General features: G+C 64.8%; 55 protein-coding genes, 1 pseudogene and 1 riboswitch (1 of these 57 running past the window's edge). Of the genes and pseudogenes, 30 read left to right on the top strand and 26 right to left on the bottom strand.

The window, feature by feature from the left end:
* The 7 genes from argS to QZZ02_RS12385 form a co-directional block, all read left to right on the top strand.
* Positions 1-208: the 3' end of an arginine--tRNA ligase gene (gene argS, locus QZZ02_RS12415; protein ID WP_291844852.1), read on the top strand. Its footprint begins 1559 nt before the window's first position; 208 of the gene's 1767 nt are visible here — the last part of the coding sequence; its start codon lies off the left edge, out of view; the stop codon is at positions 206-208.
* Positions 209-285: 77 nt separating this feature from the next.
* Entirely contained in the window at positions 286-672 is a 387-nt protein-coding gene (locus tag QZZ02_RS12410; RefSeq protein WP_291844851.1) for a hypothetical protein, read from the top strand.
* 101 nt (positions 673-773) lie between these two features.
* Positions 774-863: riboswitch (glycine riboswitch) on the top strand.
* 180 nt (positions 864-1043) lie between these two features.
* Positions 1044-2141, top strand: coding sequence for a glycine cleavage system aminomethyltransferase GcvT (gcvT, locus tag QZZ02_RS12405; RefSeq protein ID WP_291844850.1), 1098 nt, complete (start codon positions 1044-1046; stop codon positions 2139-2141).
* 38 nt (positions 2142-2179) lie between these two features.
* Positions 2180-2545, top strand: coding sequence for a glycine cleavage system protein GcvH (gene gcvH / locus QZZ02_RS12400; protein ID WP_291844849.1), 366 nt, complete (start codon positions 2180-2182; stop codon positions 2543-2545).
* A 13-nt stretch (positions 2546-2558) separates the two neighbouring features.
* Entirely contained in the window at positions 2559-3902 is a 1344-nt protein-coding gene (gene gcvPA, locus QZZ02_RS12395) for an aminomethyl-transferring glycine dehydrogenase subunit GcvPA (protein WP_291844848.1), read from the top strand.
* Position 3903: 1 nt separating this feature from the next.
* Complete coding sequence (gene gcvPB, locus QZZ02_RS12390) at positions 3904-5478, top strand: aminomethyl-transferring glycine dehydrogenase subunit GcvPB (protein WP_366511536.1); 1575 nt, start codon at positions 3904-3906, stop codon at positions 5476-5478.
* A 328-nt stretch (positions 5479-5806) separates the two neighbouring features.
* On the top strand, positions 5807-6112 hold the full coding sequence (locus QZZ02_RS12385; protein WP_291844846.1) for a hypothetical protein: 306 nt from the start codon (positions 5807-5809) through the stop codon (positions 6110-6112).
* Between the two features lie 295 nt (positions 6113-6407).
* On the opposite strand, the gene QZZ02_RS12380 is transcribed toward QZZ02_RS12385, so the two are convergent.
* From QZZ02_RS12380 to QZZ02_RS12340, 9 genes are all read right to left on the bottom strand, one after another.
* On the bottom strand, positions 6408-6959 hold the full coding sequence (locus tag QZZ02_RS12380) for a F0F1 ATP synthase subunit B (protein ID WP_291844845.1): 552 nt from the start codon (positions 6957-6959) through the stop codon (positions 6408-6410).
* Positions 6960-6962: 3 nt separating this feature from the next.
* On the bottom strand, positions 6963-7532 hold the full coding sequence (locus QZZ02_RS12375; RefSeq protein ID WP_291844844.1) for a F0F1 ATP synthase subunit B': 570 nt from the start codon (positions 7530-7532) through the stop codon (positions 6963-6965).
* Positions 7533-7609: 77 nt separating this feature from the next.
* The gene (locus tag QZZ02_RS12370) at positions 7610-7834 is read right to left on the bottom strand and encodes a F0F1 ATP synthase subunit C (RefSeq protein WP_075189057.1); all 225 of its coding nucleotides are present in this window, start codon (positions 7832-7834) and stop codon (positions 7610-7612) included.
* A 58-nt stretch (positions 7835-7892) separates the two neighbouring features.
* Positions 7893-8687: a F0F1 ATP synthase subunit A gene (locus QZZ02_RS12365; protein WP_291844843.1), complete on the bottom strand. Its 795-nt coding sequence runs from the start codon at positions 8685-8687 to the stop codon at positions 7893-7895.
* A gap of 53 nt (positions 8688-8740) precedes the next feature.
* Positions 8741-9067: an AtpZ/AtpI family protein gene (locus QZZ02_RS12360; protein ID WP_291844842.1), complete on the bottom strand. Its 327-nt coding sequence runs from the start codon at positions 9065-9067 to the stop codon at positions 8741-8743.
* A gap of 123 nt (positions 9068-9190) precedes the next feature.
* Positions 9191-12637, bottom strand: a complete 3447-nt coding sequence (smc, locus tag QZZ02_RS12355) for a chromosome segregation protein SMC (RefSeq protein WP_291844841.1) — start codon at positions 12635-12637, stop codon at positions 9191-9193.
* 81 nt (positions 12638-12718) lie between these two features.
* Positions 12719-13480, bottom strand: coding sequence for a thioredoxin domain-containing protein (locus QZZ02_RS12350; protein WP_291844839.1), 762 nt, complete (start codon positions 13478-13480; stop codon positions 12719-12721).
* Positions 13481-13486: 6 nt separating this feature from the next.
* Positions 13487-14263 carry a thioredoxin domain-containing protein gene (locus tag QZZ02_RS12345; RefSeq protein ID WP_291844836.1) on the bottom strand — a complete coding sequence of 259 codons (777 nt, stop codon included), beginning with the start codon at positions 14261-14263 and terminating at the stop codon, positions 13487-13489.
* Positions 14264-14285: 22 nt separating this feature from the next.
* Positions 14286-14825 carry a DUF721 domain-containing protein gene (locus tag QZZ02_RS12340; RefSeq protein ID WP_291844835.1) on the bottom strand — a complete coding sequence of 180 codons (540 nt, stop codon included), beginning with the start codon at positions 14823-14825 and terminating at the stop codon, positions 14286-14288.
* Positions 14826-14872: 47 nt separating this feature from the next.
* On the opposite strand from QZZ02_RS12340, the gene mutY reads away from it, so the two are divergent.
* On the top strand, positions 14873-15931 hold the full coding sequence (gene mutY / locus QZZ02_RS12335; RefSeq protein WP_291844834.1) for an A/G-specific adenine glycosylase: 1059 nt from the start codon (positions 14873-14875) through the stop codon (positions 15929-15931).
* Here mutY and QZZ02_RS12330 read toward each other — a convergent pair.
* From QZZ02_RS12330 to QZZ02_RS12320, 3 genes are all read right to left on the bottom strand, one after another.
* Positions 15928-18504, bottom strand: a complete 2577-nt coding sequence (locus tag QZZ02_RS12330) for an ATP-binding protein (RefSeq protein WP_291844832.1) — start codon at positions 18502-18504, stop codon at positions 15928-15930. The genes mutY and QZZ02_RS12330 overlap by 4 nt on opposite strands.
* A gap of 11 nt (positions 18505-18515) precedes the next feature.
* The gene (locus QZZ02_RS12325; RefSeq protein WP_291844831.1) at positions 18516-19595 is read right to left on the bottom strand and encodes a site-specific DNA-methyltransferase; all 1080 of its coding nucleotides are present in this window, start codon (positions 19593-19595) and stop codon (positions 18516-18518) included.
* Between the two features lie 77 nt (positions 19596-19672).
* Positions 19673-20329: a ribonuclease HII gene (locus QZZ02_RS12320; protein WP_366511535.1), complete on the bottom strand. Its 657-nt coding sequence runs from the start codon at positions 20327-20329 to the stop codon at positions 19673-19675.
* Positions 20330-20351: 22 nt separating this feature from the next.
* Here QZZ02_RS12320 and QZZ02_RS12315 point away from each other — a divergent pair, with 22 nt between their 5' ends.
* The gene (locus QZZ02_RS12315) at positions 20352-22781 is read left to right on the top strand and encodes an EAL domain-containing protein (RefSeq protein ID WP_291844828.1); all 2430 of its coding nucleotides are present in this window, start codon (positions 20352-20354) and stop codon (positions 22779-22781) included.
* A gap of 16 nt (positions 22782-22797) precedes the next feature.
* On the opposite strand, the gene QZZ02_RS12310 is transcribed toward QZZ02_RS12315, so the two are convergent.
* The 4 genes from QZZ02_RS12310 to QZZ02_RS12295 form a co-directional block, all read right to left on the bottom strand.
* Positions 22798-23922 carry a PA0069 family radical SAM protein gene (locus tag QZZ02_RS12310; protein ID WP_291844827.1) on the bottom strand — a complete coding sequence of 375 codons (1125 nt, stop codon included), beginning with the start codon at positions 23920-23922 and terminating at the stop codon, positions 22798-22800.
* 65 nt (positions 23923-23987) lie between these two features.
* Positions 23988-25151: a methyl-accepting chemotaxis protein gene (locus QZZ02_RS12305; protein WP_291844826.1), complete on the bottom strand. Its 1164-nt coding sequence runs from the start codon at positions 25149-25151 to the stop codon at positions 23988-23990.
* A gap of 11 nt (positions 25152-25162) precedes the next feature.
* Positions 25163-25714, bottom strand: a complete 552-nt coding sequence (locus QZZ02_RS12300) for a PAS domain-containing protein (protein ID WP_291844825.1) — start codon at positions 25712-25714, stop codon at positions 25163-25165.
* A gap of 123 nt (positions 25715-25837) precedes the next feature.
* Complete coding sequence (locus QZZ02_RS12295; protein WP_291844824.1) at positions 25838-26707, bottom strand: uracil-DNA glycosylase; 870 nt, start codon at positions 26705-26707, stop codon at positions 25838-25840.
* Positions 26708-26856: 149 nt separating this feature from the next.
* Here QZZ02_RS12295 and QZZ02_RS12290 point away from each other — a divergent pair, with 149 nt between their 5' ends.
* From QZZ02_RS12290 to QZZ02_RS12275, 4 genes are read left to right on the top strand one after another with little or no spacing between them, the layout of a single operon-like run.
* Positions 26857-28530, top strand: coding sequence for an electron transfer flavoprotein-ubiquinone oxidoreductase (locus tag QZZ02_RS12290; protein WP_291844823.1), 1674 nt, complete (start codon positions 26857-26859; stop codon positions 28528-28530).
* Positions 28531-28584: 54 nt separating this feature from the next.
* Positions 28585-30318, top strand: a complete 1734-nt coding sequence (locus QZZ02_RS12285; RefSeq protein ID WP_291844821.1) for a tetratricopeptide repeat protein — start codon at positions 28585-28587, stop codon at positions 30316-30318.
* Positions 30315-31169 carry a 4-(cytidine 5'-diphospho)-2-C-methyl-D-erythritol kinase gene (locus QZZ02_RS12280; RefSeq protein ID WP_291844820.1) on the top strand — a complete coding sequence of 285 codons (855 nt, stop codon included), beginning with the start codon at positions 30315-30317 and terminating at the stop codon, positions 31167-31169. Before QZZ02_RS12285 ends, QZZ02_RS12280 begins: the two co-directional genes overlap by 4 nt.
* Positions 31166-32179, top strand: coding sequence for a hypothetical protein (locus QZZ02_RS12275; RefSeq protein WP_291844819.1), 1014 nt, complete (start codon positions 31166-31168; stop codon positions 32177-32179). The genes QZZ02_RS12280 and QZZ02_RS12275 overlap by 4 nt, the downstream gene beginning before the upstream one ends.
* Positions 32180-32190: 11 nt before the next feature.
* Here the strand turns inward: QZZ02_RS12275 and QZZ02_RS12270 are convergent, their stop codons facing one another.
* Positions 32191-33213: a polyprenyl synthetase family protein gene (locus QZZ02_RS12270; RefSeq protein ID WP_291844818.1), complete on the bottom strand. Its 1023-nt coding sequence runs from the start codon at positions 33211-33213 to the stop codon at positions 32191-32193.
* 153 nt (positions 33214-33366) lie between these two features.
* Here QZZ02_RS12270 and QZZ02_RS12265 point away from each other — a divergent pair, with 153 nt between their 5' ends.
* The 8 genes from QZZ02_RS12265 to QZZ02_RS12230 all read left to right on the top strand — a co-directional run bounded on the left by QZZ02_RS12265 (position 33367) and on the right by QZZ02_RS12230 (position 42427).
* The gene (locus tag QZZ02_RS12265) at positions 33367-33582 is read left to right on the top strand and encodes a DUF2007 domain-containing protein (protein ID WP_291844817.1); all 216 of its coding nucleotides are present in this window, start codon (positions 33367-33369) and stop codon (positions 33580-33582) included.
* A complete protein-coding gene (locus tag QZZ02_RS12260) occupies positions 33579-34307 on the top strand; it encodes a methyltransferase (RefSeq protein ID WP_291844816.1) in 729 nt (242 codons plus the stop codon). Before QZZ02_RS12265 ends, QZZ02_RS12260 begins: the two co-directional genes overlap by 4 nt.
* Positions 34304-34480 (top strand): hypothetical protein, encoded by a 177-nt coding sequence (locus QZZ02_RS12255; RefSeq protein WP_291844815.1) that lies wholly within the window; start codon positions 34304-34306, stop codon positions 34478-34480. Before QZZ02_RS12260 ends, QZZ02_RS12255 begins: the two co-directional genes overlap by 4 nt.
* A 70-nt stretch (positions 34481-34550) precedes the next feature.
* Positions 34551-35444: a glycine--tRNA ligase subunit alpha gene (locus QZZ02_RS12250; protein ID WP_291844814.1), complete on the top strand. Its 894-nt coding sequence runs from the start codon at positions 34551-34553 to the stop codon at positions 35442-35444.
* Between the two features lie 226 nt (positions 35445-35670).
* Positions 35671-36129 (top strand): GFA family protein, encoded by a 459-nt coding sequence (locus QZZ02_RS12245; protein WP_291844813.1) that lies wholly within the window; start codon positions 35671-35673, stop codon positions 36127-36129.
* 24 nt (positions 36130-36153) lie between these two features.
* Positions 36154-38412 carry a glycine--tRNA ligase subunit beta gene (glyS, locus tag QZZ02_RS12240; RefSeq protein WP_291844811.1) on the top strand — a complete coding sequence of 753 codons (2259 nt, stop codon included), beginning with the start codon at positions 36154-36156 and terminating at the stop codon, positions 38410-38412.
* Between the two features lie 338 nt (positions 38413-38750).
* Positions 38751-41435 carry a pyruvate, phosphate dikinase gene (gene ppdK, locus QZZ02_RS12235; RefSeq protein ID WP_291844809.1) on the top strand — a complete coding sequence of 895 codons (2685 nt, stop codon included), beginning with the start codon at positions 38751-38753 and terminating at the stop codon, positions 41433-41435.
* Between the two features lie 224 nt (positions 41436-41659).
* Positions 41660-42427 (top strand): cell wall hydrolase, encoded by a 768-nt coding sequence (locus QZZ02_RS12230; RefSeq protein ID WP_291844808.1) that lies wholly within the window; start codon positions 41660-41662, stop codon positions 42425-42427.
* Positions 42428-42438: 11 nt separating this feature from the next.
* Here the strand turns inward: QZZ02_RS12230 and QZZ02_RS12225 are convergent, their stop codons facing one another.
* Positions 42439-43065, bottom strand: coding sequence for a glutathione S-transferase family protein (locus QZZ02_RS12225; RefSeq protein WP_291844807.1), 627 nt, complete (start codon positions 43063-43065; stop codon positions 42439-42441).
* A gap of 190 nt (positions 43066-43255) precedes the next feature.
* Here QZZ02_RS12225 and QZZ02_RS12220 point away from each other — a divergent pair, with 190 nt between their 5' ends.
* The 6 genes from QZZ02_RS12220 to QZZ02_RS12195 all read left to right on the top strand — a co-directional run bounded on the left by QZZ02_RS12220 (position 43256) and on the right by QZZ02_RS12195 (position 47498).
* A complete protein-coding gene (locus tag QZZ02_RS12220) occupies positions 43256-44149 on the top strand; it encodes a hypothetical protein (RefSeq protein WP_291844806.1) in 894 nt (297 codons plus the stop codon).
* 137 nt (positions 44150-44286) lie between these two features.
* Positions 44287-44865 carry a hypothetical protein gene (locus tag QZZ02_RS12215; RefSeq protein ID WP_291844805.1) on the top strand — a complete coding sequence of 193 codons (579 nt, stop codon included), beginning with the start codon at positions 44287-44289 and terminating at the stop codon, positions 44863-44865.
* Positions 44866-45072: 207 nt separating this feature from the next.
* Positions 45073-45585 (top strand): curlin-associated protein, encoded by a 513-nt coding sequence (locus tag QZZ02_RS12210; protein ID WP_291844804.1) that lies wholly within the window; start codon positions 45073-45075, stop codon positions 45583-45585.
* Between the two features lie 70 nt (positions 45586-45655).
* Positions 45656-46045, top strand: a complete 390-nt coding sequence (gene csgH, locus QZZ02_RS12205) for a curli-like amyloid fiber formation chaperone CsgH (RefSeq protein WP_291844803.1) — start codon at positions 45656-45658, stop codon at positions 46043-46045.
* Positions 46046-46229: 184 nt separating this feature from the next.
* A complete protein-coding gene (locus QZZ02_RS12200; RefSeq protein WP_291844802.1) occupies positions 46230-46742 on the top strand; it encodes a DUF1993 family protein in 513 nt (170 codons plus the stop codon).
* A 120-nt stretch (positions 46743-46862) separates the two neighbouring features.
* On the top strand, positions 46863-47498 hold the full coding sequence (locus tag QZZ02_RS12195) for an LON peptidase substrate-binding domain-containing protein (RefSeq protein ID WP_291844800.1): 636 nt from the start codon (positions 46863-46865) through the stop codon (positions 47496-47498).
* A 20-nt stretch (positions 47499-47518) separates the two neighbouring features.
* Here QZZ02_RS12195 and QZZ02_RS12190 read toward each other — a convergent pair whose 3' ends face one another.
* From QZZ02_RS12190 to QZZ02_RS12170, 5 genes and pseudogenes are all read right to left on the bottom strand, one after another.
* Positions 47519-47893, bottom strand: coding sequence for a hypothetical protein (locus QZZ02_RS12190; protein WP_291844799.1), 375 nt, complete (start codon positions 47891-47893; stop codon positions 47519-47521).
* A 27-nt stretch (positions 47894-47920) separates the two neighbouring features.
* Complete coding sequence (locus QZZ02_RS12185) at positions 47921-48322, bottom strand: hypothetical protein (RefSeq protein ID WP_291844798.1); 402 nt, start codon at positions 48320-48322, stop codon at positions 47921-47923.
* Positions 48323-48435: 113 nt separating this feature from the next.
* Complete coding sequence (locus QZZ02_RS12180; protein WP_291844797.1) at positions 48436-49218, bottom strand: methyltransferase domain-containing protein; 783 nt, start codon at positions 49216-49218, stop codon at positions 48436-48438.
* A gap of 49 nt (positions 49219-49267) precedes the next feature.
* Positions 49268-49816, bottom strand: coding sequence for a hypothetical protein (locus QZZ02_RS12175; protein ID WP_291844796.1), 549 nt, complete (start codon positions 49814-49816; stop codon positions 49268-49270).
* 338 nt (positions 49817-50154) lie between these two features.
* Positions 50155-50784 (bottom strand): annotated as a pseudogene (locus QZZ02_RS12170) (ParA family protein); the annotation flags it as partial.
* Between the two features lie 161 nt (positions 50785-50945).
* Here QZZ02_RS12170 and QZZ02_RS12165 point away from each other — a divergent pair.
* The gene (locus QZZ02_RS12165; protein ID WP_291844794.1) at positions 50946-51131 is read left to right on the top strand and encodes a YqaE/Pmp3 family membrane protein; all 186 of its coding nucleotides are present in this window, start codon (positions 50946-50948) and stop codon (positions 51129-51131) included.
* A gap of 96 nt (positions 51132-51227) precedes the next feature.
* Positions 51228-52211 (top strand): hypothetical protein, encoded by a 984-nt coding sequence (locus tag QZZ02_RS12160; RefSeq protein WP_291844793.1) that lies wholly within the window; start codon positions 51228-51230, stop codon positions 52209-52211.
* Here the strand turns inward: QZZ02_RS12160 and QZZ02_RS12155 are convergent.
* Positions 52208-52636 carry a DUF6691 family protein gene (locus tag QZZ02_RS12155; protein ID WP_291844791.1) on the bottom strand — a complete coding sequence of 143 codons (429 nt, stop codon included), beginning with the start codon at positions 52634-52636 and terminating at the stop codon, positions 52208-52210. The genes QZZ02_RS12160 and QZZ02_RS12155 overlap by 4 nt on opposite strands.
* Positions 52633-53088, bottom strand: a complete 456-nt coding sequence (locus tag QZZ02_RS12150) for a YeeE/YedE family protein (protein WP_291844789.1) — start codon at positions 53086-53088, stop codon at positions 52633-52635. The genes QZZ02_RS12155 and QZZ02_RS12150 overlap by 4 nt, the downstream gene beginning before the upstream one ends.
* A 716-nt stretch (positions 53089-53804) precedes the next feature.
* On the opposite strand from QZZ02_RS12150, the gene QZZ02_RS12145 reads away from it, so the two are divergent.
* Complete coding sequence (locus QZZ02_RS12145) at positions 53805-54353, top strand: hypothetical protein (protein ID WP_291844787.1); 549 nt, start codon at positions 53805-53807, stop codon at positions 54351-54353.
* Positions 54354-54374: 21 nt separating this feature from the next.
* Here the strand turns inward: QZZ02_RS12145 and QZZ02_RS12140 are convergent, their stop codons facing one another.
* Entirely contained in the window at positions 54375-54995 is a 621-nt protein-coding gene (locus QZZ02_RS12140; protein ID WP_291844785.1) for an NYN domain-containing protein, read from the bottom strand.
* Between the last annotated feature and the right edge of the window lie 660 nt (positions 54996-55655).

Here is a 55655-nt window from a genome sequence, read left to right as displayed (position 1 = left end):
GGCGATCGAGAACCGCGCACCCAATGCGATCTGTGACCACGCCTTCACGCTGGCCCAGGCCTTCTCGAAATTCTACGCCGCCTGCCCGGTCCTGGTTGCCGAGGACGATGCCGTGAAAGCCTCGCGCCTGGCGCTTGCCCAAGCGACACTGAAGCAGCTCGAGCTGAGCCTCGACCTGCTCGGCCTGGAAGCGCCGGAACGGATGTAGGGCTCGTCCCCGACACAGGGGAGGGCAGGCAGGGTTTTATCCGCTAGATTGCTCCTCATCCAGGGAGGAGCCCCAAAATGCTTGTCAGCCTGATCACCAGTCTTGCCGGCCTTGCCGCAACCGAGTTTCCCGATGATCCCGAGCAGTTTTCTGCCTGGATGCAGCAATCCTGCCAGGTCCAGCAAATGCGCCGGTCCGGTGGTGAGGCATCCGATCATGACGCCTTTTGCAGCTGTCTCGATGGTGCGCTGAGTGCGGGCCTGTCGCCCGCCGCCTATCGGGTCATTGCGCTGGGTTCCCAGGGGGCGATCCAGGACGAGGCCATGGTTGATGACTGGGAGGCGGCGCGCGATGCCGCAGCGAGCGAAGTCGCGACCCTGGATCCCGAGGAGCAGTCCGCCATCCAGCCGGCGCTTCAGTCCGGCCTTGGAACCTGCCTGCCCCTGTCCTATCAGGGCGAGTAATCGCCCACGGATTAACCGCCGCCCGACATTGACTCTCGGCCCCGGAATCATAGAGTCCGCCGCAATCGCGAAACCCGCATGAAACCGGGGAAAGCGGGACCAAACTCCCCGCGGGAGAGACCGGCGAATATGCCGGCGCCGAAGGCGCAACCGCCCCGGAAACGCTCAGGCCAAGGGACCGCGGGAGAGACGAACGCTGGAAAGCGGGTTGGGGATCAGACCCTTGCCCCACCGACGGAGCAAGTGCGGCCGGTCCCGATCGGGGGGCGTCAGCGGCGCGCACGGAATCTCTCAGGTTCTCGGGACAGCGGGGGCGATCAGCTTGCAGGCCTTTTCGGGCGTGCAGGATCGCACCCTTGCAAGGACCCGACATGACCGAAATTCTCCACAAGACACCGCTTCACGCCCTCCATGTCGAGCTCGGCGGCAAGATGGTGCCGTTTGCCGGCTATGACATGCCGGTCCAGTATCCGCTGGGCATCATGGGCGAGCACAGGCATTGCCGCGAACAGGCCGGCCTGTTCGACGTCTCCCATATGGGCCAGGCGCGCTATGTCGGTGACGAGGCGGCGCTGGAAGCGCTTTTGACCTGCGACCTCTCCGAGATCGGCGCCGGCGAACAGAAATACACCCTCCTGCCCAATGAGCGCGGCGGTATTCGCGACGACCTGATGGTCTCGCGCCCGGATGGGAATGGCATTTACCTCGTCGTCAATGCGGCCACCAAGGATGCCGACTTCGCGCATATCGAGGCCGCCACGGCCGGCAAGGGCACGCTGACCCGCATCCCCGAGCGCGCACTGCTGGCGCTGCAAGGCCCGGCGGCCAGGGACGTCATGACGCGGCTCTGCCCGGACGCCTGCAAGATGGTCTTCATGCAATGCGGCGTGTTCACGCTCGACGGTACTGAGGTTCTCATCTCGCGTTCGGGCTATACCGGCGAGGACGGGTTCGAGATTTCCATTCCCGAGGCCGAGGCCGAGCGCATTGCCCGCCTCCTGCTGGCGCAGGACGAGGTTGAGGCGATCGGCCTGGGCGCCCGCGACAGCCTGCGCCTGGAAGCCGGGCTCTGCCTTTATGGTCACGACATGGATGAAAACCGCACGGCGGTCGAAGCCTCGCTGATCTGGGCGCTGGGCAAGACCCGTCGCGAGCGCGGCGATTTCCCGGGCGCCGATGTGGTCGCCCGCCAGATCGAGGAAAAGACCTGCCAGAAGCGGGTCGGTCTGACGCTGGCCGGCGCACCGGCCCGTGAAGGCGCCGAGATCGCCGACAAGTCCGGCAAGGTCATCGGCGTGGTGACCTCGGGCGGCTTCGGGCCGACGGTCAATGGCCCCGTGGCCATGGGTTATGTCGATCGTGATTTCTTCCAGCCGGGCACCGAGGTCGACATCCTCGTGCGCGGCAAGCCGCGTGCGGCGACCATCACCAAACTGCCGTTTGTACCGGCGAATTTCTATCGGGGCTGAGGCCCGACACTCTTTTCCAGGGGCAGGAGATTTTACCCATGACCACGCGTTACACCGAAGACCATGAATGGATCACCGTTGACGGCGACATCGCCACCGTCGGCATCACCGCTTTCGCCGCCGGCCAGCTGGGCGACGTCGTCTTTGTCGAACTGCCGGAAGTCGGCCGAAGCCTGACCAAGGGCGACGAGTTCGCCGTCGTCGAGTCGGTCAAGGCCGCCTCGGAAGTCTACGCCCCGGTCGATGGCGAGATCACCGCCATCAATGACGCCCTCGAGGGCGAGCCGGCCAAGGTCAATGAAGATCCGTCCGGCGACGGCTGGTTCGTCAAGATCAAGCTCGCCGACGCCTCCCAGCTCGACGGCCTGATGGACGAAGCCGCCTACAACGCACACATCGCCTAAAAGGGCAGACCCCATGCGATACCTCCCCCACACAGATAATGACCGGAAGGCCATGCTCGATGCGATCGGCGTGGCCTCCATCGATGATCTTTTCACCGATGTGCCGGAAGCGGCGCGTCTGGATGGCCTGATCGACCTGCCGACCCGGCAGACCGAGCTGCAGGTCGAGCGCGCCATGTCGGCCATGGCCTCGCGCAATGTCGCGGCCAGCCATGCGCCGTTCTTTGTGGGGGCGGGTGCCTACAAGCACCATGTTCCGGCAACGGTGGATCATCTGATCCAGCGTTCCGAATTCCTGACCGCCTATACGCCCTACCAGCCGGAAATTTCGCAGGGGACCTTGCAGACCCTGTTTGAATTCCAGACCCAGGTCGCGCTCCTGACCGGCATGGATGTGGCCAATGCCTCCATGTATGACGGCTCCACGGCCTGCGCGGAAGCCGTCATGATGGCGGCCCGCGTCACCCGTCGCACCAAGGCCGTCATGGCCGGTTCGGTCCACCCGCACTATGTCGAGGCGTCCAAAACGCTGGCCAAGTATTCCGATGTCGCGATCACCGTCACCGATGCGGCGCCGGCGGACCTCGACGCCGTGATCGCCGAGATCGACGACACGACCGCCTGTGTCGTCGTCCAGACGCCGGACATTTTCGGTCGTCTGCACGACCTGCGCGAAATTTCCCGCATCGCCCACGAGAAAGGCGCCCTGGTCATCGCGGTCTTCACCGAAGCTGTGTCGCTGGGTCTGGTTGAAGCGCCGGGCCATATGGGGGCCGACATCGCCGTGGGCGAGGGCCAGTCGATCGGCGTCGGTCTGAATTTCGGCGGACCCTATGTGGGCCTGTTTGCCTGCAAGGATGATCGTCGCTTCATCCGCCAGATGCCGGGCCGCCTGGCCGGCGAGACCGTCGATGCCGATGGCCGCCGCGGCTATGTGCTGACCCTGTCGACCCGCGAGCAGCATATCCGCCGCGACAAGGCGACCTCGAACATCTGCACCAATTCCGGCCTGTGTGCGCTGGCCTGGACCATTCACATGACCCTGCTTGGGGAAAAGGGGCTGACCACGCTGGCCCGTCTCAACCATGAGACCGCCTGCGAGCTGGCTGACGCGCTCGGCTCGATCCCGGGTGTGGAAGTCGTCAATGACAGCTTCTTCAACGAATTCACGCTGCTGCTGCCGAAAAATGCGGACCAGGTGGTGAACGAGCTGGCCCATGTTGGCGTGCTGGGCGGTGTGCCCGCCAGCCGCCTCTATCCGGGCCGGTTCGAGAATTATCTCATCGTCGCCGCGACCGAAACCAACACGCCGGAAGACATCGCCGTCTTCGCGAAAGCTCTGGCAGGAGTGCTGTAAGATGGGCATGAACACGCAAGGACGTCCGACCCGCATGGCGGAAAACATCGCGACCGGCGGCTATGCCGACACCATCTCCGGCAGCCGTGGCCTCGACCAGGCCGAACCGCTCATCTTCGAGCGCGGCGACATGGATCGTTGCGGCGTCGACCTGCCGGACCCCAAGGGGCTCAAGACCCGTCTTGGCGGCCAGGAGCGCAAGGCCCCGATCGGTCTGCCCGGTCTCGCCGAGCCGGAGACGATGCGCCATTATGTGCGCCTGAGCCGGAAGAATTACGCCATCGATCTGGGGCTTTACCCGCTCGGCTCGTGCACGATGAAACACAATCCGCGTCTCAACGAGAAGATCGCCCGTCTGCCGGGCTTTGCCGATGTGCACCCGCTGCAGCCGGCCGCGACCGTGCAGGGCGCCTATCAGCTGATGGGCGAGCTTGCCCACTGGCTGATGACGCTGACCAACATGCCCGCCGTTGCCCTGTCGCCGAAAGCCGGCGCCCATGGCGAGTTCTGCGGCATGATGGCGATCCGCGCCAAGCTCGATGCCGATGGCCAGACCGGTCGCCGCCGCATCCTGGTGCCGGAAAGCGCCCACGGGACCAATCCGGCGACCGCCGTGCAGTGCGGCTTCACCGTGGACGAGATCCCGGCCGACAAGACCGGCCGCGTCGACATGGAGGCCTTCAAGGCCAAGCTCGGCGATGATGTCGCCGGCATCATGCTGACCAATCCCAACACCTGCGGCCTGTTCGAGCGGGACATTCGCGAGATCGCCGACCTGATCCACGAAGCGGGCGGCTATTTCTACTGCGACGGCGCCAATTTCAACGCCATAGTCGGCCGGGTCCGCCCGGGCGATCTCGGCGTCGATGCCATGCACATCAATCTGCACAAGACCTTCTCCACCCCGCATGGCGGTGGTGGCCCCGGTTCCGGCCCGACCGTGCTCTCCGAGGCGCTGGCGCCGTTCGCCCCGGTCCCCTATGTCGTCGAGACGGCCAAGGGCGGCTGGGAGATGGTCGAGCATATGGACGATGCCGAAGGCGACCCCTTCGGCCGCATGGCAGCCTTCCATGGCCAGATGGGCATGTTCACGCGTGCCCTGACCTACATGATGAGCCATGGTTCGGACGGGCTGAAGCAGGTCGCCGAGGATGCCGTTCTCAACGCCAACTACATCCAGGCCCGCCTCAAACACGTCATGACGCCAGCCTTTGACGGCACCTGCATGCACGAGGCGCTGTTTGATGATCGCTTCCTCAAGGACACCGGCGTGACCACGCTCGACTTTGCCAAGGCGATGATCGATGAGGGCTATCACCCGATGACCATGTATTTTCCGCTGGTCGTTCACGGCGCCATGCTGATCGAGCCGACCGAGACCGAGTCGATGAGTGGTCTCGATCGTTTCATCGAAGTGCTCGAAGCGCTCGCCACCGCGGCCAAGGACGGCGACAAGGACCGCTTCCTCGCGGCGCCCGTTCATGCCCCGACCAAGCGTCTCGACGAGACCCGTGCTGCCCGCCAGCCGGTCCTGCGCTGGACCGCGCCGACCGATACGGTCGAAGCGGCGGAATAGAGCCGAACTCATCCGGGACTGCCGACTGCGCAGTCCCGGATGACAGCGTCCGCCAAGCACGATTAATTTATGCACGCTGCGGGCCGGTATCCGGGTCGCGGCCTTGGCAGCACCGGGACAGGGTGTCGAACTTGCCTGTCCAGCAAAGCCGGTGCGTGAAACCGGTGCGCAGATGCAACATCCTGCAGCTGACTTTTGGGCGCCGCCCGAATTTCGGCGCTTTTGTCTCGCATTGGGGTGATGTTTACGCGTTTATGGTTGTCTGTCCGTCCTCGCATCCCATATCGGAGATGCGCCCCGGCGGACAGGGTGGGAGATGGTCGCAGCGATGAATGAGAGCCTGAATGGCTGGGCCAGAAGCCACCCGATTGGCGCCTTCGTGGTGCTGATCATCCGTGGCATCTGCATCGCCGTCGGTCTGCTGCTGATGCTGATCTCCGTGCCCGTCGCGATCCTCACACCCTTCCCGCTGGTGCCGATCGGCGCCTTTGTCGGCCTGTTCGGCCTGGTCCTTGTGGCCGGCGCGTCCAAGACGCTGCATGGCAAGATCACCGATCTCCTGCGCAAGGTGCCGTGGCTTTGGAAGCGCGTGCGCTGGGCTTTCGGCGAGAAGGATGTCGACCCGGCTGAATAGGCGGGTGAAGATCAGCTCCAGTCCAATCTGAAATGCGACTGTGCCGTGCGGGCCAATGTGTCCGGCAGGCCGGCCTTCGAGACATGGTGCGGCCCGTCTCCGGCCGGGGCCAGGATATCGCCCAGCATTGCCTTCAGGCGCGCCGGCTTGATGTCGGCAGAGCGGCCGCATGCGTCCTCTTATGGATGCGATGCCATGCAATCGGACTTTTTTTGTGAACTTACAAAATGCCGGCCAAGAAAAAAGCCCGTGACAATCGCCACGGGCTTTTCTCGCATTCGGGCTCGAGGCTGGCCTAGTTCAGGCGCTCACCCACCGACTTGATATCGGCATCGACGAGCTTGTTGAGATCGGTCTTCTTCAGCTTCGTCTTGAGGATTTCCTCGGCGGCCTGGACAGCCAGCTCGGCAGCCGCTGCTTTGACTTCGGCTGCAGCCTGGGCTTCCGCCTGGGCGATGCGCTGCTCGGCCATGGCGGTGCGGCGTTCCAGACGCTCCGTCATTTCCTTGCGGGCTTCCGCCTTCAGCGACTTCGCCTCGGCCTTGGCCTGGGTGATGATCGCTTCGGCTTCGGCTTCCGCCTCGCGCTGCTTGCGTTGGTAGGAGGCCAGCATTTCAGCAGCCTCCTCGCGCAGGCGCTTGGCGTCCTCGAGTTCCGAGAGGATGGCGTCGGCGCGGTCGTCCAGCGTCTTGGCAATGGTCTTGTGCACACCCATGTGCAGCAGGAGTGCAAAGAAGGCGATCAGCGCCAGGAAGGCGTAGAAGGACGGGTCACCCGGCTGTGCAGCGAGCCAGTCAATCCAGCTTCCGCCTTCGCCGTGTCCGGTTTCTTCAGCACGGAGCATCATGGCTTACGCCTCCTTCGCCTTGATGAGGCCGTCGACGGTCTTGCCGGCATCAGCCTCGGACACCTCGACGCCCGACAGGGCGGCCACGACGGCGGCGGTTGCGGTGGCGGCAATCCCGCGGACCTCGGCGAACGCCTTGTCCTTGGCCTTGCGGATGGCGGCTTCCGAGGCGTTCTGCTTGGCAGAGAGCTCGGCTTCCACGCCAGCGGTTTCCTTGGCGATCTCGGCGTCCAGTGCCTTGCGCGTGTCGGCCGCAATCACGTGCGCCTTGGTGCGCGCCTCGGCGAGCGATTTCTCATACGCTTCGCCAGCAGCCTCGGCATCAGCCTTGGCCTGGGCGGCTGCGTCCAGATCGTCCGCGATACGGTCGCGGCGGTCCTCGATCGTCGTCTTGATCTTCGGCAGGATGAAACGATCCAGCGCGACGTACAGAATCACGAAGAAGATCGCCAGCCAGAAGAGCTGCGACGCAAAATAGGTCGGGTCGAAGGGCGGGAACACGCCCGAATCTGCATGATCGGCAGCAGCGTCGGCGACGTGTTGGGCCACTTCTGAATGCGGTGCGTGCGTCATGGGACGCCGGCTCCTCTAGTCAGGTGGAGCGAAGAGGGAGTGAGGCCGCGCCGGATGACGCGGCCACAACTCATTGATCAGGCCACGAAGAGCAGGATCAGAGCGATGAGCAGCGAGAAGATGCCCAGAGCTTCCGTCACGGCGAAGCCGAAGATCAGGTTGCCGAACTGCGACTGGGCAGCCGACGGGTTGCGCATGGCGCCCTGAAGGAAGGAACCGAAGATGTTACCCACGCCGATAGCAGCGCCGAGCATGCCGAGGCAAGCGAGGCCGGCACCGATGTATTTGCCCATTTCTTCCATATCAAAAACTCCTTTGAGGGGGCTGTATCAGGTTGTTGCTTGTGAGGACGCCTGCGGATCAGTGACCCGGGTGCAGGGCGTCGTTGAGGTAAATGCAGGTCAGGATCGCGAACACATAGGCCTGCAGGAAGGCGACCAGGAATTCCAGCGCCGTCAGGCCGAGTGTCATCGCAAACGGGAAGATGCCGGCGATGTAGCCCGGCAGCTCGCCCCAACCCATCGAGGCCGATCCGGCGGCCATCATGACGATGAAACCGGCAAACACTTTCAGCAGGATGTGACCCGCCAGCATGTTGGCGAACAGACGCACCGAGTGGCTGATGGGGCGGGACACGAAGGAGATGATCTCGATCAGCGTCACGAAGGGCAGGATGAAGATCGGCACGCCCGACGGTACGAAGATCCGCAGGAATTTCGCGCCATTCTTGAACACGCCATAAACAATGACGGTCAGCCAGACCAGCATTGCTAGGGCGACGGTCACGATCAGGTGGCTGGTGATGGTGAAGGAGTGGAGACCCGGCGCCGGGAAATAGGGGAACATGCCGAGCATGTTGGCGACCAGGATGAAGATGAAGAGGGTGAAGACGAAGGGGAAGAAGCGCAGACCTTCCTGGCCGGCCGTCGAGCGGACCATGTCGGCGACAAAGCCGTAAATGATCTCGGCGACCGACTGGGCCCGGTTCGGCACCAGGGCCCGGCTCGACATGGCGACGGTGAAGAGCACGATGGTCAGGCCCGCCGTCAGCATCATGAAGAAGCTGGAATTGGTGAATGCCAGATTCAGACCGAAGGCCTCGAAGGGGAAAACTTCGTGGATCTCGAACTGTTTGATCGGGTTGGTGTCTGCCACGCCCGGCCTCTTTCATGTCTTGCGGCTAGTGCCGCCTTGAACCCGCAGAACCCTCAGGCATCCCTGCCGTCGGATTCCGAACTTATCTCGCGTGCGGCGCGCACCACATTAAGAGTGCCTGCCGCGAAACCCAGCATCGTTCCGATGATCAGCCCGAAAGGACTGATTCCGGCGACCGCGTCGAGCACATAGCCCAGCACACCGCCAACCAGCACGCCGCCAAAGAACTCCGACCCGTAACGCATGCCCAGCGACCAGGCGCTGTTGGGCTGTTTTCCGGCCGGTTCCTGGTGCTTGGCGCGCTTCGCATCAATGCGCTGCTGCAGCTCGTCCAGATCGGCTCGGGGATGGTTGCGCGGGTTGTCGTCTTCGCCTGACATGTTGGACCGGTCTGCCTACGGAAGAAGAGCCCCCCACAGGCGCGCGCACACTATCCACGGCCCCCCGGCAAGTCAAGCAAGGCTGCGTCTGATCTAAGTATTTGAAAGATAATACGCTATCGCCTATTCAGCGGCGATCAGCTGTTCGGCGCCCACGAGGTCGACCGAGACCAGCTGGGAAACACCGCGTTCCGCCATCGTCACACCATACAAGCGGTCCATGCGCGACATGGTCAGGGCATTGTGGGTAATGACCAGGAAACGGGTCTCCGTCAGGCGCCGCATTTCGTTGAGCATGCGGCAATAGCGATCGACATTGGCGTCATCGAGCGGTGCATCGACCTCGTCCAGCACACATACGGGCGCCGGGTTGGACAGGAAGACGGCAAAGATCAGCGCCGAGGCGGTCAGCGCCTGCTCACCGCCGGACATCAGCGCCATATTGTCCAGCTTCTTGCCCGGCGGGCAGGCGAAGATCTCGAGACCGGCTTCCAGCGGATCATCATGCTCGGTCAGGCGCAGCTCGGCATGGCCGCCCTCGAACAGGGTCTCGAACAGGGTCTGGAAGTGATTGTTGACGATGTCGAAGGCTTCCAGCAGCCGTATCCGGCCTTCGCGCGACAACTCGTCGACTGCCTTGCGAAGACGGGCGATGGCTTCGACCAGATCATTTCGCTCGCGCGTCATCGTCTCGATCTTGGCCGAGAGTTCCTCGGCCTCGTCATCGGCGCGCAGGTTGACCGCGCCCAGGCGCTCGCGTGACTGGCGGGCCTCGTCGAGCCGGCGTTCCAGCTCGGCCGGTGTCAGCTCGGACATCTCGTCCTCGTCGAACCGGTTGGAGAGCGTGCCCGGCGCTTCGCCGGTGGCGTCCTGCAGGCGCTCGGTCGTCTCGGCCAGACGCTCCCTTGCGGCGTTGAGCGTGGCCTCGGCGGCGGCGCGACCCTCGCGGGCGGCCGAGGCCGCAGCTTCCGCCTGGCGGGCGAGGCTGTCGGCTTCCTTGACCTGGCCCTCATTGGCGGAGGCGGCCTGGCGGGCCTCTTCGGCGGTCGCCTCGGCGCGGCGCAGCTTGGCGGCCAGGTCGAACAACTGGTCCTCGATGACCTCGGGACGGGCGCGGGCGGTTTCGAGACGGGCTTCGGCCTCGCTGCGCTGATCGGCAATCTCGCCGAGGCGGGCGTCTGCCGACTTGCAGCGTTCGGCCCAGGCATCATGGTCGCGCTTGAAGCCCATGCGGCGCTGGCGGCGCAGTTCGCGTTCGCGCTTGAGACTTTCCAGGGCCGCGCGGGCATCGGCGGCGGCACTGCGCGCGACATCGGCGGCGTCGCGGGCTGCATCGAGCGCGTCGGTATCGCCCTCCGCGGTCTCGGCCTCAACCAGCAGGGCGCGGGCCTGGTCGATGGCAGAGCGGTTTTCGGCCTGTTCGGCAGTCAGGCGATCCAGCCGCTCCTCCAGCGCCGTGGCGCGGGCGGCGTCCTTGGCGGCACTTTCCCGCAAGTCGGAAATACGGGCGAGGGTCTCGCGCGAACGGCGTTCGGCCGGACCGACCGTGGATCGGGCCTCGGCTTCCGCATCGCGGGCGAGGCGCGCCGCTTCACGCGCCCCCGTCTCAGCCGCGCGGGTCGCGTCATGACCGGCCAGACCCGCATCGAGTTCGGCCCGGATCGCATCGAGGCGGTTTTTCTGTTCCAGCCGAGCGACGGCGGCAGAGGGCGCATCGGCGCGCGCCACCAGCCCGTCCCAGCGCCACAGATCGCCTTCACGCGTGACGAGGCGCTGGCCGGGCTTCAGCCTGGCTGCGGCTTCCAGTGCCTTTTCCGTCTTGATCACCCCGACCGCATCGAGGCGGGCCTTCAGGGCTGGCGGGGCCTGGACATGGTCGGACAAGGGTACACAGCCGCCGGGCAGGCTTTCGGCATGGCAAGTCGTCTGCGCCCAGTGTCGGGATGCGGCGGCGTCAAGCGAAGCCTCGAGATCATCGCCGAGGGCCGCGGCAAGCGCATGTTCATAGCCGGGCCGCGCCCGTACCGCTTCAATGGCCGGGGAGAGGGTCTCGGCCTGGGATCCGGCGAGCAGGCGTTCCAGCGCCTTGGCCTCGCGCTCCAGCGTTTCACGCTGGGCGGCCGCTTCGCGCCAGGCATCGGCAGCCGCTTCGAGCGCCTGTGCGGCGGCCTGGCGTTCGGCTTCTGCCTTTTCCAGCGCCGCACGGGCGCGCATCAACGCGGCTTCGGACGCACCGGCCTCGCCCTCCGCCTTCTCCAGATCGGTGAGGGCGGTTGAATTGCGGACGCGGTCGAATTCGGCGCGCGCTGCGTCAATTTCGCGGTCGATCTGGGCCATACGGGCTTCGTGGCGGGCGAGGTCGCGGCGGGCACTGTCGATTGAGGCGCGCTTGTCGGCCGCTTCCGAGGCACGCCGGTCGAGTTCTTCCTCGGCGGCCTGGCGGGTCGTTTCGGCTTCGGCAGAGAGCGCTTCGGCACCGTCGAGGGCGGCTTGCTCGCGACCTGTTTCCTCGTCCAGGCGGGCGAGCTGTGCTTCGGCATCGGCGCGACTGGTGCGGGCATCCTCGAGAATATCGGTTTCGCGCCGGGCCGCATTGGCGAGATCATCAAGGCGGCGTTCCAGACCGTGAATCGTGCGCTGCACGTCCTCGGCATCGCGCTGCAGGCGCTCACGTTCGCGCTCCAGCAGGCGCAGGGCCGCAGCAGCCTCGGCCTCGGCCTGTCGCGCCGGTTCGCGGGACGCGGCCAGGATTTCTGCCCGGGTGCGGGCCTCGGCGGCGGCAAGGCTGGTGTCCTCGGTGGCCGTGCACTTATCGGTCAGGGCCGCTTCTGCGGTCTCCACGGCGCTGGCCGCATCGCGCCAGCGGTTGAGCCAGACGGCGGCTTCCAGGGCGCGGATCGAGGCAGAAAGCTTGCGATAGCGCGAGGCTTGCCGGGCCTGGCGCTGCAGGGAGCCGTGTCGGGCGGTGATCTCGTCGATCACTTCCTGCAGCCGGTCGAGATTGGTCTCGGCGCCCTTCAGGCGCAGCTCGGCTTCGTGGCGACGGGCGCGCAGGCCGGACACGCCGGCGGCTTCTTCCAGGACCCGGCGCCGGTTTTGCGGCTTGGAGGCGATCAGTTCGGAAATCTGGCCCTGGCGAACGAGGGCCGGCGAATTGGCGCCAGTGCCGGCATCCATGAAGAGGAGCTGGACGTCCTTGGCGCGGACTTCCTCGCCATTGATCTTGTAGGCCGAGCCGGCACCGCGGGTGATCCGGCGGGTGACGTCGAGCATGTCGGCATCGTTGAAACGGGCCGGGGCTAGCTTGTCGGCATTGTCGACGGAGAGGACGACTTCGGCGTAATTGCGTGACGGGCGGGCGTCGGTGCCGGAGAAGATCACGTCTTCCATGCCGTCGCCGCGCAGCGATTTGGCAGAGGTCGCGCCCATCACCCAGCGCAGGGCTTCAAGCAGATTCGACTTGCCGCAACCGTTGGGTCCGATCACGCCTGTAAGGCCCGGATCAATCCGTAACTCCGTCGGATCGACGAAAGACTTGAATCCGGCCAGCCTCAGCTGTGTGAACTTCACCCGGTCTCCCTTGCGCCGCAAAAACGCGATTAGGCGTCTGCCTGTGTGGCATCCAATTGCGGCGCTGGCGTGAAGGCCTGCCTAGTCAGCCGAACTGGACACATCGAGGAAGTGAAGAATGATTCGGCGGAAGGAGTCTTGGTCGAAACGTCCGGGGACGGTTTCGCCATTGATCAGAAGCGGTTCGCCACCATGCAGGAAGACGGTCGGTCCGGCTGCGGCGTGATCGTGTTCAGCCTCACCATCGCCCGGATGTCCGATGGACAGCAGGTCGCCGGCAATGATGAAGCTGGGCGTTGAATTGATACCATCTTCTGCCGCCTGCATGGCCAGTGCATTGACCTGTTCATTGGCCGCCGGGTCCTGGAAACAGGCCAGCAGGCTTTCTGCCGATCCGCCGGTTGCGGCAGCGATCCGGTTGTAGACGCCGAGCACATCGCCGCCATCGCGGGCAGTCTGGAAAATGCTCGCCTGTTCGTGGAAGAGCAGGTCGATGGCGTCGAAATAGCGGTCATCCGGCACGCATTCGCTCAGGATGACGCCCGCGCCGGCGATCTGCGGCGGTGAAGTCAGCATCGGCCGTACCGAATAGCGGACCCGGCCGGTATCGACGAACTCCGAACGGATCATCGGCCAGACCTCGGTCTGGAAATGCGCGCAATGCGGGCAGGCGAACGAGGCGTATTCGATGACCAGCAGATCGGCGTCCTGCGCCCCGAGCACACGGTCAGTCGGCCGCAGATCCGCCGCACCGGCCGTCAATTGTGCCGATGCCGAAACGCTCGGCAAGGCGAGCGCGGCGGCGAGGACGAAGAGGGTGGTCAGGACACGCAATGCAGACATGATGGACTATTCGTCTCCGGCTTCAGCGGGGGCCGCCGCAGCGGCGTCACTTTCGGAGGAATTCTCGGCCACGAGATGGTCGAGAATGCGGCGGAAGGTTTCCGCGTCCGAGAAATTGGGCACCGGCTCGCCATCGATCAGGAGTTGCTGATTGCCGAGAAAGTAGGTGTAGGCGCTTTCGCCCGGTGCCCGGCGCGAGTCGAGCAGTTCACCGTTGAAAATGAAGCGCGGCGTCCCGGTGATGCCCTCGGCGCCGGCGCGATCATTGGAGTCCAGGATGTCCTGGGTGATCGTTTCGTCCGACAGGCATTCGGTAAACCGGGCTTCACTCATGCCCATTGAGCGGGCAATGGCGAGATACTGGCTGCGGGCGCTGCCTTGCGTCTGTGCGGCCTGGAAAATGGCGTTCTGCTGTTGGAACAGGAGGTCGACCATGTCGTAATAGCGGTCTTCGGGGACGCAATGCGCCAGCGAGAAGCCCGCAATCGCGAATTGCGCCGGGCCGGTGATCATCTCGCGCAGCACGAAGCGGACCTTGCCGGTCTCGATATATTCGCTTTCCAGCATCGGCCAGACTTCATTGTGGAAGGTGGCGCAATGACCGCAGGCGACCGAGGCATATTCGATCATGGTGACGGGGGCCGTCGCGCTGCCGAGGCCGCGATCACCCGCGCGTTCGAAGCTGGACTGACCCTCGACGGGTGCATCGCTTCCGCCACAGGCGGATACGGCCAGAAGCGCGGTCATCGCCGCGGCGGAGAAAAGTCGTCGGGTCAGGCTCATGTGGGCTCCCCCTGCCAGATGGTCACGACCCTTCCCGGGTCCTGACCGATTTTTCGAACCGATTGAGCGCGGACAATAGACGCGCCTCGGGTGTTTGCTCCACCCCCTCGTTCACTTGTGACGGGGATTTCATCGGCTTCACATCCGCTTGATCGTCCGGACCCGGCGCCGGACGTCGCGCCTGGCCCTGCAGGATACGCAGCCGGGTCGGCGCCCGATCACCGGCAAAAGTGCGGACCCGCTCGAGAATCCGGCGGGTTTCGGCCTGCAGGATGGCAGCGGCGGCGCCGCGCGCGCGGATGACCAGCGTGCTGACGCCGCCGCCACCGCGCTGGATGGTTTCCGGTTCGCTCCACTTGGCCAGGCGTTCGCCGACAATCTCGGTCCAGTGCTCGCGCAATTGCTCGACCCCGACACCGAACTGCCGGGCCAGCGGCCGCAGCACGCGCTCGACAGCGCGCGCTGCTGAGGGCGGCGGCTTGGCGGCCGGCCGGCCCCGGCGACTGCGAATGAAATCGCCGGCGGCCTGTTCCAGCATTGACGGGGGCGGTTTGCGCATCATGCTCACAGTGTCGCTTTGATCCGCCCCGCCTGCAACCGGCTCCTGCCTTGTCCAAGACATCTCCCATTGCCCGCTTGCGCCGTGAATTGCTCGCCTGGTATGACCGCGAGGGTCGCAGCCTGCCCTGGCGCATCCGTCCGGAGGCGCGGGCTTCGGGGGCGGTCGCCGACCCCTATGCCATCTGGCTGTCGGAGATCATGCTGCAGCAGACGACGGTGCCCCATGCTACGCCCTACTGGCATCGCTTCCTGGCCCTGTGGCCGCGTGTCGAGGATCTCGCGGCCGCGCCGCGGGACGATGTCCTGCGCGAGTGGGCGGGGCTGGGCTATTATGCCCGGGCCCGCAACCTGCACGCCTGCGCCATCGAGGTCGCGGGCCGGCATGGTGGCATGTTTCCTGATACCATGGAGGGATTGCGGGCTTTGCCGGGCGTTGGAGACTATACCGCCAATGCCATCCTGGCCGCAGCGTTTGACAGGCCCGCAAGCGTTGTCGATGGCAATGTGGAGCGGGTCATCACACGGCTCTACCGGGTCGCGACCGCCATGCCCAAGGCCAAACCGGAGATCCGCACGCTCGCCGGCGCCATCGCCGACCCGGAGCGTTCCGGCGACTATGCCCAGGCGATCATGGATCTGGGCGCCACCGTGTGCACGCCGCGTTCGCCCGACTGTGCCGCCTGCTGCTGGCGTTTCGCCTGTGCTGCCGCCGCGGCGGGTGACATGGAACGCTATCCGGTCAAGGCGCCGAAGAAGACCCGGCCGATCCGCCGGGGCACGGCTTGGCTGGTGCGGCGGGCCGGGCATGTCTGGCTGCGGCGGCGGTCCGACACGGGCCTGCTTGGCGGCATGACGGAGATTCCGTCCAGTGCCTGGAGCGAGACCGAAACCGCCACGCCGGATCCGCCCTTCGAGGCGGAGTGGACGCGGCGTGGCGAAATCCGCCATGTCTTCACGCATTTCGAGTTGCGGCTGGACGTTCACGAGAGCGAGGCTGGCGCCGGGTGGGAGCCGGAGACCGGCTACTGGGCGGCAGAGACCGCGCTTGACGCGGAAGCCCTTCCCAGTGTCATGCGCAAGGTACTTGCCACGCGCAGTCGCCGCTAATCGGGTCGGTAGGGTCGGATTTCAAGCGCACGCCGGATGGCTTCGAACAGGGCCGTCGCCTTGAGCGGCTTGGAGGCATAAGCATCCATCCCGGCATCGAGACAGGTATCTGCGTCCTGTTGCGAGGCATCGGCCGTGAGGGCAATCACCGGGATCTCGCGCCAGCCCTGCTCGCTGTCGCGCAGCCGGCGGGTTGCCTCAAGCCCGCCCATGATGGGCATGCGGACATCCATGAGAACAAGGTCGAAGGTTTCGCCGGCCAGGGCATCAAGTGCCGCCTGGCCGTTCTCGACCTCGACGATTTTCATGTGGAGGGGTTTGAGAAAGGCGCGCGCGACCTGGCGGTTGATGAAATTGTCTTCCACAAGCAGCAGGCGCAGGCCGAGCAGTCGGGCATACAGCGGGTCATCCGCCAGCTCGTCGGGCGCTCTGTCAGCAAGCCTGAGCTGGGTTTCGCCGGTCCGCTGCGCGGGCAGGGTGAAGGTGAAGAGCGACCCTTCGCCAAGCGTCGATTGCGCGAAGATATCACCGCCCATCAGGCGCGCCAGATCGCGCGCAATCGACAAGCCCAGCCCGGTGCCGCCGAATTCCCCGGAAATGCTCGATTCCGCCTGGGTGAAGGGGGCAAACAGCGTATCCAGTTTCGCGGGCGCGATCCCGATTCCGGTATCGGCGACCTCGATCACCAGAGCACCCGACGCATTCGTTTTCGAATCCCAGCGGGTGGTGATCCTGACCGAACCGGCCTTTGTGAATTTGACCGCGTTCGAGACCAGGTTTGACACGCACTGCCGGACGCGCAGCGGATCGAGCACGAGCTGGTGGGGCAAGTGAGGGTCAAGGTCCAGCGTCAGTTTGACGGACTTGGCCTCGGCGGCCGCCTTGAACAGGCTGTGCAGGTCCTGCAACAGGGTTGCCGGCTCGGTCGGGACTGGCGCCAGATCGATGCGACCCGCCTCGATCTTCGACATGTCGAGCACATCGTTGAGCAATTGGGTGAGCGTCTCGCCGCTCTCCTGGATCATGCGTGCCTGGTCCTGACTCTGCTTTGACCGTGAGCTCGCGCGCAGCACCTGGGCGAGGCCGAGGATCCCGTTCAGCGGCGTGCGGATCTCGTGGCTCATATTGGCGAGAAAGGCGCTTTTGGAACGGTTGGCGGCTTCCAGTTCACGCGTCCGTTCGGCGACGCGGCTCTCCAGAGTGTCAAATGCCGCCTCGCTTTCGACGCGGTTGGCTTCAAGGGTGCGGGCGAGAACACCAATCTCGTGCTCGCTGTCGAGGATCGAGCGCAGGGCCGGATTGTCAGCTGCGGGACTGGGTCTGGCGCGACTGAAATGGCTGGTCAGCGAAGCCAGCGGACGCACGACGCGGCGGAACAGGATGAAATAGGCGAGCGCGCCCTGCAGCATGACGCCCAGAATGCCCAGCCCCAGCGCAAGCGCGATCTGGGCCGCGATATCGCGTCTCAGGATGGAGCGGTCAACCAGCGACACGCTCAGCCAGTCCGGGCCCTGAAGGCGGGAATAGGCGATGACCCAACGGGAGTCACGGCTGATCAGCGTGCCGGCAAGCTGGTCCGGCGGCAGCGCCTGCAACTGCTCGACGATGGCCGGCAGGTTATAGCGCGCCTGGATGGCCTCGACGCGGCCTTCCGTGACTCGGTCCTGGATCAGGTCGGGATGGGCGATCAGATTGCCGAACTGGTCGATCAGCAGATTGTCGCCGTGCCGCGGCGGATTGGCCATCGCCGCCTCGAAATAGGCATTGAGCTGAATGGTTGTCCCGAATGCCCCGACAGGTTCGCCGTCAACGTCATAGGGCGTGAAGCAGCCGGTTGTCAGTGCCTGGCCGTCACGAACGGAGATCAGCTGCGAGAGCTCGCCGCAAACGAACTCACGCCGGGGGTTCGCCGCGGCAGAGACAAGCGACACGAAGTCGGCCGAATTCAGGTCAAAGTCCGAGCTTGCGCCGTTGCGATAGAAATCGAGCCTGTCCGGCCGTTGAGCGGCCGAGATAATGAGTTCATTGGTGAAGGTGAAGAAGTAGATATTGTCGACCAGACCGGTCAGAATCTGGCCGGCGCTGTCGACCACATCATAGGCGGCGACGAGACGATGCCGGTCGGTATCGGTCCAGCCATCGGCAGGGTTGAGATAGGCACCGACCCCGAGGTGATGATTGCCCAATGCGTCGTGATAGCCATCGAACAGATCGTCACGGCTGCGCCTTGTGCCATCCGGGCGCAGCGGAAAGAGCGCATTGAAGCGGGCCCCGGCTTCGGTATCGGACAGGGTGCCGATGCGTTGTTCGAGGCGCGCAACTGAAGTCTGCTGGACCTGGGCCACGGTCTCGAACAGGACCGCATTCCGGCGACCACGCTCATCGATATAGTCTTCCAGCTGGGTGAGTTGCTGGTTTTCCAGATCGGTCCAGAAAGCCCGGGCCGCAACCAGCACGCCGGACCCCGATACCAGAAGCGAGGTCAGCAGGATGACTGTGAGCATTGTCCAGGCAATCGAAGTTCGCGTGGTTCGCGCGTCGAACCCTGACCCGCTTCGATTGTAGTCGGTCATGCGCGCCGGCCTCAGTTTTCCAGTGTAGCCCTGATTTCCGCCCGCATGATATCGATCGGGGCGAGGCCTTGCTTGGTGCGGATGTGCCAGTAGGTCCAGCCATTGCAGGAGGGTGCGCTCTGGATCTGGGCGCCGACCTGATGGATCGAGCCGGCCCGGTCACCGGCGATCAGCGTGCCGTCGGCCCGCACGCGGGCTGTATGGCGACCTTTCGGGCAATACAGCGTATCGCCGGGCTTGAGCATGCCGCGCTCCACGAGGGCGCCGAAGGGTATGCGCGGCTGGGCGCGCTTTGACTGGGTGACGTCCAGCGTGTCGCCGGTTGCACGGGTAATGGCAGCGAGCCGGTTGCGGGCGACCTCCAGATAAGACGGATCGCGCTCGATGCCGATGAAATGGCGGCCGAGCCGCTTGGCGGCGGCGCCGGTCGTGCCGGTCCCGAAGAAGGGGTCGAGCACGATATCGCCTGGATTGGTGGTCGACAGCAGGACGCGGTGCAGCAGGGCTTCCGGTTTTTGGGTCGGGTGCGCCTTCTTGCCGTCGGCGTCCTTCAGGCGCTCGCCGCCGGTACAGATCGGCAGCGTCCAGTCGGAACGCATCTGCACGCCATCATTGAGGGCTTTCATGGCGGCATAGTTGAAGGTCGGACGGGAGTCCTTGGTCTTGGCAGCCCAGATCAGGGTCTCATGCGCATTGGTAAAGCGCGTGCCCTTGAAGTTCGGCATCGGGTTGGACTTGCGCCAGATGATGTCGTTGAGCACCCAGAAGCCGGCATCCTGGAGAATGCCGCCGACGCGAAAAATATTGTGATAGCTGCCGATGACCCACATGGCGCCGTTCGGCTTGAGCACGCGGCGGGCTTCTTCCATCCAGTTCCAGGTGAACAGGTCGTACTCGTCAAACCCGCCGATCTGGTCCCAGTCATTGTCGACGGCCGAGACCTTGGAATTGTCGGGACGGTGCAGGTCGCCACCGAGCTGGAGATTGTAGGGCGGGTCGGCGAAAATCAGGTCAACACTCTCGTCCGGAAGCGATTTCATCACCTCCACGCATTCACCTTCAAGGATCTGGTCGATCTTTGTCTTGGCCATGACGCGCCACTCCACTCCCGCTACAGAAGCAAGTTTTTCGGCTCTTAGGGCTAACGGGCCGTTAACCCTGAATCAAGTTATCCACATTGATTCGCATCTGTGGAAAACCGGGATTCCAGGGCGGCCCGCACCGGGGCATAGGACCGGCGGTGGATCGGTGTCGCTCCGAGCGCCCCGAGCGCGGCGCGATGCGCCGGACTGGGATAGCCCTTGTGTCCAGCCAGCCCATAGCCCGCAAAGCGGGTCGCGGCCTCTATCATCAGCCGGTCACGGATCGTCTTGGCGATGATCGAGGCAGCACCGATACAGGCCTCACTGGCATCGCCCTTGATGATGGACCGGGCCGGGCAGGGCAGGTCGGGCGGAACCCGGTTGCCGTCGATCAGCGCCTGGTCCGGCATGACCGGCAGTCGCGAAACCGCGCGTGCCATGGCCGCCATCGTTGCGTGCAGTATGTTCAGCCGGTCGATCTCCGCCGGTTCGGCTATCCCGATGCCGACCCATGCATGCTCGCGGATCAGGGCGTAGAGCGACAGGCGACGATGTTCGGTGAGGGCCTTGGAATCGCCCAGTCCCTCGATCGGGCGAGACGGGTCCAGGATGACGGCAGCGGCCACGACGGGTCCGGCAAGAGGGCCACGACCAGCTTCGTCGACGCCGGCGATTCGGACCAGCGAATCCGCCCCAGTGACGTTAAGGCTATGATTGTCTTTTTGTGGGAATTTGACGCTCAAGGCAGTTCCTCCGGGGCATTGTGTGTTTCGCATATACTACTGTTTGACGGTCGAACACGATCTCGGGCTCGTCGCCGTGGCGGCCTTGCTGTGTACGCTGTCGGCGCTGGCAGCCCTTGCGATCGTGCGTCGCGCGAACGCGGCTGAAAACGCGCGGCAAGCGGCCTGGCTACTGTTTGCCGGCTTTGTCACCGGTACCGGCATCTGGGGCACCCATTTCATATCCATGCTGGCTCATGAAAGCGCGACTCCCGTTTCCTTCGGCATGCTGGAAACGGTGGCCTCGCTGGCGCTCGCCATCGTCGTGTCGACCTGTGGCTGGGCGTTTGCGGTCCGCTCCGATTACCGCCACGCTGCGGTCGTCGGCGGAGCCCTGGTGGGGGGCGGTATTGCGGCCATGCATTTCGTGGGGATTGCCGCGATGCGCGTCAGCGCAACTGTCGTCTGGGATGCTGGCCTCGTTATCGCCGCGCTCGCGCTTGGCCTTCAGTTCGCCGCCGCAGCCGGGGCGCTCGCCCTGCACGGAAACAGTTGGCGCGGACTCCTGGCCGGCACCGCGCTTCTGTTGGGCGGTGTTGTCATCCTGCACTTCCTTTCCATGTCGGCCATGCAGCTCGTGCCTGACTTTAGCGCGCCGATTGTGGAGGGCGGACTGTCAGCGAAACTGCTCGCCATCACGATCGCGCTTGGTGCTGTACTGGTAGTCAGCACAGGCCTTGCCGCGGCTGCGGTCGATCAGCATCTCGGGCAGCGCCGGGTTGCTGAAAGCCATCGAATCCGGACGCTTGCCGAGGCGACCTTCGAGGGTATCGCGGTCGTTCGCGACGGGTTGATGCAGGACATGAACGGGCGCTTTTGCGAAATGCTGAAGCTTGAGCGCGTAGATCTGGCGGGGATGCCTGTCGCCAAGCTGGCGCTTGATGAGGAGGCGATCGAGGTCCTCAAAAGCGTTGGTGAGACGAACCCGATGACCTGCCGCCTGCGATGCCGGGACGGGACACCGATCACCGTCCAGGTTCGCGCCCGGGAAATGGAATTCGACGGTCTGACGGCACGTCTCTTTGCCGTCCGCGATATCTCCTCGGAGGAGCGGGCACGGGTACACATGGCCCATCTCGCCCACCACGACACCCTGACCGGCTTGCCCAATCGCCTTAAATTCCGCGAGGCCTTTGAAGCCGAACTGCGCAAGGCTTGGAATGACGACACCCAGGTCGCACTGATGTTCTTCGATCTGGACCGTTTCAAGGAAGTCAACGACGTACATGGCCACGCCGTCGGCGACCGGCTGCTGGTATCGGTCTCGGAACGCCTGCTCGACGCACTGCCACGCAACGCCATTGCCGCGCGCCTGAGTGGCGATGAGTTCGCTGTCATCCTGCCGGACATCGAAACGCGCGAGGATGTGCTGCTCATCGCCCAGCGAGTGGTGAACAATGTCGGCTCGCCCCTGACGATTGGACCGCTCCACCTCAAGGTCTCCGCCTCCGGTGGTTTGACCATGTTTCCGATGGATGGCGAGGACCCCGACCGGTTGATGAACCAGGCTGACCTGGCGCTCTACCGGGCCAAGGAACAGGGCCGCAACCGGGTTTGCGATTTCGATCCCAAGCTTGGCATGATGATGCAGGAGCGTCGCATGCTGGAGGCGGATCTCGCGCTGGCGATCGAGGACGATCTTCTGACCCTGAATTACCAGCCGCAGGTACGGCTAGGCGATGGCTGCGTCTCCGGCTTCGAGGCGCTGGTGCGCTGGCATGACGAGCGCCGTGGTCATGTCTCGCCGGCAGAATTCGTACAGCTCGCCGAGGAAACCGGCCTGATCCTGAAAATGGCCGAGTGGGTTCTGCAAACCGCCTGTCGCGAAGCCGTCAACTGGCCGGACGAGCGCCGTATCGCGATCAATGTCAGCCCGGCCCAGTTCAAACAGGGCAATCTCGTCTATTCGGTCGATCGGGCGCTCTCCAAGTCCGGCCTCGATCCGCGGCGGCTCGAAATCGAGATCACTGAGGGTGTGCTGATCGATGACGAGGCGCGCGCGCTCAAGGTGCTGCGCGGTCTCAAGGATCTCGGTGTCGGCCTGGCGATCGATGATTTTGGCACCGGCTATTCCTCACTGAGCTATCTACGTGCCTTCCCCTTCGACAAGATCAAGATCGACCGTTCTTTCATGACCGGCCTGCACTATGATCCCGAAGCCCAGATCATCGTGCGCGCTACCATCGACCTGGCGCGCGAATTGGGGATTTCGGTTGTGGCTGAAGGCGTTGAAGAGTTTGACGAGCTGGGGGCTCTTGGCTTCCAGCCGGATCTGATCCTTCAGGGCTATCTCCTGTCGCGTCCGCTGACGCGCGGCCAGATTGCCGGCTTCGACGAGGCGTCAAAGGCGATCCGCGCCGAGATTGCGACTCTGGTCAGTTCCGCCAGGCCGCGGCGCCAGCACCGCGCCTAGTTGGGTCGGGTTGCCATCAGTCGAAGAGTGACCGCTGCAGCGCCGATCCGAGCGGTCGTTCGAACTGCGCCATGTCCAGGGCAAGACGCGGTGCATCCAGACCGTAGCGCCTGATCGCATTGCGGAACCGGCTGGCGATCAGGCTCGCATACGGGCCGGAGCCGCGGCCGCGGGTTGCCCAGCTCGCGTCATAATCCTTGCCGCCCCGCATCTGACGGATCAGCGACATGACCCGTCCGGCGCTATCCGGTCGCTTGTCGGCGAGCCATTCGCGGAACAGGGCGCTGATTTCCTGCGGCAGGCGCAGCAGGACATAGGCCGCATTGTCCGCTCCGGCGTCCGCCGCCGCCTTCAGCAAGGGCTCGATCTCGTGATCGGTGAGGGCAGGAATGATGGGGGCCATCATGACGGTGACCGGAATTCCGGCCTGTTTGAGGGCGGTGATGGTTTCCAGCCGACGATGCGGTGCCGCGGCGCGCGGTTCCATGTCCCGGGCCAGGCGGCGGTCGAGCGTGGTGATGGAGATCGCCGCCTTCATCAGGCCGTCGGCGGCCATTTGTCCCAATATGTCGATATCCCGCCGGATCAGGGCCGATTTGGTGATGACACTGACCGGATGCCGGTAGCGGGCACAGATTTTCAGGATGTCGCGCGTGTGCTGGCGCTCACGTTCCAGAGGCTGCCAGGCATCCGTGTTGGCGCCGATCATGATCGGTCTGGGTTGGTAGCCCGGCTTGTTGAAATGCGCTTCCAGCAGCGCCGGCCCGTCCGGCTTGGCGAAAATGACACTTTCGAAGTCCAGGCCGGGTGAATAACCCCAATAGGCGTGGCTGGGTCGGGCATAGCAATAGATGCAACCATGCTCGCAACCGCGATAGGGATTGATCGACTGGTCGAAGGAGATATCCGGCGAGCGATTGGTCGAGATGATCGATTTCGACGCATCCCGCAAGACCGTCATGCCCAGCTTTGGCGGATTGCCATCCGCCTCGGTCCAGCCATCATCGAAGGCTTCACGGGCCTGTGCCTCGAAGCGTCCCGAAATGTTTGACCGAGCGCCCCGGCCTCTCGCTCCGGGGCGGTGGAGCGGTGAGGCCTCCTGAGGGGCATTAAGGGCGTAGCCACCAGGGCGCTCGGTCATGCTTCATGATGACTCAGCTTGCGAACAAATCAAGAACAAAATTCACCTTGTCGCGATGAAAATCGTCAACCAACGCGGCGGACATCTTCCAGAAAGCCGACGATGCTTTCGCGCAATTGTGTCAGATTGGCTTCCTGCTGCGACAGGGTTTCGGTCGAGTTGACCACGCTTTCCGCCATGTCGCGCGTGCCTTGGGTCGCGCTCTGGACGACACCGATCCCGCTCGACACATCGCCTGTGCCCACAGCGGCTTCTGTGACATTGCGCGCGATCTCGGCGGTTGCGGCGCTCTGCTCGGTCACGGCGGTGGCGATGGCATTGCACGAGGCGTTGATCTGCTCGATGGCATCCGAAATATCGGTGTTGGCCGAGACGGCGCCGGACATGCTGCCCTGCAATTCCGAAATCTGGTGGCTTATCTGGTCGGTTGCTTGTGCCGTCTGCCCGGCCAGGGTTTTCACTTCCTGGGCAACAATGGCAAAGCCGCGCCCGGCTTCGCCGGCCCGCGCTGCCTCGATCGTCGCATTGAGCGCGAGGAGATTGGTCTGGTCAGCAATGCCCTGGATCAGCTTGACGATGTCGCCAATGCGCGAGGTCGAACCATTGAGGCCGCTGATCGTTTCGCTCATCGCGCGGGACTTGTCGACGGCGGTGTCGGCGAGGCCGGCCGACTGGACCACCTGGCGGTTGATCTCCTCGATCGAGGAGGTGAGCTCCTCGGCGGAAGCGGCAACGCTCTGCATGTTCGCCGAGGCTTCTTCGGCGCCGGCGGCGACCGTGGTGCATTGCTCGGACGCCTTGCCGGATGTGGCATCGAGAGTGTCGGCATTGCTACGCAGGGTCGAGATCGTCTCGGAGACCTTGCCCATCACTTCCGACAACTGGGTTTCCAGCTGGCTGCCCAGGGAAAGGAAGCCATCATGGCGCGCCTTGATCGCATGGAGTGTGTTATTCACGGCCCGGGCAGCAGACCGATAGCTGCCGACCATTCCGGTCTCTGGAATGAGGCGGAAATGTTTGTTCTTGCGAACATATTCGACACAGGTCTGGCTTTCGCGCAGATAGGAATCGGTGCGATCGATCAGGAGATTGATGGCAATCTCCATCTCGGCGACTTCCTGGTCGGATGAGACGCCGACGATGCGTTGTTCGAAATCACCCTCGGCGACTGCCCTGACGATGCGGGCGGCGCGGCGAATGGCATCGCGGTCATTGGATCTGGAAAACATGGTCGCCCTCCTCAGCGATAGCCGCGACGCTGGCCCTGGCCAAGCGTGCAGATGAATTCGTCGTAGGCGACACCTTGGTCGGCCAGGAAGCTGGTAAGCTGGTCGTGGCCGGCGGCGAGGGCCTGTTTCGGGCTGCCGGCGGCGGATTCAACCTCACGCAGCTTGGCGTAGAGGGGTTTCACATCCTTCTCGACGATGTTTTTGTCCGGCTCGCGACGATTGGAGTGGTAGCCGATTATCTTGCCCGCGTCATTGAAGCTGGGCGTGACATGGGCATAGACCCAGTAATGATCGCCGTTCATGGCGCGGTTCACGACATAGGCGAACAATTCCTGTCCGGAACTGATTGTATCCCACATCAGCTTGAAGACAGAGCGCGGCATGTCGGGATGCCGGATGAAGTTGTGCGACTGGCCCAGGGCCTCCTTCTCGGTCACCGCCGAAGCGCGCTGGAAAACGACATTGGCGTAGGTGATGTGGCCTTTGAGGTCAGTCTTGGTGACGATGACTTCGCCTTCATTGAAGGTTCGCTCGACACCTGTCAGAAAATTCGATCGCGACATTCTGAAGGCTCCTGGGGCTTCGGCAGCGCCTAGATTGGCGTTACGGCACCAGTAGTCATATGGAGGTTGAGGTTAACGCGATCCTGCAATCGCCAGTTGCTCATAATCTATGATTCCCGCCATTCAGCTTGTGGGCGCGAGGCGTTCGGAAACAAGCTGGAGATCTTGCCAGGCCAGGCGCTTTTCGCCCGGTCGGGCAATCAGATAGCTCGGCGGAAAAATGGCCAGGGCGGGTATCGTCGTGTCGGTCGCTTCACCCTTGGCGTCGCGTACCGTGTAGTCGGTCCAGCGTCCACGCAATCGGGTGATCGGCGTGTTGGTGCGCAACAGGGCCTGCGCGCTCAGTCCGCCTGCCAGCAGGAGCATGTCCGGCTTTTTCAACGCGATATGACGCTCGATGAAGGGCAGGCAGAGAGTGATTTCCTCTTGTGTCAGGGCCCGGTTTCCGGGCGGGCGCCAGTTGAGGATATGGGTGAGATAGGCTTGCTCGCGCTCGATCCCGATTGCCGCCAGCATGCGGTCGAGCAGCTTGCCGGTCGGCCCGAGGAAGGGCTCGCCGCGATCATCTTCCTCGCGACCCGGGGCCTCGCCAATGACCATCAGCCGCGCGGCTCGGTCGCCACGGGCAAAGACGGTATTGCGGGCCGTGCGCTTGAGGGCGCAGCCCTCGTAGGCGTCGATCGCCGTTCGCAGCGCATCCAGCGTGTCTGCACCACCGGCCAGGGCCTGCGCATCCGGACCGGTCGCCACCGCATCGCCGAAGCCCGCCGCGCGGGCTGCCTCAGGGGTGGCCGCCCGGACCGGTTCGGCTGGCGGAACCCGGCGCGCTTCGCGTCGCGGCTCGGCGCTGGACGATGGCGTGCCGGCAGCAGCGCTCGGCCGAGCCGTGATGACAGGCTCGTCCATCTCGATGCCGGCATCCTCCCACCAGGCGATGAGAGCCTTCAGCGCCTTCTCGTCATGGCTGGTCAATGTGGGGCCGGTTTCGGTCATGGTTGACGTGCACGTTAACGTAATAGCTTTGATCCCGACGGCGGGACGCGCTAGATGGGTATTCGATCCTAGGGTATGACCGAAGACCTGCAAGCCGAACACCGAATTGAACAGACGCTGAACACGTTAACGGAAGGGGTGCGAGCCTGATGACCGACGCCGCAATCGAACGCGAATCCATGGAATACGATGTCATCATCGTCGGCGGCGGCCCGGCGGGCCTGTCCGCGGCCATCCGCCTGAAACAGCTGGCTGCCGAGGCCGGCAGCGAGATCTCCATCGCGCTTCTTGAGAAGGGCGCCGAGGTCGGCGCCCACATCCTGTCCGGCGCTGTGGTTGATCCCAAGGCCCTCAACGAGCTCTTTCCCGACTGGAAAGAGCTGGGTGCGCCGCTCACCGATCCGGTCAGGACCGACATATTCGAAGTTCTCGGCGAAGCCGGTTCGATCTGCCTGCCGACGCTGATGTTCCCGCCGCTGATGAGCAATCATGGCTGCTACATCGTCTCGCTGGCCAATGTCTGTCGCTGGCTGGCTGAACAGGCCGAAGCGCTGGGCGTCGAAATCTATCCCGGATTCCCGGCCGCCGACCTGATCGAGGAAGACGGCGCCATCAAGGGCGTGATCACCGGTGATTTTGGCCTGGCGCGCGATGGTGGCCACAAGGATGGCTACCAGCCCGGCATGGAGCTGCGCGGCAAGTACACGCTGATCGGCGAGGGCGCGCGCGGTTCGCTGGCCAAGAAGCTGATCAGCCGTTTCAACCTGTCCGAGGGCAAGGAACCGCAGAAATTCGGTATCGGTATCAAGGAACTCTGGCGCGTGAAGCCGGAGAATCACAAGCCGGGCATGGTCAAGCACACCATGGGCTGGCCGCTCGACGGCAAGACCGGCGGCGGCTCCTTCATGTATCATTTTGGCGAGAACCTGGTTTCGGTCGGCTATGTCGTGCACCTGAACTACAAGAATCCCTACCTCTCGCCCTTCGAGGAATTCCAGCGTCTCAAGACGCATCCGGCCCTGTCGCCGGTGTTTGAAGGTGGCGAGCGCATCTCCTACGGCGCCCGCGCCATCACCGAAGGTGGCTATCAGTCGGTACCGAAGCTTGCCTTCCCGGGCGGTGGCCTGATCGGGTGTTCGGCCGGCTTCGTGAATGTGCCGCGCATCAAGGGCAGCCATAACGCCATGAAGACCGGCATGCTCGCCGCCGAGAGCGTGTTCGCCGCGATTGCCGACGGGCGTCAGCATGACGAGCTGGCCGAATACCAGCTCGCCTATGACAGCTCATGGGTGGCCAAGGATCTCAAGAAGGTCCGCAACGCCAAGCCGCTCTGGACCAGGCTCGGTACGTTCTGGGGCGTTGCCTTGGGCGGCATCGACATGTGGTGCACCACGATCCTGGGCGGCTGGTCGCCGTTTGGCACGATGGGCCATGGAAAGAGTGATGCGGAAAGCCTCGAGCCGGCCGCGAAGCACAAGCCGATCGATTATCCCAAGCCTGACGGTGTCCTGACCTTTGATCGCCTGTCCTCGGTCTTCATCTCGAACACCAATCATGAGGAGGATCAGCCGGTCCACCTCAAACTTTCGGATGACGCGCTGCAGAAAATCTCGGAGCTGGGCGAGTTTGCCGGCCCGTCGACACGCTATTGCCCGGCCGGTGTCTATGAGTGGGTCGACGACGAGACGAGCGGCGAAAAGCGTTTTCAGATCAATGCGCAGAACTGCGTCCACTGCAAGACGTGCGATATCAAGGATCCGAACCAGAACATCAACTGGACGACGCCCGAGGGTGGTGGCGGCCCGATGTACGCCAATATGTAGCATCAACCGCCTCCGGCCCTTGCGCCGAAGGTCTTGCAGGGCGAGCATGCAGGCATGAGTTTTCCTGTCCGCATCCTCCCGCTTGTCCTCGCCGCCACGGCGCTCACATCCTGTGCCGGAACGGCCTCCGGCCCGGTCGATGAAGGTCCGTCTGTCTATGGCGCCTTCCTCGCGGCCCGCTATGCCGGGGTCAACCGCGATGTCGGCGGCGCTGCGGCGAGCTATGTACGAGCGCTGGACCAGGCGCCGGGCAATGCAACCCTGGCGGACCGGGCCTTCATCACGAGCCTGCTCGCGGGCGACAGCCAGAGCGCAGCAGGGCTGGCGCATACCACCATGCAGGCCGGCGATCCGAGCCGGCTCGCAACGCTCTATGTTGCCGCCGACCAGATCGCCAGGCGCGACTATCGGGACGCCATCACCAGTCTCGAAGAAGCGCCGGACTATGGTCCCTTCAACGCGCTGATGCGCGATCTCCTGCTGCAATGGGCCCTGATGGGCGACGGTCAGGCCGTGGCCGCGATGGATGCGGCCAATGCCACGCGTTCTCCGGGCTTCCTGTCCTCACACCTTTGGCTTCACAAGGCGATGCTGGCGGATGTTGCGGGTGAGGCTGCGGCTGCGGATGATGCCTACCGCACAGCGCTCTACTCGGCCGTATTTCCTCGACTTGCCACCGAAATGTATGGGGGGTTCCTGGAACGTGAGGGGCGTTTCGAGGACGCCCGCGCCCTGTATCAGACCAGCCTGGACTCAAATCCGACCGATCCCTTCCTGCGCGAGGCCTTGCGCCGGCTCGACGCCGGCGATCGTCCGGCGCGCCGGCCGTCTGTTCCGCAAATGACTTCGCGGGCCCTGTTCGGCCCCGCTTTCGACCTCGCCGAACAGGCCGACATGGATCTTTCGGTGATCTATCTGCGCATGGTCCAGCGGCTCGACACTGATTACGCGCCGACGCGAATGAGCCTCGCCGCGACGCTGCAACGCATCAGCCTGCCGGAGGCCGCGCTCGCCGAATATGCAGCCGTCGCTGACGGTCCCTACCGGTTCGCAGCCGACATTGAGCTGAGCTGGCTGCTCGTGCAGACCGGCCGGACCGAACAGGCAACGCGTCTGGCCGAGAGCCTGGTGGCGCAGACCAATGCCCGCGAGGCCCGCGTCCTGCTGGCCAATCTCTACCGCGTGCAGAGCCGTTGCCCCGACGCGGTCGGCCTTTACGAGCAGGTGATCGACGCGCTTGAGGAGGCCGGCGAGCCGGGCGACTGGCGCTATCACTATTTCGCTGCGGCCTGTCAGTATGACGCCGACAACTGGCCGGCGGCGGAGGCGCACTATCTGTCAGCGCTCGACATTGCGCCGCGCGAGAGCACACTGCTCAACGATCTCGGTTATTTCTGGATTGATCGCGGCGAGCGCCTGGATGAGGCTTTCGAGATGATCCTGCTGGCGGCCGAACTTGATCCGGAAAACGGCAATGTCATCGACAGTCTAGGCTGGGCGCATTATCGCCTCGGCCATTTCGAGGCGGCGGTGGAGGCGCTCGAGCGCGCCGCCGAGCTGGAACCAGGCAGCGCGACGGCAAATTACCACCTCGGCGATGCCTACTGGCAGGTCGGGCGTGAACTGGAAGCCGGCTTCCAGTGGCGCCGTGCCCTCGATCTCGAACCGCGTCCGGACCAGCGCGAGGGGCTCGAATTCCGCATCGCCAATGGCCATCCACCCGGTGAGGAGCAGCATTTCGCTGCCGATAACCGCCAGGCAGCCGACGACGCTGCCGGCGAGCCGTGAGCGACGCGTCGATCACCGAGCTCGCTGCCGCGAAGGTCAATCTGACCTTGCGGGTCGGGCCGGCGCGGACCGATGGCTATCATCCGCTCGACAGCCTCGTAGTCTTCGCCAACTGGGGTGACCGGGTCGAGGTGCGGCCGGCGCCGGGCCTGTTGCTGACCATGTCCGGCGAGGCCTCGCGGGCACTGGTCCCGGATGGGTCCAATCTCGTCCTCAAGGCCGCCCGGGCGCTGCAGGCCGAAAGCGGCGGGCCCGACGGCGCGATGATCCGGCTCGACAAGCAGATCCCGGTCGAGGCCGGCCTGGGCGGTGGTTCGGCGGATGCGGCAGCGACGCTTCGGGCCCTCAACCGGTTGTGGGGGTTGAACTGGCCGCTCGACCGACTGGCCGAGATCGGCCTGAAACTGGGCGCCGACGTGCCGGCCTGCCTCTATTCACGTCCCCTGCGCATGCGCGGAATTGGTGAATGGATCGATATCCTGCCGGGTTTTGATGCTTTTGATGCGGTGATCCTGAATCCCGGCGTCCGCGTCCCGACCGGCCCGGTATTCAAGGCGTTTGACGCCGCTGACCCGGCGCCGCTCGCCGACAACTGGCCGATGGGCGACAACCGGCTCGACTGGCTGCGCGGCGAGCGCAATGACCTGGAGGCTCCGGCCATGGCCGGTAATCCGGTAATTGCGGCGGCGCTGGACTGGCTGCGCGGGCGCGACGGCGTTGCGCTGGCCCGCATGTCGGGCTCCGGCGCGAGCTGTTACGCGCTCTGCGAGAACCCGGCGGCGGCCGAGGCGATCGCTTCGGCCTATGACGGCTTTGCCATGGCGGTTCGTCTGGAGGGCGGCGCGCGATGAGCGCTGCACTGGGGCCGCTTCTGCTCGCTTTCGTCGCTTCGCTGGGGACGGCTGGTGTGGTGCTGCGGCTGCGTATCCTCGATCATCCCAATGCCCGCTCCAATCACGCCAATCCGACCCCGCGCGGTGGTGGCCTTGGCATTGTGATCGGCGTTTTCGCCGCGCTTGGCCTGATCGAAATCCACGTCCCGCAAGAGGCGGCGGCACTGGCCGGTCTGGCGCTGTGCGCGCTCCTGGCTGCCGCGCTGGGCTTTCTCGACGATCTCTACACCCTGTCCGAGCGTCTGAAATTCGCCTGTCTCACGCTGATCAGCCTGGCGCTGGCCGGCATGGCGGGGCCGGTGACCGAACTGGGCGTCGAGCTGCCCTGGCTGGTCGGCTGGCTGGGTTCCGCCCTGTTCGTCTTCACCCTCGCCAACACGGTCAATTTCATGGACGGATCGGACGGGTTGATGGCGGCCACCCTGATCCCCGCCGCCCTGGCCCTGGGCTTTCTGGCTCCGGGCGCGACCGGGCTGGCGGCGCTTGCCCTCGCGGCAGCCCTGGCCGGGTTTGCGGTGTGGAACGCACCGCTCCTGTCGGCCCGCGGCCGATTGTTCAGTGGCGATGTCGGCTCGCTGGGCGCATCGGTGATCCTGGCCGGTCTCGCGCTCATCTGGGCGTCGACGGCCGGGGCCGGAACCGTCTGGCTTGTGCCGCTCCTCGTCCTGCCGCTGCTGGGCGATGTCCTGCTGACCATGGCGGCCCGGGTTCGTGCCGGCCGCTCGCCCTTTGTGGCGCACCGCGCCCATGCCTATCAATTATTGATCGCGATGGGCGGCAGCCACCGCAAGGTGGCGCTGATCTGGGGCGCGATGAGCCTGGTCTGCGCGGTCTTGGTGCTTGTGGCGGCAGCGCTGCCGCCTCTCGCGGCACCCGTCATGCTGGCCGTTTCAGTCCTGATCTTTGCCCGCCTGCACCATTTCTGGCGTCGTCGGGCGCAGGCGGCCGGGCTCGATACCTGCCAGTAGTCAGAGACGGATCAGTAGGCCCGTTCGACGACGAAATCGGCGAGATCTTCCAGCGCGCGGCGCCATTTGTTGGCGGGGAAAAGGGCAAGGGCCTCACGGGCATGGCGGGCATGGGCGCGGGCCTGATTGACCGTGGCGTCGAGCGCGCCATGCGCCTTGATCAGGCGGACGGCCTGGTCGAAATCCCCCTCGACCTGTTCACCTGCCGCAATCACGCGGGTCCAGAACCCCGTTTCGGTGTCGGATGCAGCGGCGATCGCCAGGGCAACCGGAAGCGTCACCTTGCCTTCGCGGAAATCATCGCCGGTCGACTTGCCCAGCTTGGCCGAGGCGCCGCCGTAATCGAGCGCATCATCGACCAGCTGGAAGGCGAGGCCGAGCTCGCGGCCATAGGTTTCCAGCGCTTTCTCCTCGTCCGCCGAGCGACCGGCCACGATACCGGAGACCTGCGCCGCTGCGGCAAACAGGGCGGCCGTCTTGGCGTCGATGATCTGCATGTAGGTCTCGACCGAGACACCGATATCCTTGACCGAGGAAAGCTGGCGCACCTCACCCTCGGCAATCGTCGAGGCGGCAGCGGACAGGACGCCGAGCGCCTTCATCGAGCCGGCTTCGACCATCAGCGAGAAGGAGCGCGCGAACAGGAAGTCGCCGACCAGGACCGAAGAGGCATTGCCCCAGACCAGATTGGCCGCGACCTTGCCGCGCCGCATGCCGCTTTCGTCGACGACATCGTCGTGCAGGAGGGTGGCGGTGTGGATGAACTCGACAGCCGCTGCGAGTTTCAGCGGCGCCGTGTCGGCATGGCCGATCATGTTGGCGGCGGCGACCGTGATCATCGGGCGGACCCGTTTGCCGCCAGCCTCGATCAGATAGCGGGCGAGTTCTGGAATCAGTTCGACATGACTGTCCAGGCGTTCCAGGATCAGCGCATCGACCCGGCGCATGTCGTCATAGGCCAGAACCGCAAGCGCTTCAGCTGCATCCGGGATCTCGGCGCTCTTGGCCGCGGCTGCCGTTTTGACACTCACCATGCTGTCCACGCCAGCTGTCCTCTTGATGCAGGCTCGATTGCTCTGGACAATAGAAATCGCGGGACCGCCCGGCAAGCACAAGGGGCGGTGACGAAACAGCACAGGTCAGCGAGGCGCGCGTGCCTTGCCGGCCCAGCCCGGAGGCGGCACCACGTGAAAGAAGTTCTGCGGACCAATGATCCGGTCAAACTCTCCTACGCCCAATCGCTCCTTCGCGATGCTGATATCGAGCCGATCGTGCTCGATCAGGGCATGTCGTCCATGTATGGCGGCGGGCTTCCGGTCATTCGGACACGCATCATGGTGATTGACGAGGACGCGGCCGAGGCGGCGTCCATCCTCGCTGAGCTGCAGGAGGATGAGGCGTGACCACCACGCTCGACCGCTTGCTCGATGGCCGTGTGGTCCTGCGCCAGGGCAGGGACGGCTATCGCGCCGGCATGGATGCCGGCCTGCTGGCGGCCGCGCTGAGTGCGGGTGAGGGCGAGGCCCTGGCCGAGTTCGGCTGCGGCGCCGGGGCCGCCCTGCTCTGCGCCGCCTGGCGACTGACCGGGGCGAGCTTTGTCGGCGTCGAGCGGGATCCGGACGCAGCCAGGCTGGCGGCCGAGAATGCCGCGACCAACGGGATGGGCGCGCGGGTGCGCACGCAAAATGCCGACATCATGCAGCTCGGCACCTCGCTGAAGGTCGACCAGGTCTTCTTCAATCCTCCCTTCTTTGACGATCCGACGGCGTTGCGCGCCCCGAAAGACGAAAAGCGCGCCGCCTGGCTGACCGGCGATGTGCCCTTCGCCGACTGGGTGCGCTGTGCCGCGCGGGCGCTGAAGGCCAAGGGCAAGCTCACCCTGATCCACCGCGCTGACCGTCTGGCCGATATCCTGACAGCGCTCGACCGTTCCTTCGGCTCGGTCGTGATCAAGCCGATCCACCCGCGTGCCGGTGAACCGGCCAAGCGTGTCATCGTGCAGGCGATGATTGGCGGCAAGGCGCCGCTCGTCCTGCTCGCCCCGCTGATCCTGCACGAAGGCGAGGGGCATTCGCCCGAAGCCGAGGCCATCCTGCGCGGGCAGGCGGTGCTGGAGATGGCGGCATGACGATCACAATCGTTCTGGTCGCCCTGGCACTCGTCCTGCTGGTGGTTCTCGGCGCGCGTGGTCGCAAGCAGCGCGACAATGCGGCCGAGGCAGCGCGGCGGGCCGTGGAGGCGCGGCTGGAGGCCCGTGAGGAGGATGCTGCGTCGCACCAAGACAAGGACTCGCGCGCTTGATTACACGGGCCGGCTTGCCTAGTGTCCGCGCGATTTCTTGATCTCGATTTTTCCAGCGGGAATTGATGCCATGGCCGCCGCGAAAGCGCCCTCCTTCCAGGAGCTGATCCTCCGTCTGCAGACCTATTGGGCGGGCAAGGGCTGCGCCATTCTCCAGCCCTATGATGTCGAGGTCGGCGCCGGGACCCTGCATCCCGCGACGACGCTGCGCTCGCTGGGGCCGCGCCCTTGGAAGGCGGCCTATGTCCAGCCCTCGCGCCGTCCCGGCGATGGCCGCTATGGCGAGAACCCGAACCGGCTGCAGCATTATTACCAGTTCCAGGTCCTGCTGAAGCCGTGCCCGGCCGACATCCAGGACCTCTATCTGGGCTCGCTCGATGCCATCGGCATTGATCGCGACCTGCATGATGTCCGCTTCGTGGAAGATGATTGGGAAAACCCGACCGTGGGCGCCTGGGGCCTGGGCTGGGAAGTCTGGTGCGACGGCATGGAAGTCAGCCAGTTCACCTATTTCCAGCAGGTCGGCGGCCTCGATGTCGACCTTGTTTCCGGTGAGCTGACCTACGGGCTCGAGCGCCTGGCGATGTATGTCCAGGGCGTTGAGAATGTCTATGATCTCGACTTCAACGGCGCCGGCCTTTCTTACGGCGACGTCTTCCTGGAAGCCGAGAAACAGTATTCCGAATTCAATTTCGAGCATGCCGATGTCGACATGCTGATCGAATGGTTCAAGGGCGCGGAAAACCAGTGCAAGGCGCTCTTGTCGCTCGACAAGCCGCTGCCCCTGCCGGCCTATGATTTCTGCCTCAAGGCCTCCCACCTTTTCAACCTGGTCGATGCCCGCGGCGCCATCTCCGTCGCCGAACGCGCCAGCTGGATCGCCCGCGTGCGGGAGCTGGCCAAGGGCTGCGCGGAAGCCTGGGTGACGAGTGAGCGCGCCCTGGTGGAGGCGGCAGAGTCGTGACCCGGTCCGCGCAAACATCACTTGTCATCCCGGCCGGATGCCCCGCGCAGGCGGGGCGCAGAGCCGGGACCCATAGGCATCAGTCGGGCCGGCGCTCAGCGCTTCCGTCCGTGACAGTGCGGCGCACACCGGGCGTATGGGTCCCGGATCTTCGCCCGGCTCAGGGCCGGGCCTGCGTCCGGGATGACAATAAGCGTGATTTGGGACGCCGGTTGGAGACTCTCCCATGAAACTTCCCCTTCGCGGTGGCTGCCAGTGCGGGGCGGTCCGGTATGAAATTACCGAGAAGCCGATGGCGCTGTATTGCTGCCATTGCACGAACTGCCAGCAGCAATCCTCCTCGGCCTTCGGCATGTCCATGCTGGTGCCGCGGGACGGGTTCAAATATCTCAAGGGCTCGGTGGCGGCCTTCTCCATTTCCACTGACAGCAAGTCGAAAAAGCTCGGTCATTTCTGCGGGGATTGCGGCACGCGCATTGCCAATGACACGGCGGGCAAGCCGGCCCTGTCGTTGAAGGCTGGCACGCTGGACGATCGCGCCAAGCTCAAGCCGGTCGGTCATATCTGGGTCAAGTCGGCCCAGGACTGGATGATTTTTGACGAGGACGCGCTGATCTATGACCGCGCGCCCGATGACGGCTATTTCGCGATGATGCAGCGTTATGCCGACCAGGAATACGCCTGACGGCGGCAATGAAAGCCCGACACGATGTCCGAACTCCTGTTTGAAATCTTCTGCGAGGAAATCCCGGCCCGCATGCAACCGCGCGCCGAGGCCGACCTGGAAAAGCTGCTGGGCGACAGGCTCAAGGCGGCCGGTCTGGCGTGGACCTCGCTGACCACCTTTGCAGGCCCGCGCCGTCTTGGCCTGGTGATTGACGGCCTGCCGCTGAAGACCGCCGATGTCCGCGAGGAGCGCAAGGGGCCGCGCGTCGGCGCGCCCGACCAGGCCGTGCAGGGCTTCCTGCGCGGGGCCGGTGTGGCTTCGCTCGACCAGTGCGAACAGCGCGAGGACAAGAAGGGCAGTTTCTGGGTTGCCATCATCGAAAAGCCGGGACGGGCCACCGCCGAGGTCATTGCCGAGGCGATCCCCGAAATGATGAAGGCCTTTCCCTGGCCCAAATCGATGAAGTTCGGCGAGGGCGAGAAGGCCCAGCGCTGGGTCCGTCCGATCCAGCGCCTTTTGTGCGTGTTTGACGGCAATGTCGTCGATTTTGATGTTTTCGGCATTGCGGCCTCGAATACCACCGAAGGCCATCGCCGCATGGGCCGCGGACCGTTCACGGTGTCGAATTTCCTGGAGTATGCGATGGTCCTGGAAGGCGAGGGGCATGTCCTGCTGGACCGCGCCGCCCGCGAGTCGCTGATCCTCAATGGCGCGCGCAAGGTCTGCGCCGATGCCGGGTTTGAACTGGTCGAGGATGCCGGTCTTCTGACCGAGGTTGCCGGGCTGGTGGAATGGCCGGTACCGGTTCTGGGCGAGATGGATCCGGACTTCCTCGATCTGCCGCCGGAAGTCATCACCCTGACCATGAAGACGCACCAGAAATATTTCGCGGTGCGCGATCCGAAGACCGGTCAGCTGGTCTCCAAATTCGTCACCATCGCCAACCAGGTCGCCCCCGATGGCGGTGTCGCCATCGCCGCCGGCAATGCCCGCGTCCTTTCGGCCCGTCTCTCGGATGCCCGCCACTTCTGGGACAATGACCGCAAGACGCCGCTGTCCGAGATGGCGGCGCAGCTGTCGAAAGTGACCTTCCACGAGAAGCTGGGCACGGTCGCCGACAAGGTCGAACGCGTTGCCGCCCTGGCCCGCGAACTGGCCCCGATCGTTGGTGCCGATCCGGACCTGGCCGAAAAGGCCGCGCGCCTCGCCAAGGCCGATCTGGTCTCCGAAATGGTCTATGAATTCCCCGAGCTGCAGGGCGCGATGGGCCGCTATTACGCCCTCGACCAGGGCGAGGATGCCGCCGGCGCCGACGCGATCAAGGATCATTACAAGCCGCAGGGGCCCTCGGATGAGGTGCCGACCGCGCCGGTTTCCGCGGCGGTCGCGCTGGCGGACAAGCTGGATACGCTGGTCGGCTTCTGGGCCATCGACGAAAAACCGACCGGCTCGAAAGATCCGTTTGCGCTTCGGCGAGCGGCTTTGGGCGTGATCAAGATTTGCTTGGATGGCGACATCCGTCTCCCCCTGGCATCGACCGCCGGACGATACCCGCTTCAGATGGCGAGTGGCCGCGCGCTGATGGATGCCCTGCTGGTCGCGGCGAGAAATGATGATCGCGACCTGTTTGACCAGTTAGATCGTAGTGCCGGTGGCGGCGGCGCCGCGCCCGATTGGAACGTCGCCAAGTCGCTGACAGGGTGGCGCGACGCCGGAAGTGAAGACCTCGTTGCGGTACCGTACCAGTGTTTCGGCGATGCGGATGCTCCTTACGACCTCCTCGCCTTCTTCGCCGACCGCCTCAAAGTCCACCTCCGCGATGAGGGGATCCGCCATGACGTCATCGACGCGGTCTTTGCGCTGGGCGATGACGATCTCGTCCGGGTGACGGCCAAGGCGCGCGCGCTGCAGGCTTTCCTCGATACCGAGGACGGGGCGGCGCTGCTGGCCGGGAACAAACGGGCTTCGAACATTCTCGCAAAGTCGGAGGATGACCTGACCGGTGAGCCGGATGCGGCCTATCTCGCGGCCACGCCCGGGGCGGCCCCCGAATCGGCCGAGCGCGCGCTGATCGCGGCGCTCGCGTCAGCAGGCCCCGCGGCGACAAAAGCGCTGGAAGCGGAGGACTTCGCGGCCGCCATGACCGCCCTGGCCTCGCTCCGTGCACCGATTGATGCTTTTTTCGAGCAAGTGACCGTTAACACGGACGACGCTGCGTTGCGCCGCAACCGACTTCTTTTATTGTCCGCCATTCGCACGGCCGTTCGCGCCGTCGCCGATTTCGACAAGATTTCAGGCTAGGGCATCATGCTTATCGTTGCAGGATCGACCATACCGGCATACCGGCGCCCTGCGTCTTCGAGCGATATGCCGGCGGCCTCCTGCCGGCCCGGTGCGGGAACGCAACACGCCTTGTCATCCCGGCCGGATGGCCCGCGCCGGCGGGCCGCAGAGCCGGGACCCATAATCCCGATGCAATTCCAGCCATTCGCAATGTCCGCACCTCGCCTGCTTCCGGTCACCACCTGTGTTGATGGGTCCCGGCTCTACGCCCGGCCCAGGGCCGGGCATCCGGCCGGGATGACACGCGGTGTCAGTATTTCAATAGACCACGCATCCAACTCCAGGAGTTCCAAGTCATGAGCGCTGACGTGATGACCGATACAAAATGGGTTTACGCCTTTGGCGGCGGCGACAGCGAAGGTGAAGCCGGGATGCGCGAGCTCCTGGGCGGCAAGGGTGCCAATCTGGCCGAAATGGCCAAGCTGGGCCTGCCGGTTCCGCCGGGCTTCACCATCACCACCGAAGTCTGCACGGCCTTTTACGACAATAACCAGGCCTATCCCGACACGCTGAAGGGGCAGGTCGAGGCGGCGCTGGCCAGGCTGGAAGGCGCGGTCGGCAAGGCGTTCGGCGATCCGTCCAACCCGCTCCTGGTCTCGGTCCGCTCGGGCGCCCGCGCCTCGATGCCGGGCATGATGGATACGGTGCTGAATCTCGGTCTCAATGACGAGACGGCCGAGGGTCTGGCCAAGCTGTCGGGTGACCGCCGTTTCGCCTATGACAGCTATCGCCGCTTCATCCAGATGTATTCCGACGTCGTTCTGGGCGTCGACCATGCCGTGTTCGAGGACATTCTCGACGGCTTCAAGGATGATAACGACTATTCCCTCGATACCGAGCTGTCGGCCGATGACTGGGAAAACATTGTCGCCGAGTACAAGAAGGCCGCCGCCCGCGAGCTGGGCCGCGACTTCCCGGCCGATCCGCGCGAACAGTTGTGGGGCGCCATCGGCGCCGTCTTCGGCTCGTGGATGACCGAGCGCGCCAAGACCTATCGCCGCCTGCACGACATTCCGGCGAGCTGGGGCACGGCAGTCAATGTCCAGGCCATGGTGTTCGGAAACATGGGCGAAACCTCGGCGACCGGTGTGGCGTTTACCCGCGACCCGTCGACCGGCGAGAGCGGCTATTACGGCGAATTCCTGGTCAATGCCCAGGGCGAGGACGTGGTCGCCGGCATCCGTACGCCGCAATGCCTCACCGAGGCGATGCGCGAGAAGATGGGTGATGATAATCCGTCGATGGAAGCGGCCATGCCGGACAGTTATGCCGAGCTGGCAGCCGTCTTCGACAAGCTGGAACGCCACTATGCCGACATGCAGGACATCGAGTTCACGGTCGAGCGCGGCCGGCTCTGGATGCTGCAGACCCGCAATGGCAAGCGCACCGCCAAGGCGGCGCTGAAGATCGCTGTGGACATGGCATCGGAAGGCCTGATCTCGACCGACGAAGCCGTGATGCGGGTCGATCCGGCCCAGCTCGACCAGCTGCTGCACCCGACCCTCGATCCGCAAGCCGAGCGCGACATCCTCACCTCCGGCCTGCCGGCCTCGCCGGGCGCTGCCTCGGGCAAGGTCGTGTTCGACAGTGACGAGGCCGAGGAACGCTCCAAGGCGGGCGAGAAAGTCATTCTCGTGCGCATCGAGACCTCGCCGGAAGACATTCACGGCATGCACGCCGCCGAAGGCATCATCACCGCCCGCGGTGGCATGACCTCGCATGCCGCCGTGGTGGCACGCGGCATGGGCCGGCCTTGTGTCTCCGGTGCCGGGGCGATCAAGATCGACTATGCCAACAAGCAGTTCGTGGTCGGTCGCCGCATCGTCAAGGATGGCGACATGGTCACCATCGACGGCGCCTCGGGCCAGGTCCTGATGGGCGAGGCCAAGATGATCAAGCCGGAGCTGACCGGTGATTTCGGCAAGCTCATGGTCTGGGCCGACAAGGCGCGGCGGATGAAGATCCGCACCAATGCCGAGACCCCGGCCGATTGCGAGACCGCCGTCGAGTTCGGCGCCGAAGGCATCGGCCTGTGCCGCACCGAGCACATGTTCTTCGATGCCGACCGGATCGCCGCCGTGCGCGAGATGATCCTGTCGAACGACCAGGATGGCCGGGTCACCGCGCTCGACAAGATCCTGCCAATGCAGCGCGATGACTTCGCCCAGATCTTCCGCATCATGGGCGAGCGCCCCTGCACGATCCGCCTCCTGGACCCGCCGCTGCACGAATTCCTGCCGCACACGGAAGAGGACGTGAAGGACGTCGCCAAGGCGACCGGTCTGCCGGCCGACCTGCTGATGGCGCGGGCCCGTGATCTCGCCGAGAGCAATCCCATGCTCGGCCATCGCGGCTGCCGGCTGGGCATCACTTATCCGGAAATCTACGAGATGCAGGCGCGGGCGATTTTCGAGGCCCAGGTCGCGGTCGAGAAGGAGACCGGCTTCCAGCCGCTCGCCGAAGTCATGATCCCGCTGGTCGCGGCTCCGGCCGAGCTGAGCATTCTCAAGGCGCGGGTCGCCGGGGTCGCCAAGGCGGTTGCCGAAGAGACCGGCGGCAAGCCGAAATACCTGATCGGCACCATGATCGAACTGCCGCGCGCCGCCCTGATGGCCGGCCAGATTGCCGAGGACGCCGAATTCTTCTCGTTTGGGACCAATGACCTGACCCAGACCACATTCGGCCTGTCGCGCGATGATGCCGGAAAATTCCTCTCCGAATATATCGAGGCGGGCATTTTCGAGAAGGATCCCTTCGTCACGCTCGATCGTGACGGTGTCGGCGATCTGGTGCGAATCGCGGCGGAACGCGGCCGCGCAACCCGTCCCGATCTCAAGCTCGGCATTTGCGGCGAGCATGGCGGCGACCCGCTCTCGATAGATTTCTGTGAAGAAACCGGGCTCGATTATGTGTCCTGTTCGCCATACCGCGTGCCGATTGCGCGCCTGGCGGCAGCCCAGGCCCGCTTGCGTCGCCAATAGTATCCGTCTGGAATCACGATTGAAAATCTCGCCCCTTCTTGAAGGGGCGAGTATTTTCTTATTTGTAACCCGGTGGGCGGCTTGACCCTTATGGTCCCCTCCCATAGAGAGGCGCGCTCGTTTCACGAAGGATTCAGGTCCGGCGCGTCATGGTAATCTCGTCGCGAGACGGCACGATTCGTGAAAGGCCGAATTTGACGCTGGACAGGAAATACGGAGACCAGATGGACCTCGACGCGGCTCGCAGCCAGCAAAAGCAGGTGGCGACAGCATTGCACATGCTGGCGACGCTTGTGCTGTGCGCGCTGACCGTCCTGCTCCTCAACCTGGCTTCTGCCCGTGCCCGTGAACAGGACGAAACCCTGGTCTGGCAGGCCATGGCGACGCGCTATCTCCAGGCCGGTGATGTTGATGTGGCCTGGCAGGCGCCGGAGCAGCTGCGCATTGCGTCGTTGATGCTGGAAGCTGATCGCGATGCCGGGGCGGTGCTGACGGCCCGTCCGCTGGACGATCTGCGCACCTTCAACAGCTCGCATTTCGAGAACGCCGCCGGGATTTCCGCCCAGGTCGATTGCCTCGCCCAGGCGATTTACTACGAGGCCCGCAGTGAAGGTTTTGTCGGCCAGCTTGCCGTCGCCCAGGTCATCATGAACCGGGTCGACAGCCAGCATTATCCCGACTCGATCTGCGGCGTGGTCTATGAAGGTTCCGAGCGTTCGACCGGTTGCCAGTTCACCTTCACTTGCGACGGCTCAATGGTCCGTGAAGTCCGCGGCCGTGCCTGGCGCCGGTCGCAGCTGGTCGCCCAGCACGCCTATATGGGCTTCGGTCGCGATGTGACCCGGCGTGCAACGCACTACCACACCGTGGCGGTTGACCCGTATTGGAACGACAACCTCGTGCGGACGCGCCGGATCGGCACGCACATCTTCTATCGCTTCCCGACCCGCCGCGAGCGGGCGGCCGGTATCGTCCGCGAGCGCGACGCTTAGGGCTGATGCGGTCAGACCGCTTCATGCTCCACCGGAAGCGTGTCGGCGAAGGCCTTGATCTCGCACAACCGGCCATACCAGGCCTTGATCCGACCGCCGGACGGACGCCAGCCGGCGAGGCCGAGCTGGGTGATGTTCGAACCCAGGACGAGGTCGGCAATGGTCGGCTCCCGCGTACCGGCGATCCAGTTGGTCTCGCCCAGCGCCGCTTCCATCAGCGGCACCAGCTCGCCCAGCACTGTCTTGCCATGGGCGATGGCCGTGAGGCTGCGCTCGGCCTCGGTGGCAAATACGGAGTTGTAGACGATGTCCTTCACCGCCGGCGCCATGCGCGACTGACCCCAGTCCGTCCACTGGTCGACAATCGCCCGCCGAGCCAGCTCGGTCGGGTACCAGTCATCGAGCCGGTGCCGATTGCACAGATAGCGCAGGATCGCGGTCGATTCGTGCAGGACGAGATCACCGTCGACCAGGGTCGGGACCTGGTGATTGGGATTGATCGCGAGATAGGCGTCGGACATGTGTTCGCCGGACTCCAGCGAAACCAGGCGCGGCTCATAGGGCAGGCGGCAGGCATCGAGCAGAGCGACGACACGGCGCGAGTGCTGGGAATGGGGATGAAAGTAGAGCGTATACATCGCAGGGCTCCGGCAGGCCGGGCCGCCCTGTGCGGCCCGTTCGCTCAATGTTCTACGCCAGGCCTGCTGACAACCTTGTGGCAGGAGTGATGGCGCTGATGCCGCTTGGCTCCGCCAAATTCATTGTTAATGTGTTGTTTCTAGAGTGCGTGTTCTGACCGAGTGCTTTTCAAGTCCCCGTGGAGACCGCATGGCGATCGCCCAATCCGGCAACACCCCTGACAGGCTCTGGCTCTGCATGGCAGACAGCAACCGCACGCGGGTGCTGTCGCGTGCCCTGGCCAAGGGGCTGGGCATGACAGTGTATATGGGGCCAACCATGGATGATGAGGGCCCGGTCGCGATCATCGTCGCAGACGATGCCCACGTCGCCCGGATCGCCGAGGCCCGCCGCAATGCCGCGCCCAAGCAGCGCTCGCTTCTGGTGACCGGGAATGCGCGCCGGTCGGGCGCCGACATTTTCCTCGATCACGATGCCGACGCCGGCACGGTCGCCAATGCGATCGACGGGCTGCGTGCCTATCGCGCCCATGAAATGACAATTCCCGAGGATGCCGAGATCGGCCTTGGGGCGACCCAGTCGCTTGAAGCCGGCGAATTCGCGATCCAGACCCGCGAACAGGCGCGCGATGTCGCTATCCTGCTGGGCCGCGCGACGCCGCGCCCCTGTGCGACGGCGGTCGGGCTCTACGTGCTGCTCGCCAATGCGATCGAGCATGGCAATCTCGGCTTCGACACGACAGAAAAGGCCAAGGGACTGGCGGAAGGCAATTGGGAGCGCAAGCTCGCCAAGCGCATGGCCGAGAGCCTTTATGAGGACCGCCGAGCCCGGCTGCGCTTCCAGCGGGGCGGGCGCGTCCTGTCCTTCATCATCCAGGATGATGGCGAGGGGATTGACGCCGAAACGGCTGAAATGGCTGACCCGTCGCGCGCCGGCTATCGCGGCAAGGGTATCAAGCTCGCCAAGTCGATGGGTTTTGGCCAGGTCAATTATCTCGGCATCGGCAATACGGTCGAGGCGAGCGTCCTGCTGCCGCAACCGGTCGAAACCGGGCTGGGCGCCCGCGCAGCGGTCGTTCGCTGAACATCCGGCGTCTGAAGCGGCAGCGCGCCCGACCCTCGCGCGGCCCCGTGAATACCACATGAACCACAGGCTCAGCATCGGCTCATCGCCGGGCGGATAGACATGTTCTCACACACTGATTTTCAGGAGAACCTGCCATGTCTATCCGAGCCAATACCTTGAAACTGGCTGCCGCTGTGGCAGGCCTGTTTGTCCTCGGCCAGCCGGCCCATGCGGTCGGTGGCCTGACCGGGGTCGCGCTGTCCTCGGGCGAGAACTGCGCCCTGCAATACTACCAGCACAACATGAACGGCCCGATGCTGGTGAAGGCCGCGCCGGGCATGTCCGGTCGCTATGAGCTGCGGGTGACGCGCCACAACTCCGCCAACCATGTGCTGGCTAATCTGAGCGGTCCGTTCTCGAGCCCGGCCAGGCAGGACGGGGTCCTCGCCCGCGCCAGCTTCCTGTCGACGGATTTCGTCCGCGGCCGCATCGGCGGCGTTGACCAGTATCTGATCGATGCCGATCTGCGGGTCTATGATACAAGGGGCCGGCTGGTGTGCCGCTCGACAAGCGTGCAGATCCGACCCCTGTCGCAGATCGCCGGCAGCGTCTCGACGACACGGCTGGAATATGTGCCGGCGCACGAGGTCGAGGTCGAGCCGGAACGTCCCCGGCCGCAATTATTGCCGCAATACCGCAATCGCCAGCCCCTGCGCTGGGGCAGCGGATACTGACACCAGGATTGTCCCTCCCTTGTGAAACTCGGCCCGATGCACATGCATCGGGCCTTTTCTTTTGGGGCCTAACACCCTGACAGAAAGCGTTCATTTGCCTGTCGCAAGCCTGAACGACGCCCTCAGCATTCACTCATCACGGCTTCCTTAAAACCAAAGTCAGGCTTCGATGCATCGGGCGTCGGCCACCACAAACGGAGTAGTCAAATGAAGACCCGCTTTCTCATCGCCAGCGCCCTCGCTGCAGTTTCCATCCTCGGCACGGTCGGTGCGGCTGAGGCCCAGTCGCGCAACCGCGTCTCTGTTGCCCAGCAGGGCTATCAGAACGAAGCCGCTGGTCGTCAGAACGGCTATCGCCAGAGCATGGTGATCAACCAGCGCGGCGAGCGCCAGTATGTCACCGTCATCCAGGACGGCGCCCGCAATGGCACCACGGTTGGTCAGAACGGCCGCTACAACCAGGCGCATGTCGACCAGTACGGCCGCAACAATGACGCCGTCGTTGGTCAGCAAGGCCACAACAACTATTCGTCCAACATCCAGACCGGCCGTCGCAACATCGTTGGCGTGTCCCAGATGGGCCGGAACAACACGGCTGTGACCGATCAGTACGGAAGCAATAACGCCGCCGGTGTCATCCAGGTCGGCAATGGCAATACCGCCAATCTTCGCCAGACCGGTTCCGGCAATGTGACCCTGATTATCCAGGGCGACCACTAGGACGACCGTGCCGGGCGCAGCGGCGCAAAGCCGCTGCGCCGACCCGGCCGCCCCAGCCAAGGAGGCTGATATGGGTATGAAACTGATTTCCCTGAGTTCGCTGGCGGCCATGGCCAGCATCTGGTTCGCCGTCGAGGTGGACGAAGCGCCGCTCGAAGCCCGCCTGGCAGATATGGGCAGTGGTTCGGCCTGCGGCATCGACCTGACCGAAACCGTTGACGGCCTGGTTGTCACCGCCTGGAGCGCTCCTGAAGCCGGAGCGAGCTGGGACATGATCATCACCCAGCGGACCGGTGGCGGATCCTTCGACATTCGCCAGAGCGGTGACATCGAGCCCTATGGTGAAGGCGCCGTCATCCTGTCCGACATCACGCTGGACATGGAGACCGACTTCAACGCCCGCCTTTCCACCTGGAGCCCGCAAGGCGAATTGCTCTGCCGTTGGGGCGGCAACGCCTGACACAACGAGTTTTCCGGTCCCGTGCCGGATCTCTGGGCCCAGACTGACGAGCGCGACCGGGATGCCATAGGCAGATCCCGGCCGGCTTGTTTCTGGCAAGACTGTTGCCGCGGTGCCCGGTGCCTTGTTCGGCGTCACGGAACACCCCATTTGAACCTTACCAATCAATGGGGAGAAGAATATCATGACGCTGACCCTGTCCTCCGTGGCACGAACCCAGCTCGACCAGGTCTATCGCGCACTCGACGGCATTCTGGCCAAGGGTGAGGCCCATGCCCGCGACAAGGATGTTGAGGAGAGTGTATGGCTGAATTGGCGCCTGTTGCCCGACATGTTTCCTCTCGCACGCCAGGTGCAGCTGGTCTCCGATTTCACCGTTCGCGGCATGTCCCGACTTGCCGGGGTCGATCCGGTCTCACTGCCTGACACCGAAACCAGTTTCGCCGATCTGCGGGCGCGTATCGCCAAGGCCCGTGAAGCGGTCTGGGCCCTCGACACTGCGGCCATCGATGCCGACCCCGAGGCCAGCATCACTTTCCCGGCCGGCCGGGATCGCGAGCTCACCCTGCCGCGTCAGGCCTATCTGCAGAATTTCGTGATCGCGAACGCGCTGTTCCATGCCTCGACTGCCTATAACATCCTGCGGCAGCTCGGCGCCCCGCTCGGCAAGGCCGACATGATGGGCATGAGCCGCTAGCGCGATCGCTGATGCGGCGCTTGCCGGGTCCGGCCGTGATCCGGGCAAGCGCCGCATGTTCATCAGCGCGCGCCTTGCCCTGACCTTGGCAGCCGGTTGATGCGGCCCTATTTCAATCCCATGAGCCAAGATATTTCCCTCCCCGACCGGCTGCCGCTCTTCCCCCTGGGAGGCGCAATCCTGCTGCCGGGCGAGATCCTGCCGCTGAATGTGTTCGAGCCGCGCTATCTGAACATGCTCGATGATGTGCGCCGCGATGGCGGGCATATCGGCATTATCCAGACCCGCCCGGGTGGCGATCCGCAATGCCCGGACCTCGCACGGGTCGGCGGGGTGGGGCGCCTCAAGCAATGGCAGGAGACCGAGGATGGGCGCTACCTGATCACCCTGGTCGGCGTCAGCCGCTTCCGGCTGGTGCGCGAACTGGACGCGACGACCCCATACCGGGTCGCAGAACCTGACTACACGCCGTTTAGCGACGACCTCCTGCCGCGCCACGAGCCGTCGGGCGAGCGTGAACGCCTGCTGCAACTGCTGCAAGCCTGGTTCCAGGCCGAGCACCTGACTGCGGACTGGCGCAGCTTGCGAGATGCGCCCATGGCCGTTCTGGTCGATCAATTGTCGATGAGTGCACCCTTTCCTTCGGGTGACCGGCAGGCGCTGCTGGAGGCGCCTGACGCGACGTCCCGGCTCGAACTCATGCAATCATTGCTGGCGGCGCGGATCGCCGGAAGTGCCGACGGGTCGCTGCAGTAGCACGGCCCGCTCCCTGCCTGTCAGCCGGTCAGCCAGCCGGTCGCAGCGGATTTCGAGCTGAAGGTCTTCGCCTGGTCGCCATTGCGATGGTGGGCGCGGCAAATGAGCCGGCCGAATTCCAGCTGCTCGACGCGCAACACATAGGCAATCCGGTAGCCGTTGAAGAGCCGGGCGATGAAGCGCGCGCGCTCTTCCATCTGCAGTTCGCTGAGCTGGTAGTTGGCGTCGCGGACATCATAGAGAATAAGCTTGCTGTCGATTGTCGCAGCGATACTGGCAAAGGCTCTGGCCGGCCCGTGTTCGGTGCCGGCCTTGCGATTGCCCTGGGCTCGCAACTCGATCACGCCTTTCAACAGCTTGAGGTCGAAACCCTGCATGGAGTAGTTGCTGTTCAAGCGGTTGGTGCCCCTGTGTCAGCAGGATCAATTGGTCTCAGGCGATGCGACCACGTGGCCATCAAGCCATATTCGCGCGACCTTGCGAGACCGGCATTGCAGGCCGATCCCGCCGCGCTCTTCCAGCAATTCCATGATTCGGTTGATCTGTTCTTCCTGCTCCGGACGCCCAACGAAGGCGGTCGGATAGGGCTGGCAGATTCGAGCGACGACGCGTGCCCGCTCCTCCCATGCCACCGGTGTGAAGTCATAGCTTGCTCCACGGACGTCGAAGAGGATGCCAGCGATGTCCGAATTGGCAAGAAAGCTTTCGAACGAGCGCCCCGGATCGCGACCCATCACGGCCGTGCGTGTACCCTCTGTCCGCATCTCCAGCACCTTGCTGTCGATGCGAATCTCGAAGCCTTCCATGGAATAGGCCTGGGCCACGCGCTCTCCCTTCGTGGTGACGGGCCGGTTATGGCGGTAAACATGCCGAGAATGTGGCCGTTTGGCCAATCGGGGGTGAAATGCGAGGAAGGCAGCCATGCGTTTGCGGGTAGCTAGTCGCGTTTCCGGGCGAGCGTCGCAAAGCTGGTGGGCATGAACGGGTCGAGCCGGGTGGCTTGCGGGGACCAGCGGTCCTCGTAGAAACCCTCGACCGAGAAACCGGCTGCGATCTGCCCGCCGATCTGTTCTTCCAGGCTGTGGGAATGCTCGAACGCCTCGCGATTGCGGATGCGGTCATTGCGGCGCCCGGCAGGCAGGTCACGGGCGGACGAGAAGGGCAGCGGATAGCGCGCCGTCAGCGGGCCGCCGGCATCGATCTCGTCATGGTCGAACAGGAAGAAGTCCGGGTTCATGAAACCCGCGAGCAGGCGACCGCCGGTCTTCAGGACCATCGAACATTCGCGCCATACCGGCAGGATCTGGCTGGAAAACAGGTTGGAGGTGGCGTTGAAGACGAGGTCATGGCCCGTGCTGACCTGGCCTGAAAACGTGGTCATGTCGGCTTCCACCGTGTCGAGTGCGAGACCTTCCCGGCGCGCTATTTCGGCATCCTTGGCCAGCTGCGCCGGCGAGAAGTCGACACTGGTCACGATTGCCCCGGCTGCTGCCAATATCGGTGCCTGCTGGCCGCCACCGCTGGCGAGACAGAGTATGCGGGCGCCCGTGATGTCGCCAAACCAGTTTCTCGGAACCGGCTTGTTGGGCGTCAGGATGACCGACCAGTCGCCCTGGCGGGCGGCATCAATGGTCGCGGCATCGACCGGCCGGCACCAGGGGCTGTCGCTGCTTTCACTCTCATGGTTCCAGGCGTCGCGATTGTGCGCGTGGATATCCATGTCTCCCCCCTTTTCAGACCAGGCTGCGCATCGCATGAGCCTAGCGCAATCAGGGAGGTCCGTCCGGCCTTCGCGCCTTGAGGCAGGCGCAATTCTTCATTTCGGTCGCACACAGGCGGTCCAGCCACTCATCCAGCGCGATGGCGAGGATGCGCTGCTGTGACCAGTTCATCTGCACCGAGACCGTGCCGAGGCGCCGCTTCTGCTCGGCCGTGAGGCGGACGGCGGCACGATGGTCGAGCGGCGCATCGGGACCAGGCAGCGGGGGCGGCGGACTGGGGGATGCCGCCCCGCTGCAGCACCCGCCCGGCGGCGAGGCGGAGGCGGGTGTTTCCGAGGTCTGTTGGCCAGACTTTTCGGAACCGGTTGGTGGATCGGAGGGAGCGAGCGACGGTTTTGGCGGGCGCTTGCGGGCAAACAGCGGCGCATCCGGCCGGCGCGCCTCACGCGGCAGGTTTTCCGGGCGCGGCGGATCGACGTCACGGCGCTGCGGCAGGTCGTTATAGGAGACCTGGCCCATCGGTGAGGGGATGGCCGGCGAGGCCTCGCCCTTGCGGGCAAGCAGTCCGGCATGAAGGCTGGCATATCTGGCGCTCATGAACGGGTCCTTCGTGTCGGGGCTCAGGCGGTGAAGCGGCGGCCGAACGGCTGGTGGCCGAGGCGGCGACGATCCGGCTTCCCGGGCGGCGGGCCGGTATCGGCCTTGCGGCGATCGATCCCGTCCCAGTTAGAGTTGGCGGAGGGTTCCGGCGCGGGTGGCGGTGGCGGCGGTGCCCCCATCCCGGCCAGGGCATAACCCGGCTGGTTTTCGAGCGCGTCCTCGTCCTCGTCGAGCTCCTGGCTCGACATGCCGGCCGTGGCCGGTGACAGGATGTCAGCCTCGAAGGTCGAGCGCGGCGGACGGTCAATCAGGTCGCGCGGATCGCTGGCCCGCATCCGCATCAGCCGGTCCTCGAGATAGGCCCAGAGATTGGCGACCTCGGCTGCCGAGCGGCTGGTGTCCGAAACCTCTCCGACCGTGCGCCCGTCAATCATCGAGGCGGCGAAGTCGACGCGGTGGTGCAGGGTGACCGGAGCCACCGTGCCGTGCTGGGAAAGGGCGACCGCTGTCTCGCCGGTGATCCGGGCCCGGGCGGTCGCCGAATTGATCACGAAGACCAGCGGCTTGTCCTGCATCTGCACGATATCGACGGTCGGTCCGACAGCGCGCAAATCGTGCGGGCTGGGCCGGGTCGGCAGGACGACGAGATCGGCATGGGTGATCACCTCGGCGATGGTCGAGGTGACGGCGGGCGGCGTGTCGATGATGATCAGCCGGTAGCCGGCATCGGAGAGCAGTTCGATGTCGCGACCCAGATCCGGTACCGAAATCCGTGCGAAGGCTGGCGCGGCGCTGGCCCGGGCATTCCACCATTTCGCCATCGAGCCTTGCGGATCGGTATCAATGAGCGCCACCGGACCGGCGCCGGACAATTCGGCCTGGACGGCCATGTGCGCCGACACGGTGGTCTTTCCGGACCCGCCCTTCTGCGACGCGAAAACCACGACCTGAGCCTTGCCTGCCATGACAGCACCTCTCCCGTGTAGCCGTGTGAGAACGGCCTTCTCAGCACCTATCAAAGCAGGCATGTCTTGCGCGAGGTCTAAGCGGCGGACCGGGATTTAAGTCGAAATTTCGCCGTATTGTCGGCTTCTGTTCGAACGATATCGAGCCAGGGGAGTGGGCCATGCCAGAAAAAACCGTCACCGGCGGCGATATCATCCGTGTTCTCGCGGCGGTCTTCCTGCCGCCGCTCGGCGTGTTTCTCCAGGTCGGCATCGGCCCCCAGTTCTGGATCAATATCCTGCTGACCCTGTTCGGCTATATCCCCGGCATTGTTCATGCCGTCTGGATCATCGCGCGCCGCGGATGACCCGGACAACCGGGGAGGGGACGCGACCAAGGCCAGTCCCGCCCCGAGCCGCTCCCGCCTCATGCTAGGCTGGACGCCAGCCGAGGAGGATGTGTCATGTCAGACCCTGTCGAGACCGCAAGCGCGCTGGACCGCTATGTCGCGCTTTTTGAAGCGCTCGACCGTGGCCGGCCTCGCCCCGATGGCGATGCCCGCCCCTTTGCCGCGACGGCCCTGCTGCGTGCCGCGGAAGGCGAGGGCGGGAACGATGTCCGCCGCCTGACCCAGCGCACCCGGGAGATTTTCCGTATCCTCAAGGACGAATCCGGCGGCTGGCGTGCGCCGACCGGTGCGCTGCGCTGGATCTATGCCGCGATGATGGCGGCCCGGTCGATTGATCCGCAGCGCTATTTCACCCTGCGCAATGCGCTGAAGGATGCCCGCCGAGCATCGGGCACCGGCTCGCTTCATGCCGGCGGATCGCGGGCGGCGCTGGTGCTTGCCCTGTCGGACGAGAATGCCGAAACCCTGATTGCCCGCTTCTTCGCCATCAAGCAGGCGATCAAGCCGCCCTGGTGGCGCCGCGACATGTCGGTCACCGACATGTTTGCTGCGGCCCATGCCGCCGAGGGCGCCACGCCGGGCGAGGTGGTGGCCCGCCGCGAGGCGGCCGAGGCGATCTTCGCCGCCGACCGGGTGCTCCGGGGCCACAAGCGCGAGGGCGCCCGCCTGTGCACGCTGACCGGCACCAACCCGCACCAGGTCGTGGCCGGTTTCGGTGCGCTGCGCGACGCCGCCAGAGCGCAAGCGAAGCTGCGCCATGATCATGACAAGACCATGCTGGTCGCCTGGGCCTGCGAGGGTCTGACTGCTGCCGACATGGCCGAGCTGGAGGTCATCCGCGACGCCCTGCCGCGCCTTTGCCGCGGTGCCGGCCATGCCCGCACCCGGCTGGCGCACCAGGTCCTCGTCGCCGATCGTCCGGCACCGCCGGGCGGCAGTATCTCGGCGCTGACCGCAGTGGTCGCCGCCCAGGCCGCCATGGTGGCCGCCGTGATTGCGGCCAGTTCGGCCGCGACCACGACCGCCGCGACCAGCTAGGCCGGTTTCGCACCGGCGGCGGGCAGGAAGCGGAAGGCGACCATGCCCGCCAGCATGGCGGCGCCGAAGATCCAGACCGGCGGTCCGCCGATCGTGAGCGCGGTGAGGGCCGGGCCCGGGCACAGGCCGACCAGCCCCCAGCCGGCGCCGAACATCACCGCGCCGGCCGCCAGCCGAACATCGATCTGGCTCGCCGAGGGCAGGGCAAACTCACCGCCCAGCACCGGTCCGGCGCGGCGCCAGGCGAGGCGATAGCCGATCGCGGTGATGGCCAGGGCGCTGCCCATGACCAGCGCCAGGGACGGGTCCCAGGCGCCGAAAATATCCAGAAAGGCGAGCACCTTGGCCGGATTGGTCATCTGCGCGATGACCAGGCCCAGCCCGAAGATGAGGCCGGCCAGGCCGGCGGCGAGATTGCGCATCATGATGCCCCTCCCGCGATCAGGCTGGCGAGACTGCCGCGCATCACGGTCACGGTGACCATGCCGACCGCCATGAAGACGAGGACCGCGATCAGCGAGCGCGCCGACAGGCGCGACAGGCCGCACACGCCATGCCCGCTGGTACAACCCGATCCGAGCCGCGTGCCGAAGCCGACCAGGAGTCCGCCGATGATCAGGAGCGGCCAGCTCGACGTGATGTCCACCGCCAGCGAAGGCCGCGCCTCGCCGGGCACGAGCAGCATGACCAGCGGTGCCAGGACCATGCCGCCGAGAAAGAAGAGCCGCCAGGCGCGATCCCCGGGCGCCCCGAACAGGGCCGTGCCCAACAGGCCGCTAATCCCGGCGATCCGCCCGTTGAGCGCCATCAGCAAGACCGCCGACAATCCGATCAGCGCGCCGCCGGCCAGTGCCGAGACCGGTGTGAAATTTTCCATCTGAGCCTCCCGTGCTGCGCCGATTACACGCCGGGTTGCGAATAATTGGAAGGGGGGAGTCGGCACGGCGTTGGCTCCGCACGCCGAAACGTCGGAGAGATGGGAGGGGAACGGGATGCCGGCCAATGCCGGTAACCGGTTGATTTGAATAACGTGACATCGCCGACATCCCGTTCGCGGAGTTTTCCCGGGCTGTCTCCACCCCGTTTCCAATGCGGCCGGTACATGGGGTCGGTCGTTTAGTGCCCCGGGACCGGTTCGCAGGCCCTGCCGGAGCTTCGGGATGTCACCCCCGAGACGCGGACAGGCTCCGCTCGCTTCCGGGCACAAGTGACTGAGCTCGTGCCTCCCGTCCCGAAAACCGAGGGCAGTCTCCCATGGCTCAGCAAGGGGCGGATAAGTTTTTGGGCAATACAGCTTTCCCTCTCCCTGGGGAGAGGGTCAGGGTGAGGGGTAAACCCCGGTGCCAGCAGGCGTTTCCCCCCTCATCCGGCCTCCGGCCACCTTCTCCCAAGGGAGAAGGAAAGGGCGCGCGGCGGGGGATAAGCCGGAGACGGCCCGCTGGCTGACACGCGGCTTTGGTGAGAGGTACGCGCGTGGGCGCTCCCTTGCAGCCACTTGGGAACAGGTCCCGCCCTCAAACCGCCTCACCCATTTGATCCATTCCCTGTTCATCATGACCGCTCTAGTCTGGGGCTGCATTCAGGGGAGACATCATGCGCATCACGCTTCGCCACACCGTCACGGCCGGTCTCATCGCCATCGCCGCGCTGACCACACCGGCCTTCGCCCAGAAGGGCGGCGCCCATGCGACCGGGCCCGATTGCGGTCTCACCGCGACGGCGGACTGGGGCGGCGATCCGGCCAGCGGACTGACCGCTTCCGCGGCCACGACCTGTGAGGATGACGGCCGCACCTGGGCCACGCTCAGCCTTGCCAACGCGGCCGGCGACCGCGTTTATGAGGGCCGCTTCCCCACCGACGAGGTCATGGTCCTCGCCTGGGCCGAGCCGGGCCAGCTGGCCGCCAGTCTCGACGAATGGCTCACCGCCTTCACCCATCTCGACAACACCATCCACCTGCCGGGCGAAAACGCCGAATTCCCCTTCTACCCCGCTGAAGGCCTTACCCAGGCCGACATCGACGCCCTGCGCACGATGGGCCATGACATGGCCTGCTACATCCAGGGCATGGAAAGCGCGATGTGCCTGCTGCGCGACGGCGACGGCGTCCGCGAGATCGGCGTGCAACTGTTTCCGGGCTAGCCTGCCCGCTCGGGGCATGCCCTACCAGGTGTCGGGCCGGCTCAGCCCGGTTCCCGGTATGATCTTGGGCAATTGCGCCCGGGTCAGGTGATTGGCGCGCAGGGCGCGGCGGAAATCAGCGTGCTGGGCGAGCTGTTTCGAGGCCCGTCTCTGGGTCGGCGTGACCAGGCCGATCGTCTTGCCCAGGGTGCGTGCCCGCTCCAGCCCCATGGCCAGGTCACTGTCATTGGAGATCACGACCGCCGTGTCATAGCTGTCGCGCCAGGCATCATCGACCAGGCTGACGGCGAGATTCACATCCGAGCGTTTCTCGGTGGTCTGGATCACATGCGCCGACTTGCGCCCCTCCTTCGGCGGGTGCGAGAGCGGCATGTGGATATGGTGTATCAGGAAATAGCCGTAGATGATCTCGACGGTCGGGCAATGCGCCTCGAGCGCCCGCAGATAGACATTCTGCCGCTCCGCCGAGGCCGGGTCCTCCGGCCGTCCGCGCACCCGTGCCGTGAAGAACTTGATCCGGGTGATCTGGTTGAGCGGCAGCAGCACCTGCATCAGCCGTTCCAGATCCAGCCATTTATAGGCCGTGCCCTTCAGCGAGCCGTAATAGAGATTGCAGCCATCGACATAAACAGTGGTCCGCATAAGGCAAAGGCTCCCGAAGGAGCCTTGCGCCCGGCCGACGAAGCAACCGGGGGAGTTGCCGGCATCTAGGCTCCAAGATGCCGGTTGGTCAAGCGATTCCCCGCCGATGTTAGGCGATGGCGGAGACTGGGGGAAGGATGGGGGAAGGGTGGGCCCAGTGTGGTGGGGTGGGAGCCAGAGTGACGTTCTGCCCCCGCAAGGCGGGGGAAGTGGCCCTCCGAAGCCTTGGCGAAGGAGGGTCGAAGGGGGCCGAGCGGTAGCGAGGAGATGTGGCGCCACCGGGTCCTTCCCCTTGATGGGGAAGGTGGATCAGCGCGAAGCGCTGAGACGGAAGGGGTGAGACGCGCCAGCGTTCCGTCATCCACCGCCCATCACCCACTCCGTCTGGCCGCTGACGCGCCCAGCCACCTCGCCCATCAAGGGCGAGGACATGTTGCGGTGATTTTAGGTACACGCCCCTTGAGCCCGGAAAATGGCGTGTCCCCGGCTTTCCGCGACGCGGCTGTCTTCGATCAGCTATGACGGCGCTGCCTTGATACGGCTCGCTGGTGGGGATGGGATCTAGGTGTGAGTTCTCATAAGGTTGTTCACCCGGGCTGAAGCCTTGAGACTGGTTGTTGCGAAACGATCAGCCATCGAGGAGAGCCCGGATGAACGCCC

This window comes from Maricaulis sp. (assembly GCF_015665295.1).
GTDB lineage: Bacteria > Pseudomonadota > Alphaproteobacteria > Caulobacterales > Maricaulaceae > Maricaulis.
The sequence above is the reverse complement of the archived record's forward strand: the minus strand, read 5'-3'. Positions and strand labels throughout refer to the sequence as shown.

Bases quoted from the DNA above. Each gene is read 5' to 3' on its own strand.
- QZZ02_RS12410 (WP_291844851.1), top strand. From the start codon at position 286: ATGCTTGTCAGCCTGATCACCAGTCTTGCCGGCCTTGCCGCAACCGAG.
- gcvT (WP_291844850.1), top strand. From the start codon at position 1,044: ATGACCGAAATTCTCCACAAGACACCGCTTCACGCCCTCCATGTCGAG.
- gcvH (WP_291844849.1), top strand. From the start codon at position 2,180: ATGACCACGCGTTACACCGAAGACCATGAATGGATCACCGTTGACGGC.
- gcvPA (WP_291844848.1), top strand. From the start codon at position 2,559: ATGCGATACCTCCCCCACACAGATAATGACCGGAAGGCCATGCTCGAT.
- gcvPB (WP_366511536.1), top strand. From the start codon at position 3,904: ATGGGCATGAACACGCAAGGACGTCCGACCCGCATGGCGGAAAACATC.
- QZZ02_RS12385 (WP_291844846.1), top strand. From the start codon at position 5,807: ATGAATGAGAGCCTGAATGGCTGGGCCAGAAGCCACCCGATTGGCGCC.
- QZZ02_RS12380 (WP_291844845.1), bottom strand. From the start codon at position 6,959: ATGATGCTCCGTGCTGAAGAAACCGGACACGGCGAAGGCGGAAGCTGG.
- QZZ02_RS12375 (WP_291844844.1), bottom strand. From the start codon at position 7,532: ATGACGCACGCACCGCATTCAGAAGTGGCCCAACACGTCGCCGACGCT.
- QZZ02_RS12370 (WP_075189057.1), bottom strand. From the start codon at position 7,834: ATGGAAGAAATGGGCAAATACATCGGTGCCGGCCTCGCTTGCCTCGGC.
- QZZ02_RS12360 (WP_291844842.1), bottom strand. From the start codon at position 9,067: ATGTCAGGCGAAGACGACAACCCGCGCAACCATCCCCGAGCCGATCTG.
- QZZ02_RS12350 (WP_291844839.1), bottom strand. From the start codon at position 13,480: ATGTCTGCATTGCGTGTCCTGACCACCCTCTTCGTCCTCGCCGCCGCG.
- QZZ02_RS12345 (WP_291844836.1), bottom strand. From the start codon at position 14,263: ATGAGCCTGACCCGACGACTTTTCTCCGCCGCGGCGATGACCGCGCTT.
- QZZ02_RS12340 (WP_291844835.1), bottom strand. From the start codon at position 14,825: ATGATGCGCAAACCGCCCCCGTCAATGCTGGAACAGGCCGCCGGCGAT.
- QZZ02_RS12330 (WP_291844832.1), bottom strand. From the start codon at position 18,504: ATGACCGACTACAATCGAAGCGGGTCAGGGTTCGACGCGCGAACCACG.
- QZZ02_RS12325 (WP_291844831.1), bottom strand. From the start codon at position 19,595: ATGGCCAAGACAAAGATCGACCAGATCCTTGAAGGTGAATGCGTGGAG.
- QZZ02_RS12310 (WP_291844827.1), bottom strand. From the start codon at position 23,922: ATGACCGAGCGCCCTGGTGGCTACGCCCTTAATGCCCCTCAGGAGGCC.
- QZZ02_RS12305 (WP_291844826.1), bottom strand. From the start codon at position 25,151: ATGTTTTCCAGATCCAATGACCGCGATGCCATTCGCCGCGCCGCCCGC.
- QZZ02_RS12300 (WP_291844825.1), bottom strand. From the start codon at position 25,714: ATGTCGCGATCGAATTTTCTGACAGGTGTCGAGCGAACCTTCAATGAA.
- QZZ02_RS12295 (WP_291844824.1), bottom strand. From the start codon at position 26,707: ATGACCGAAACCGGCCCCACATTGACCAGCCATGACGAGAAGGCGCTG.
- QZZ02_RS12290 (WP_291844823.1), top strand. From the start codon at position 26,857: ATGACCGACGCCGCAATCGAACGCGAATCCATGGAATACGATGTCATC.
- QZZ02_RS12285 (WP_291844821.1), top strand. From the start codon at position 28,585: ATGAGTTTTCCTGTCCGCATCCTCCCGCTTGTCCTCGCCGCCACGGCG.
- QZZ02_RS12275 (WP_291844819.1), top strand. From the start codon at position 31,166: ATGAGCGCTGCACTGGGGCCGCTTCTGCTCGCTTTCGTCGCTTCGCTG.
- QZZ02_RS12270 (WP_291844818.1), bottom strand. From the start codon at position 33,213: ATGGTGAGTGTCAAAACGGCAGCCGCGGCCAAGAGCGCCGAGATCCCG.
- QZZ02_RS12255 (WP_291844815.1), top strand. From the start codon at position 34,304: ATGACGATCACAATCGTTCTGGTCGCCCTGGCACTCGTCCTGCTGGTG.
- QZZ02_RS12250 (WP_291844814.1), top strand. From the start codon at position 34,551: ATGGCCGCCGCGAAAGCGCCCTCCTTCCAGGAGCTGATCCTCCGTCTG.
- QZZ02_RS12245 (WP_291844813.1), top strand. From the start codon at position 35,671: ATGAAACTTCCCCTTCGCGGTGGCTGCCAGTGCGGGGCGGTCCGGTAT.
- glyS (WP_291844811.1), top strand. From the start codon at position 36,154: ATGTCCGAACTCCTGTTTGAAATCTTCTGCGAGGAAATCCCGGCCCGC.
- ppdK (WP_291844809.1), top strand. From the start codon at position 38,751: ATGAGCGCTGACGTGATGACCGATACAAAATGGGTTTACGCCTTTGGC.
- QZZ02_RS12230 (WP_291844808.1), top strand. From the start codon at position 41,660: ATGGACCTCGACGCGGCTCGCAGCCAGCAAAAGCAGGTGGCGACAGCA.
- QZZ02_RS12225 (WP_291844807.1), bottom strand. From the start codon at position 43,065: ATGTATACGCTCTACTTTCATCCCCATTCCCAGCACTCGCGCCGTGTC.
- QZZ02_RS12220 (WP_291844806.1), top strand. From the start codon at position 43,256: ATGGCGATCGCCCAATCCGGCAACACCCCTGACAGGCTCTGGCTCTGC.
- QZZ02_RS12215 (WP_291844805.1), top strand. From the start codon at position 44,287: ATGTCTATCCGAGCCAATACCTTGAAACTGGCTGCCGCTGTGGCAGGC.
- QZZ02_RS12210 (WP_291844804.1), top strand. From the start codon at position 45,073: ATGAAGACCCGCTTTCTCATCGCCAGCGCCCTCGCTGCAGTTTCCATC.
- csgH (WP_291844803.1), top strand. From the start codon at position 45,656: ATGGGTATGAAACTGATTTCCCTGAGTTCGCTGGCGGCCATGGCCAGC.
- QZZ02_RS12200 (WP_291844802.1), top strand. From the start codon at position 46,230: ATGACGCTGACCCTGTCCTCCGTGGCACGAACCCAGCTCGACCAGGTC.
- QZZ02_RS12195 (WP_291844800.1), top strand. From the start codon at position 46,863: ATGAGCCAAGATATTTCCCTCCCCGACCGGCTGCCGCTCTTCCCCCTG.
- QZZ02_RS12180 (WP_291844797.1), bottom strand. From the start codon at position 49,218: ATGGATATCCACGCGCACAATCGCGACGCCTGGAACCATGAGAGTGAA.
- QZZ02_RS12175 (WP_291844796.1), bottom strand. From the start codon at position 49,816: ATGAGCGCCAGATATGCCAGCCTTCATGCCGGACTGCTTGCCCGCAAG.
- QZZ02_RS12165 (WP_291844794.1), top strand. From the start codon at position 50,946: ATGCCAGAAAAAACCGTCACCGGCGGCGATATCATCCGTGTTCTCGCG.
- QZZ02_RS12160 (WP_291844793.1), top strand. From the start codon at position 51,228: ATGTCAGACCCTGTCGAGACCGCAAGCGCGCTGGACCGCTATGTCGCG.
- QZZ02_RS12155 (WP_291844791.1), bottom strand. From the start codon at position 52,636: ATGATGCGCAATCTCGCCGCCGGCCTGGCCGGCCTCATCTTCGGGCTG.
- QZZ02_RS12150 (WP_291844789.1), bottom strand. From the start codon at position 53,088: ATGGAAAATTTCACACCGGTCTCGGCACTGGCCGGCGGCGCGCTGATC.
- QZZ02_RS12145 (WP_291844787.1), top strand. From the start codon at position 53,805: ATGCGCATCACGCTTCGCCACACCGTCACGGCCGGTCTCATCGCCATC.
- QZZ02_RS12140 (WP_291844785.1), bottom strand. From the start codon at position 54,995: ATGCGGACCACTGTTTATGTCGATGGCTGCAATCTCTATTACGGCTCG.